Genomic DNA, 57,671 nt, shown 5'->3' with positions numbered 1-57,671 from the left:
GACGCTTGGCAGGATGTCCGGGGCCCGCCCCGCCATGGCGAGCCACGTGGTCAGGTTGCGCGAGCCCGGTGCATCCCAGCGCGCATGGGCCAGGATCATGGCCCTCACCTGCTCGTCGTCGCCCACCAGCTCGATCTGCCGCCGCGGCGCCCGATCGCCCATTGCCGTCACTACCGAGCGCAAACCGCCATTCTGGTGGCTCTTGGTCTGGATGGTGCTTGGCGGTTCCTGCAGAACGAAGTCGGCGTCGGTGGCCGACCAGCGCTGGGTACCCAGCATGCGGTCCGGGTCGCCCTTTGCGCCGCCATATTCCGCCCACCACTGGATCAAGGGCGCTGCACTGGCCACGTTGTAGGTGAAGTGCGAACGGCCGGTCATGCGCTCACTGTCGAAAGACTCGATCAGCTCCCCGTCCGCGGTATGGGTGACCACCTTGTGAGCGATGCCGGGCTCCACGTCGATGCTGGCGCTCTGCAGCGGCTCCAGGTTGACGGTGTTGCCGTCGATGGTGACCCGCACCGGAATGGCCAAGCCGTTGTAGAGCGAGACCGTAGCGGTACCGGTCAGCATGCCGAACACCAGCACGCCCACGACGATCGCCGCCGCGGCGGTTGCGCGGGCGGCGCCGGCAGCCCAGCCATCGGCGGTCTGGAACCTGTCCCACCAGCCCAGCTTGGTCTGCAGCTTGCGCTCCTGGCCGGGCAGCAGCAGCGGGTAACCCTTGGGGACCTGCGACGGGGCCGGCGCAGCGGGCGCCAGCTCGGTCGAATCCAGGCGCTCCACCACGGCGTCTTCGTTGGCCAGCATTGCCTCCAGCGTTGCGGCGCGCAGCTGAGACAGCGCGCCGCAGGTGTGGTTGACCCAGTCACCTGCATTGCGGACCCAGTTGTCCATGTTGCCCTGTACGGGCGCGCTCAGGCCCAGCTTGCCCAGCGATTCCGCCAACGGCTTGCCGCCGTGGGCGCTCACGGTCTCATCGATCACGCAGCTGCCGGCGGTGTCGTAGATGAAGACAAGGGCCTGCTGCACGCGGCTGGCGGCCACGATGAGTCGGTGCAGCTCGTTTTCGGAAACGCGCTTGTCAGCGGTCACTACCTGCAGCACGTTGACGAAGAGCCCGTACCCGTCACGCAGGTCGGCCTCGGTGTGCTCACAGAAGTGAAGCACGGCCACCTGCGCTTCGAGCAGCGCCTCCCACCCTGCCCCGCTGCGGCGCGCGGCCAGCCGGTGCAGGGTGCGGCATTCCTGGTCGTGCTGGGTCACTGCCTGACGGAGTGGCGCGATCTCCGCATCCAGCGTGGTGATGACCGGGCCGAGGCGCGAGGTGTCCAGCACCTGGTCACGCCAATGCACGCGGTTGCCCGATGCGCGCAGGTGCCCCGCGCGGGCGGCCTCCAGCGTGGCGCGCTCATCCTCCAGCAGCTGCAGCTGCTGCAGTGCCTTGCCATGTGCCGGCGCGTACAGGGTAGCGATGCGTTCGCGCAGCTGGTCATTGTTCAGCGGCTCGAGCGGGCCGAGGAACAGCTCGGCCGGCGTGGCCACGCCACGCACGAAGGACCGCCGCAGGTAGGTGCCCTGGTAGCGCTGCTGCAGGGCGCGGATATCGAACTCGGCATCGAGCCGGCGCAGCGATTCGTCGCCGTCGGCGAACGCCGGCGGGGTTTCGCGCAGCATCTCGCGGGTGAGCTGGTGCTTGAGCGCGTCGGCGTCGCGGAACAGCAGCATGGCCGGGCGTTCGTCGATGACCGCTTCCACGTAGCGCCGCTTCAGGTTGTTCTCGCGGTCGACGTTGGCCGGGTGCGTGGACCACATCTCCGGCGCACGCACCATGGCCTGGCGGAACACACGGTGCTGCTCGCGCTCACGCTCGGGCAGCTGCGGCGGTTCGGCATACAGGGGGTCGGGAGACACCCGGCGCAGGTTGGCCAGCATGCGCGTCTGCACGGCGAACAGGTCGGCCACGGCATGGCCAGCGGCGAATTCGCGCGAGGCGAAGCTGAGCGTCCTGCCCCAGGCATCGTCGGCGGCGCCCAAACGGTGCAAGGCATGCACCAGGGCATCGCTGCCGGCCAGCGAGGCGGCCACCAGGTCGGCCTGGTACTCCATTTCGCGCGACAGGGCGCGCTCGGACAGCGCGACCACGCTGAAGGCGGTATCCACCAGCGAGCGGATCGCCCAGACGATCAGCGACAAGGACCAGCCAATCCAGGCGATGCGGAAGTCCAGCCGCGCAACGGTGGCCAGAATGGTGTCGAGCGCGTCGCGCCGGGCCACCAGCTGGCTGGCGATCTGATGGGCAACGTACACCCACCGCCCCACCGCCATGGTGCGCTGGGCGAAGTGGCCGAATTCGTGGGCCAGCACGGCCTTGAATTCGCCCAGGTTCAGCGCATTCACCAGCGGCAGGCCGATGTCCAGGTTCTTGCGCGAGGGCAGCAGCAGGTTGACCAGTGAGAGATCGTAGAAGACGCCGGCGTTGACCCGCGGCGACAGGTACACGCGCTTCGGGCGGGGCGCGCCGGCCTCGTCGGCCAGGCGGTGCAGGAACGCGAACAGCTCGGGCTGGTCGGCCGGCTTGAGTTCCATGTCCTTGGAGGTCTGGCCACGCTTCAGGAACACCAGTCCCTTGGCCATGAACGCGACCAGGAACACGGAGAACCCGCCAACGAGGAGATTGGCAAATGTGTTGCCGCCTTCCCCGGCCAGCATCGTGCGGAACACTCGGTAGGCGGTCCAGCCAAACCAGCCCATCAGGGCGAAGTAGGCAAAGGCGAACGTAAGCAGGCCGGCCACGGCCAGCCATGCATGGCGGCGATAGGCGGAGCTGGGTGCGGTGAGTTGCGCAGGCACGGCCGAAGGCCCCGCCGGATAGAGCGAATCCATTATGTACATCCCCCTGTTGTCCTGCTCCGTGCTGACCCCCCGGGCATGGCACGGAGTTTACCCGGCGTCATGCCCGGTCCCGGGGCGATTGTGCACGTTGTTGAGGCGCCGCGCATCTGCCCGCGGAGCGGGGATGGGTAATGGAACATTCCCCGGTAGGGTTGCATCCCAATCAACCGCCAGGGTGGTGATTGCCCCTTTGGGGCATGACCTCGAACGCAGACAGCGCGTTTTAGTTTGAGATCATGCGTAACCGCGCCGATCACCGTTATCGGCGGTCGTTTGGGAACCGACCCTACCGCGCCAGACGCTTGTGCGAGGGCGAGGCCATCCCATCGCCCCGCCGCGTTGCCGATCAGTCGTGGGTGGTCGCGGCCATTGCGGCTCTGATGTCGTCCGGGATTATGCAATCGGCGCCTCGGCGTCGTGCGGGCCCAGTGAGCGGTTCAATCACGCCGCCTTCGGCCTCGCTTGTTCCGGGTTTGCAGTGCATTGCCAGGAACAGGGTTCGGCCGTTGCGGTCTACCCATTGCTGGCCGAAGTACTCCCCGTCCGCCCGCTCGAAGGTGGGGCCGATCAGCTCCGTCAGCGTCCCTTGATTGGGCAGGTTGCGCAGCATGGGGCTGTCGTTCATGGAGGCGTTGAGCCAGCTGGCGATGACCGAGCCATCCATGCGACGCAAGGTTGTCATCCTGCCCGGTGCGTCGTTGTCGAGGTAGCGCGACGTCCACAGGCGATCCTCGCCCCAAGGGGTGATTGCGGTGTAGCGAGGCGGCAGCCGCTCGACCCCATCCGCATCCATGAAGCCGTAGTACCCATCGCGCAGGAACACGACGCCGCCTGGCAGCAGCGCCTCCGCATACCTGATGGGCTCGCCCACGAAGCGTTGGCGTTCTACGTCATACAGGCGAACTCCCTCTGCGTCGCTGCGCACAAGGAGCAATGCGCCATCAGCGCTGACCTGTTCGATCCAGGTGCCCTTTGGAAGAAGGTGTTGGCCCAGCCCGGCGTCGAGCCACAGCCGTGGCTGTGATTCGTCGGCCAGCGTGCCGAAGAAGCCCGTTGCCTCCGCCGACAGGCGGCTCAGTGGCGGTGTTTGAACCAGCAGCTTTCCTCTGCAGTCCACCAAGGTCTCCTGCCCGTCCTCCGCTATCGCCTGCCTTATCTCGGGACGGCCATCGACCTCTTTCCAGGCGTAGGCCGCGAATGGCCCCAGTACGTGGCTGTCTGCATCGACCAGCTTGTCACCCGCTTCGCCCATGGTGGTGCGCCAGACACCTGGGCAGACCTCCTCGCCTTTGGTTGCCCCCGCGATCGCCAGGAAGCGCCCATCCGGGTACATGAGGCCGTGCACGGCGTCGGCTTCGCTTGCGAAGATGCCCTCGGCATCTTCACGGATGACACGATATTCCGTCGCCCAGCGCGGCCAGCTTCCCAGGTCTTCAGACGCGAGGGTGCGCGATCGCGGCGATGAGTAGCCCACCAGGTAAATCAGCGTGCGATCACCGGTCAGTTGCCCGCGCGCATCCAGTCTGCGCCACGCCCTGCCCTGCAGCCCAAGCCAGCCGCCGTTGTCGAGCGGCAGCAGATTGTCGATGCGCTCGGTCCACAGCGTGTTGCCTGCCTCATCACGCAGCGCGCAGGGTGTGCCCGGTTCGAGATCGCAGACCAGATACTGCGCGCGGTCCGGGAACGGGCCGGCTGCCCGGAGTTCACCCTTGGCGAGCTGCATGCGCAGCTGCCCACGCGCATCGAAGATGCGTTCGCCAGCTTCGCGCGAACGCCAGCTGTAGCGCTGGGGATGCGGCGTGGTGGCCCACTCGCCGCTCCCGGGCTGCCAGTCCACGAAGCTGCTTCCATCGGCCCGCATCAGGCCGGTCCCCGCCTCGGACCATGTGGTGAACAGCGGGATTGGGTCCGGGTCTTCCGGGTGCCGCTCGAACGGCGCGTCGGATCGGAGCTCGACATACGGGCCCCGCAGGGATACCCGTCCCGTGTCATCGAACCACACGCTGCGGCTTGTCTCGAAATCCACGGCAAGCCAGCGATTGGGCGCGATCTGCTGGGGTCGCCCCGGCCACTCCTGTATCAGGCGGCCTTGGTCGTTGGCCACCAGGGCGGTGTCGAACCCGCTGGCCTGCAGGACGAATGTCTGGGGTGCCTCCGCCCACGCCGGCGCGATGCCGAGCGCGAGCGCCAGGAGCACCGGCCGGGTCGTGCGATGCAGGCGTTTCGCGCGGCCGACACCCAGGGGGTCGAAGTGCTGCATGGCGTCCGTGTCGTGCTTCGTCATCCGTCGGTCTTGAGCGTACTGAAAGGAGCCTATGGTAGCCGCCAACCTGTACTCCCTGATGGCTGACAGCTGTCACTTGTTCCGTTCCGCCGCAACGCGAGAATTACCCCATTCCCGCACGGCCCTGCACGGCCGGCACCCACCCAAGCCAAGGACGTTCCATGAACATGCTGCAGCTCTTCGTTTCGCATACTCCCCTCTGGGTCTGGGCGCTTCTGGCCTTCCTGATCACGCGCGGTGTGGCTGCCATGAAGCCGGGTGAAGTCTCGCTTGGGAGGCTGGCCATCGTGCCTGCCCTGTTCACCGTGTGGGGCCTGTATTCGATCAGTGCCCGCTACGGCGCCTCCTGGCAAGCGTGGGCGACCTGGCTGGTCGGGATCGCCGTGGGGGCGGGCATCGGCTGGATGCTGCTGCGCCGTTCGACGCTGACCGCGAACCGGGCAACCGGGAAGCTGTGGCGCGACGCGGACTACAGCTTGCTGCCGCTGTTGCTGGTGACGTTCGCGGTGAAGTACGGGTTTGAATCGGCGCTTGCGATGTCGCCTACGCTTGCGGGGGATGTTGGCTTCCGCGCGGCCTATCTGCTGCTGTCGGGTGGGTTCACCGGCATCTTCATCGGCAAGTACCTCCGCTACCTGGCCGCGTGGCGCCGTGCAACGCCGGACAATGACGTGCAGGTAACGGGCTGAGCTGGATGGCCGGATCCGGGACGGGTGTATCTGCCGGGCTGATGCCTGCCGGCCGGGGTGCTGTATGCCGACGGGACTGCTGTGTGCCGGCCGACGGTAGGGTTGCATCCCAATCAACCGCCGGGGTGGTGATTACCCTTTTGGGGCATGACCTTGAACGCAGGTGGCGCGCTGTCGATCTGTGACCATGCGTCACCGTGCCGATCGCCGTTATCGGCAGTCGTTTGGGAACCGACCCTGCCGTGCCTTCGGCGGTGCCAGCCGGCTTCCGGACATTGTCCGGGCACCGGTAGGGTTGCATCCCAATCAACCGCCGGGGTAGTGATTACCCCTTTGTGGCATGACCTTGAACGCAGGCGGCGCGCTGTCGATCTGGGATCATGCGCCACCGTGCCGATCACCGTTATCGGCAGTCGTTTGGGAATCGACCCTACCGTGCCTTCGGCGGTGCCTGCCAGCTTCCGGACATTGTCCGGGCACCGGTAGGGTTGCATCCCAATCAACCGCCGGGGTGGTGATTACCCCTTTGGGGCATGACCTTGAACGCAGGCGGCGCGCTTTCGATTTGGGGTCATGCGCCACCGTGCCGATCGCTGTTATCGGCAGTCGTTTGGGAACCGACCCTACCGTGCCTTCGGCGGTGCCAGCCGGCTTCCGGACATTGTCCGGGCACCGGTAGGGTTGCATCCCAATCAACCGCCGGGGTGGTGATTACCTCTTTAGGGCATGATCTCGAACGCAGGCGTCGAGCTTTCGATTTGGCGTCATGCGTCACCGTGCCGATCGCCGTTATCGGCAGTCGTTTGGGAACCGACCCTACCGTGCCTTCGGCGGTGCCAGCCGGCTTCCGGACACTGTCCGGGCACCGGTAGGGTTGCATCCCAATCAACCGCCGGGGTGGTGATTACCCCTTTGGGGCATGACCTTGAACGCAGGCGGCGCGCTGTCGATCTGTGATCATGCGTCACCGTGCCGATCGCCGTTATCGGCAGTCATTTGGGAACCGACCCTACCGGCGGGGTCCATTGCGACCGGGGCCGGGGCGCGGGTGTTTCCCGGGGCGTGAAGAGACCTTATAGTTCGGCTCTTCAACGGACACGGCGGACTGAAATGCCTTTCATCGGAATCGGACTCCATGTACTTGCCGCCATCTTCTTTGCCGTGCATGCCATCCGCTCTGGCCAAAGCTTGTACTGGCTCATCCTGCTTTTCTCGTTCCCGCTGCTCGGCAGCGTTGTCTACTTCCTGGCGATCTATTTTCCCGAGATCCGCCATTCGCGCGGCGCTCGCCAGACCCTGCGCGCGGCGAACCAGTTGATCAACCCCGGGCAGGAGCTGCGCAACGCCCGGGCTGAACTTGCGCATACCCCCACCCTGCAGAACCGGCTCCGGCTCGCGACGGTGCTGCTGGACGCCGGCCACGTGCAGGAAGCGCGCCCGCTCTTCGAGCAGGCGGCCAACTCGCCGCTGGGCGATGAGCCGCACATCCTGGCCGGGCTCGCCCGTGCGCGCCTTGAATCGGGAGACGCCCTGCTTGCGGTGGAAACCCTGGACGGCATGTTCGCGCGCCACCCGGACACTCGGCGCAAGTCGGAGCACACGCTGCTCTATGCGGAGGCGTTGGCGGCGGCCAATTCGCCCGAAACGCGCGCGGCATTCGAGCGCGCCATCGAGTGCGGCAACGAGGCAGCTGCGCGGTGCCGATACGGCGAATGGCTGCTTTCCCAGTCGGATCCCAACGACCAGCAGCAGGCTCGCCTGCTCTTTTCCGGGATCATTGAAGACTCGAAGCGCTGGTCGCGGTTTGCGCGGAGCCACAATGCGGCCTGGCTTGATCGGGCAAAGCGCGTGGCGAACGCGCGATGAAATCCCTCCTGCTGCTTCTACTCGCTACAACCCCTGCGTTCGCCGCCGAGCCGACGCCCGTGCCTGCACAGGATGTGGTGGCCGGCGGGAAGGCGCGCGTCCGCCTATACGCGATGCGCGACCATATGCTTACGGTGCTGACCAACGCACCGTGCGATGACGAGTTCGAGGGAAAGATCGTGGTGCGGCAGCCCGAGGAGGTTGGCACGTTCACCAGCCGCGCGCGGGCCGAGCAGCTCGGACTCGTGAACACCTCGCTCGGAATTCCGGAAACGAAGACCCTGCGTACGTACATGGGCCGGGATGGGCTGGCTTGGAAGCCGATGTATACCGAGATCGTGGTGGACGCAGGCAAGCCGATCATCGTCAGTGGCAACGTTCCGCATGACGAGATTCAGTGTGAGCCGAATCCGGCAGTTCGCTTCGTGCCCGTGGCTGGCCAGGACTACGAATTCCAGATGACGACCTCGTGGGGCTTCTGCAGCGTCGAAGGTAGCCGCGTCATTGCCCAGAACCGCACAGAGAAGGCGCCCGTGTTTCCGGCCCGGATGGGCTGCATGGCACCGGACATCAAGACCCGTGCGGACTGGCCGAGGCACGGGCAGGACTATGTCGCCTTCCTGTTCACCGAAGGGAAGTTGCAGTACCTGCGTCTGTCAGATCCGAAGGCCGAGCCGGTGACCGTCGACGATACGCCTGCCAATGCCCCGGATTTCGCCCAATTGCTCGACGATCTCTCAACCACCTCGGGGGCCGAGTTCTGCGCCGTCGTCCCGGTCGACGGCTACCGCTCGCCCCTGCATGAGCAGTACACGGCCATGCTGGCGCGGCGCGGTACCGAGCTGCCGAACGTCCATTCGGCAGACGTGACAGTGCGGCGGCACATGCTGCAGCTGTACGACATCCCCATGAGCATGAAGGCCGTGCGGCGCTACTGCATGCAGCTTCCAGTGGGCGGCTCCTCAGCCGCCGTGGCGGCCGATTAAGGCTGCCACTGCATGTCGAAGTGCAGCGCCAGCCGTTGGCCGGGCTCCAGCCGGTTCCGTGCCAGCGTAAAACCGTCGGGCGGTCCGGTCTGCGGTTCCACGCAGGTGGCGTGCGGGGCGCCGTCGTAGACCACCCAGTGATCGGTGTCGGCGCGCAGCTGCAGGCGCTGGCCGGCTGACAGGAGCGTCACCTCCGCAGAGTTGATGAAGCAGTCGTCCCATGGGCCGGGCGACGGGCTTGCGAGCGGAAGCGTGGCGATGCCCTCCCCGTCCCGGGGATACATGGCATTCGGAGCGAACAGCAACTCATCCGGCTTGCGGAACCAGGGATGCCAACCGAGCACGGCCGGCATGGCGCGCTCGCCGGCCTGCACCGCAAGATGCAGCTCCAACCGATCTGGGCCTACACGGACGGTCTGCGTCGCCACGCCGCCGAAGGGCCAGTAGGCGTCCTCGGGAAGCACCAACGACAGTGCGGCGGCATCCGTATCGATGCTGTCGATACGCCACGGCCGTGAGAACCCTACCCCGTGGATGGCGTGCGCACCGAAGTTCGTCGGCAGCGCGTACGCCTCGCCATCGAAGTTGAAGCACCCCTGCCGAATTCGCCCAGCCCACGGCACCATTGGGTAGCAACCCCACGCGATGGTGGCGGCCCCACCCTGCTGTTCGTCCGCCAGCCAATCCACGCCGTCGTAGCGGATCTGGGCAATACGTCCCCCAGCGGCTGGAGCGAGCGCGACCTCCAGTTTGCCCGCGCGCAGCCAGTACAGGCGGCCGGCTGGCAGCGGTGCCTGCGCATCATCGATGGGCAGCACGTGCTCAGTTGCCATACGGATCGATGGTCTGGATGCTGCCGTTGGCGTCGATGTGCAGCGGGGTGCACTTCACCGAGCGCAGGTGGGTAACCCCGCCCGACAACAAGGCGTCGTGATAGAACAGATACCACTGCCCCGCGAACGCGCAGATGGAGTGGTGCGTGGTCCAGCCCACCACCGGCTTGAGAATCACACCCGCATAGGTGAACGGGCCATACGGGTTGTCGCCGATGGCGTAGCACAGCAGGTGCGTGTTGCCGGTGGAGTACGACAGGTAATACCGGCCCTGATACTTGTGCAGCCACGGTCCCTCGAAGAACCGGCGCTCATGGTCGTCGGCGCGCAGCGGCTGCCCGTGCTCGTCCAGGATGACGACTTCGCGTGTGGGCTCGGCCAACCGGGTCATCCCCACGTCCAGCCGCCCGACGCGCGGCCCCAATGCAGGTTCAACCCCGGTGGGTTCCTCGTGCGCCGCGTCGTAGCGGTTGTCACGGTACTTCTGCAGCTGGCCGCCCCAGATGCCGCCGAAGTAGAGGTAATGCGCGCCGTCGTCGTCCTCGAGCACGGCCGGGTCGATCGAGTAGGTGCCATCCATCGGCTCGGCTTCGGCGGTGAACGGACCCTCGGGGCGATCGGCGACGGCGACGCCAATGCGGAATATGCCCTGCGCGTCCTTGGCCGGGAAATACAGGTAGTAGCGGCCGTCGCGGCTGGCCGCGTCCGGCGCCCACATCTGTTTGGCAGCCCACGGCACATCGCGCACATGCAGCGCCATGCCACAGTCGGCGGCCTCGCCGTCGGGGCGGTCCATGCGCAATACGTGATAGTCCTCCATGCCGAAGTGCCCGCCCTCATCGTCGAACGGCGCGCCGGCATCGATGTCGTGCGAGGGATAGATGTACAGCTTTCCTTCGAACACATGGGCCGAAGGATCGGCGGTGAAGATGTGGGTCACCAGCGGCGGGGAGATGGCGTGTGCGGCGAGATGGCCCATGTCATTGCCTTGGCGACGCTGCCGCAGCTCCTGCTCGATGCGGGTTTCCATGCGCTTGTCGATCTCGTAGAGGAACAGCATCGCAACGGCCACCAGAAACGGGATGGAACAGTACAGGCTCACCGTCAGCCGGATGCCGTTGACCACGCCCTCCGGCTGTTGGTCCGCGCCGGCCTGATAGCCGTAGTACGCCAGGATGCCGGCGACCAGCGCGCCGCCGACGCTGAGCCCGATCTTCAGGCCGCACAGCATGGCGGAGAAGATGATGGCGGTGGCACGGCGGTTGTTCTTCCATTCGGAGTAGTCGGCAACGTCGGCGATCATCGCCCACAGCAACGGGATGGTGATGCCGTAGAAGAAGCCGTGCAGCATGAAGGAAACAAACGCCACGGCCACGGCGGTGGGCGGGAAGAAGTAGAAGACCAGCAGGAACACGGTGGACACCAGCAGCGCACCGCCAAACACATCGCGCTTGCCGAAGCGGTCGGCCAGGCGACGGGACACGCCGATGCCGAGGATCATGCAGAGGATGCCGCACGCATTGAACAGGCTGAACGCCGACGTCGCCGGATCCTCCGGCCAGGTGAACCCCGACAGGCCCCATCCGCTCAGTACGGCATTCAATCCCCCGATGAAGTGGTTGAAGCCGGAGCGGTCGAGGAAGCCCGCCAAGGCGGCCTCGCTCATGTAGTACTGGAAGTAGTAGATGTAGGTGCCGCCCTTCAGGGCCAGGTTGATGAAGACCAGGATCGTCAGCGCCAGCATCACCTTCCACGGCCGGTTCCGCACCAGATCGGACAGGTCCTGCAGCACCCCGCCGGTCTGTTCCTTGGCCGGCACGATGCGCTCGCGCGTGGTGGCGAAGGTGATCAGGAAGAACACCGTACCCACGACCGCGAATACCGTCATCACCCGCTCGAAGCCCAGCACGCGGTCGCCGTCGCCCAGGATCAGCACCAGCGGCAACAGCAGGACCTGGATGATGAACTGCGCGATCATCACCGCCACGAAACGGTAGGCCGAGAGGCTGTTGCGCTGGGCCATGCTGCCGGTGAGTACGCCGCTGAGCGCGGAGTACGGCAGGTTGTTGGCCGCGTACACCAGCATGAGCAGGCCGTAGGTGCCCAGGGCGTAGACGATCTTGCCGCGGGCGCCCAGATCAGGTGTGCTGAAGGCAAGCAAGGACAGCACGCCGAACGGAATCGCCGTCCACAGGATCCACGGCCGGAACTTGCCCCAGCGCGTGGCGGTGCGGTCGGCGGCGATGCCGATCAGCGGGGTGAACACGAACGCCCCCAGCAGGCCGACCACGAAGATGATCGTCGCTGCCGTGGCCGGCGGTAGCCGGTACACATCGGTGTAGAAGAACGCCAGGTAGGTGATCAACGTCTGGAAGATCAGGTTCGCGGCCAGGTCGCCGAGGCTGTAGCCCAGTTTTTCGCGTACCGACAACGTGTGCTCGGTGCTTTCCATGCGGCGGGAATCAGTCACGGGCAGCCTCCACGGTGAACCCGGCCGTCGCGCGCAGATCCGCGCTGGAGCTCCCTACCCTCACTTCGTACGCCCCCGGCGGCACGACATACGCCCCCCGCGCTTCATCGTACTGGCGCAGGGCCTGGTGTGCGTCCAGATCGAAGGCAACGCTGCGCCGCTCGCCGGGGGCCAGGTGGATACGCTGGAAACCGTGCAGCGCCTGGAGTGCTTCACCCGGCGCGGCGTCCAGCCGGCGCACGTACAGTTGCACCACTTCGTCGCCTGCGCGTTTGCCGGTGTTGGCCACGTCCACCGTTGCCTTGAGGCGCCCGTCTGCGGCGATGCGCGGCGCATTGAGGCAGAGCTTGCCGTAGTCGAATGTCGTGTACGACAGCCCGTGCCCGAACGGATACAGCGGCTTCCCCCGGAAGTAGCGGTAGGTGCGGCCTTCCATCGTGTAGTCGTCGAATGCCGGCATTGTCTGGTCTGCTTTGTAGAACGTGACCGGCAGCCGTCCGCCGGGAGTGGTGTCGCCAAACAGCGCTTGGCCCACGGCGGTGCCGCCGCGTTGCCCGGGGTACCAGCTCATCAGGATCGCAGGCAGCTTGTCCTCGGCCCATTCCACGGCCAGTGCCGAGCCGCCGGTGAGCACCATCACCACCGGCTTGCCGGTGGCGTGCAGCGCTTCCAGCAGCGCCCGCTGCGGGGCCGGCAGGCGCAGGTCGGTGCGGTCGCCGCCGGCAAAGCCGGGGTAGTTGACCTTCATCTCTTCGCCTTCGACATCGCCGGTGAGCCCGCCGACGAACACCACCACGTCCGCACTGCGGGCGGCATCGAGCGCCTCCTCGAACGGCGGCTTGGCACCGGGCATGCGCCAGCCCAGCCGCACGCCTGCGTCGCGCTCGGCGTCGTAGTACTCGAGTTTGATGTCGTAGGCACGGCCTGCCTGCAGGTCCAGCTCCACGCCATCGCCGTGCAGCCGGTCGGCGTTGGCCCACTGGTCCAGCACGCGCTTGCCATCCACGTAGAGGCGGAAGCCATCGTCGGCGGCGGCCTCGATGCGGTAGCGGCCCGATACCGGCGGCAGCAGCTGGCCACTCCAGCGGATGCTGAACCCATCGGCGGGAATGCCCTGCCCCGGTGCCGCCTCGCCACGTGCCAACAGGTTGTCGGTGGGGGAGCCCCGGTCCCAGCGGAAACCGATCTGGGCGTCGGTGCGCACCAGCGCCGGCGTGCCGGAAAGATCGGCCGTGCGGAAGTACTCGCCGCGCAGGCCGCGCTCCGGGGAATCGGCCGAAGGACGCAGGTAGGTCGGTTCGATCAGCGGGGTCGCGCTGGGATCGTCGCGCCCTTCCACCAGGTCCACTCCGCGTGCATAGCGCACCTCCACGCCCTTGGCCGCGTCGCGGATGCCCTGCAGGATCGTCACCGGCGCCGCCGGGGTGCCGAAGTAGTTGCCGAGCAGCGCCATGGTGTCGTCGGCGGTCGGTCCGACCACCGCGATGCGCTTGAGGCTGCGTGACAGCGGCAGCACGCCATCGTTCTTCAGCAGCACCAGCGATTCCTGCGCGGCCTTCAGGGCCAGCGCGTCGTGCGCCGGCGCCTGGTTCACTGACGCCGGTATCCGCGCCCACTTCACGCGCTCGGGTGGGTCGAACATGCCCAACCGCATGCGTGCGGTAAACAGGCGCGTGACCGCGTCGTCGATCTCCGCTTCACTGATCAACCCCTGCTTCACCGCTGCGGGCAGCGTGGCGTATTCCTGGCCGCATTCCAGTTCGGTGCCGTTCTTGACCGCGAGTGCGGCGGCGGCTTCGCGGGTAGGCACGATCTTGTGATTCTTCCAGATATCGACGATGGCCCAGCAGTCGGACACGACGTAGCCCTTGAAGCCCCACTCACGGCGCAGCACGTCGCGCAGCAGGAACTGGCTGGCGCTGGCGGACTCGCCATACACCCGGTTGTAGGCGCCCATCACCGCATCCACCTGGCCTTCCTTCACCAGCGCCTCGAACGCCGGCAGGTAGGTGTCGTACAGATCGCGCTTGCTGGGCCGTGCATCGAAGTGGTGGCGGTCGGCCTCCGGGCCGCTGTGCACGGCCAGGTGCTTGGCGGTGGCGTCCAGCTTGCGGTACACCGGGTCGTCGCCCTGCAGGCCGTGCACGAAGGCCACGCCCATGCGGGAGGTGAGGTACGGGTCCTCGCCGTAGGTTTCCTGGCCCCGGCCCCAGCGCGGGTCGCGGAAGATGTTGATGTTGGGCGACCAGAAGGTCAGCCCCTGATAGCGCTCATGCGAGCCCTCGCGCAGGAACTGGTGGTGCTTGGCACGCGCCTCGTCGCTGATGGTGGTGGCCACCTGCCCCATCAACGGCACGTCGAAGGTGGCGGCCAGGCCGATGGCCTGCGGGAACACGGTGGCCTGCCCTGCCCGCGCGACGCCATGCAGGCCTTCGTTCCACCAGTCGTAGGCGGGAACGCCCAGGCGCTCGATGGCGGGTGCGGCGTTCTGCATCTGCGCGGCCTTCTCCTCCAGCGTCATCTGAGCGACCAGCGCCGCCGCCCGCGTTTCAAAGCTGGCCGAGGTGTCCAGCCACGGCTGCGGCTCGGCGGCATGGCCGACGGTCGCCAGGGTGATCGCGGCGCAGAGCGCCAGCGTGCGGAACATCGGGCTGGAGAGCCGGGGCCTGCGCGTCATCAGTTGCTCCTCAAGGCACGCTCATCGCGCGCAAATGGTCCCAGCAGAGCGCCCACGAAGCCGCCTGCACGATCGGTACTCAACACGGTTCCATCCACGTCGTCGGCGAGGGTCTGCCAGCTGTGCCCGTCGCCCGTGTCGAACGCGAATGCATAGCGGCCCTCGTCGCCGGTGATCTTCAGGCGTAGCGACGCGGATGCGTCCAGCTCCTTGGTGGCCAGCACTTTCTGCTCGCCGCTGCCGTCGCGCGCTTCGAGAAATACCGCCACGCGATTCTTCCCGATGCTGCGCACGCCCAGGAAGTACCAATAGGCCTCGTTCTGGAACGCCGCCAGCCCTGCCGCTACCCCCGCCGCCGGACGCGTCATCTGCGTGCTGGCCTCGAAGTGCAGGTGCTGTTGGCGCCGGCCGAGGAAGGCGGGGTTGCGCAGCGTGTCCAGGTTCTCCGGCAGCGGATGCACCGCCAGGGAGCCCGGACGCTCGCGAAGATCCGCCCACGGCTGTTTCGGGACGCGCACACGCAGCCATTCGTTGCCTAGCGCCGGCGCATCGAACTCATCGCGCGTGACGAAATTGCCGGTAGACGGTGCCTGCGCCGCATCGCCCTGCATCCAGGATGGCGCCTTGGCTACATACGGAATGGTCTGACCGGCCGGCAGGATCACCGGCCAGCCATCGCGCCACTCCACCGGCAACAGGTAGGTTTCCCGCCCGGTGTTGTAGTGCCGCGTGTCGTAGTTGCGGCTGGCCAGGAATACCGCCCACCACGAGCCGTCCGGGCCTTCCACCAGGTCGGCGTGGCCGGCATTGGTGATCGGCAACGGCCTGTCATTGGGCAGGTCGCGCTGGGTGAGAATCGGATTGCCCGCATACGGGATGTACGGCCCCCAGACGTCGCGGCTGCGCAGGACCACCTGGGAATGTTGCGGCCCGGTGCCACCCTCGGCGTCAGAAAGGTAGTACCAGCCATCGCGCTGGTAGAGGTGTGGTCCCTCGATCCAGATCGGGTTCTTGGCCGGTTCCACGCCCCCATCGATCAGCACTTTGCGCTGGCCTACCGGCTTGAATGCCGCCAGATCGATCTGCTGCATCCAGATCGCGCGGTGCCCCTCGTAGCGTGGCGGGCCCGGCGGCACATCGTTGTTGAGCAGGTACACGCGGCCGTCGGTATCGAAGAATAGCGACGGGTCGATACCCTCGATGCCGGGCAGCCAATGAGGGTCGGACCACGGACCCGCTGGATCGCGTGCGGTGGCAATGAAGTTGCCGCCACTGTCGACCGCCGTGGTGACCACGTAGAACGTTCCCTCGTGATACGAGATGGCCGGGGCGAAGATGCCGCGTGACACGCTGAGGCCGTCGAAGTCCAGCTGCGTGGGCCGGTCGATCACGTTGCCGATCTGCTTCCAGTGCACCAGGTCCACGCTCTCGAACACCGGGATGCCCGGGAAGTAGGTGAAGCTGGAGTTGACCAGGTAGAACTTGCCGTTGGCGCTGGTGATGCTGGGGTCCGCGTGGAAACCGGCCAATACAGGGTTACGGTAGTGCCCTGCAGGCAGGGCAGCGTCAAACGCTGCATCGTTCCCGGCGTATTCGAACCAGTCGAAGTACACCGGCGGCGCGGGAGTGGCCCCTTTCACCTGCAGGGCGGCGGACAACAGCAGTAACGTGGCAAGCAGCAGTCGCATCACGGAGCTCCTGCATCGGTGAGGGAGAGCTCGAACGGTCCCGCAGGTGCCCCGCTGCTGTCCCGCAGCGTGCAGACCGGGCCATCCGCCCAGCAGTAGCGGACGCGCGCGGCCGTTGCGGCCCGCAGGCTGTTCAGCACTACCGCATGGCCATCCAGCGTGGCGTCGGCGTAGGCGCAGTGCTTCGCCTCGGCATCGCACAGCTCAAAGCCGATAGGACCGTTCGCACCTGTCGCGACCAACGCACCAGTGACGCCGTCGAACGCGATCCGCACCTCAACCGACGTGCGGGATACGCTGCCGGGGGTCGGGCCGGAGGCGGCGAGTGCCTGTTCGCCATACACCACCTGCCGCGCCACCCGTGCCAGACGCCGGCCCAGTTCCTGCTTGTTCGGCGGATGGATGTCGTAGGCATCGCCGATGTCGATCGCCAGCGCCAGACCGGTGTGCGGGTCTTCCGCCGCAACGCGTCGCTGCGCCTCGCGCACCTGCGCCCAACCACTTTCCACCGGCGCTACGGGTGGCTGGCCGTAGGCGGCGAGCTGCACGACCAGCAGCGGCATCTGCGCGCCGAACCGGCTGCGCCAGTCATCACGCAGGCTGCGCAGCTTTGCCGCGTACGCCGAGCCGTCCCCGGTGTTGGACTCGCCCTGGTACCAGAGCATGCCGCGCAGGCCATAGTTCCCGAGCGGCGCGATCATGCCGTTGTACAGGGTCGACAGCCCCGTCGCCGACTGCCACGGCGCCAGCGGCGGTGCCTGGTCACCGGGCGCTGCCCGGTACTGCCATGGCGTGTCCAGAACGATCCGCGTGCCATCATCCAGTTGCACGGCGTGCGCACTTGCGGGGCCTGCCAGTCCGCCGTCGCCCCAGGTGTCCAGCACATTGACGACCACGGTGTTGGTGCCGGCCTTCAGCAGGCCGGGCGGCAGCGGATAGGATCGCGCATCTCCCGGGGCGTTCTGGCTGCCCACGGCTACGCCATTGACCCAGGTCACGTCGGTTTCATCGGCAGGCCCCAGCTCAAGGCGTGCGCCCTGCCCTGCCTGTGCGGCGGTGAGCGTCACCTGCGTGCGGTACCAGACCATGCCGTTGTACGCCGACAGCGCCGGTACGCCCCAACGCTCCCATGCGCCGAGCTGGGCCGGTGCTGCCTGCCATCCTGCGTGGTCTGGGCCGGGCTGCCAGGGTGCATCGCCCGGTGTTGCCCCTTCGCGCTGCATCCACCACTGTTCCCAGTGCTTCCCCCATTGCGCATTTGCCGCCGCAGGATCGCTGGAATAAAGCGCCAATACGTCCAGCGCCTCGTCCATGCCGCCCTGCGCACGCAGCGCATCGGCGCTGGTCCATGCCTCTATCCGCGAGCCGCCCCATGCCGACTGGATGAGTCCCATCGGCACGTTGACGGTCTTCTGCAGCTCCCGCGCGAAGTAGTAACAGGCGGCGGAGAAGTCGCGCACGGTGTCCGGTGACGCAGGGTTCCATGCAACGGGCCCGGAGAAACCGTTCTGTGACGCGACTGCCGCGGCCTTGGGCACGGTGAGCAGGCGGATGTCCGGATGTGTGGCCGATGCGATTTCGCTGTCGGCGTCGAGCGCGCGGCGTACCGGCAGTTCCATGTTCGATTGGCCGGCGCACAGCCACACGTCGCCCACCTGCACGTCCTGCACGGTCTGGGTGGCCTGGCCTGCCTGCACGTTCAGGACGTAAGGGCCACCCGCCGCGATGGGCTGCAGGGTTGTGCGCCAGTGGCCTTCTGCATCCGCCTCGGTGGTGACGGTCTGGCGCGCGAAGGTTACAGAGACGGTGGCGCCGGGTGGCGCATCGCCCCAGACCGGGATCGGTTGGTCGCGCTGCAGGACGGCGTGGTCCTGGAACAGGGGGTGCAACAGGGGCGTCACGGATTGCTGGGCCAGTGACGGCGAGACACAGCCCAGTAGAACCGCTGCCAATATCCAGCCTGATCTGCTCACCGCCCGTCTCCTGGTGCGGAAGGGAATTGAAGTGCCTCGTAGTACGACAGCGGGTGCGGGGGCGCGGCTTCGCCCGGCGGTAATGGGCGGCCGCTTATGGATTGGAAGTACGCGACGCTGGCGTCGCGCCACCATTGCGCTTCGCGCAGTTGGATGTTGAGGAAGGCCGCAATTTGTTCGTGGCGTTGGGCGTCCACGGTGTGCGGCAGCGGGGCAGAGCCCCGCTCTACGGCGGTGGGTGCTACGGGTGCGGCGGGATTGCGCAGCGGGGCAAAGCCCCGCTCTACGGCGGTGGGTGCTACGGGTGCGGCGGGATTGCGCAGCGGGGCAGAGCCCCGCTCTACGGCGGTGGGTGGCGCGGGTGAAACGGGTGCAGCGGGCGCCGTTGGGGACAGGGTTGCCCAGGTGGCTTGCATTGCTTCCACTTCGCGCACGCCTTGCGAATAGCGGCTTATCAGTTCGTCCCACAGGGGGCGCCCGGAGGCCATGCGGTGGTCCCAGGGCACGTGGTGGAACCACAGCAGCAGCGGCTCCGGCACCTGTGACAGGTCGCCATACTGGGCGGCCACTTCAGGGGCGTACTGGGCGACGGCGTTGCTGCCCTGCGCGGTGCGGTCGAAGCCGATGCCGTTGCGGTCGGCGCGGTGGTAGTACACCGCCGTCCAGTCCGCGCGCGGGCCGCCGTCGACCCACGGCCCGGGCCCGTAGTGATGCCCGCGCGCCATGAGGTGATGCAGGCCCAGCGGGGTCATGTAGTTCACCGCCGACTCGCGCGAGGCCATCATCATGCCGACGATGGGCTGCACCACGGCGGGGTCCGGCGAGAAGGTCATCGCCGCCCAGTCCGCCGCGATGTCGCGGGCCGATTGCGATGGATTCCATGCCAGGCGCCCGAAGGCGTACCAGTTGGCCTGATCGAAGTGCGAGCCGCTCCAGGTGCGGTCGGTGCCGATGTTGGCGACGCCCGCCATGCCGGTCAGCGACTGCGCCACGGTGGCGCCGTGGGGACGCTGGGTAGTGGCCCGCAGCACCTCTTCGTACAGCGGCCCCAGGTAGACCAGATGCGTGGCGAAGCCGAGATACTCCTTGGTGATCTGCACTTCCATCATCAGCGGCGTGCGCGGCATGGCTCCGAACAACGGGTGGAACGGCTCGCGCGGCTGGAAGTCGATGGGCCCGTTCTTCACCTGCAGAATGACGTTTTGGCGGAAGGCGCCGTCCAGGCCGACGAACTCGGTGTACGCCTGCGTGGCCCGATCGGCGGGCACGTCGTGCGCGTAGACGAACGCGCGCCACATCACCACCCCGCCGTGTGGTGCCAGCGCATCGGCCAGCAGGTTGGCGCCGTCGGCATGGGTACGGCCGTAATCCTGCGGGCCGGGCTGGCCTTCCGAATTGGCCTTGACCAGGAAGCCACCGAAATCCGGAATGCGCGCGTAGATCTCGTCGGCCTTGTCGCGCCACCAGCGCTGTACGTTCGGGTCGAGCGGATCGGCGGTCTTAAACCCGCCCAGTTCGATGGGCGCGCTGAAGCGCGCACTCAGGTACACGCGGATGCCGTACGGTCGGAAGATATCCGCCAGCGCGGCCGCCTTCTCCAGGTACGCCGGCGCCAAGCTCTGCGCGCTGGCATTGACGTTGTTCAGCACGGTGCCGTTGATGCTCAGCGAGGCGTTGGCGCGGGCGTAGTCCGTGTAGCGCGGGTCGCGCCAGTCCGGCAGCGTCTGCCAATCCCATAGTGAGCGGCCCGCGTAGCCGCGCTCCACATAGCCGTCCAGGTTGTCCCAGTGATCGAGCACGCGCAGCCGCAGCGTCGGCGACTCACGCACGGCAAGGCCGTCCAGCGATGCGCCCGTCTGCAACAGGCGCAGCAGATGGAACACGCCGTACAGCACGCCGATGTCGTGGCGTGCAGCCACCAACAGAACGTCTCGCCCGCCGATCTGGGTCACCTTGAGCAGGTAGCCCTCGTCGCCGAGCGATTCGACCTCGCCACGGAACGGCGCGATCAACGCTGACGACTGCGGGGTGCCCACCACCACGGCGTGCTCACCGGCCGCCGCAGCGTGCAGCAGCGGCGCGCGGCCGAGCAGCCCGGCCAGGCCACGCGCAAGCTCGTCGCGTGCAACTCGTTGTACGGGCGTCTTGTCTGGCGCTACCACGTCGCCCAATCGCATCCGGTAGTCCGCCGCGAGCGCAGGTTCGAGCGGGACGTAGCGCATCCACAGCGCATATCCGTCCTCCGCGCGCACGCTCGGCGCACAGGCCATCAAGGCCAACGCAGCCGCCAACATCCAATGACACCGCTCGACACCCGGACGCATCCGCAGCGTTGGCCGCAAACCTTGTAAGCTCGGGCGGTGCGCTGGATGCAGCAGCGTCACGACGAAGAACGGGAGCGCGTATTGGACAAACCGAAGAAATCGGTCCGCCGCAAAACCAGTGGCGTGACGATCGACGAGGTGGCGGCGCTGGCCGGCGTATCGCCGATGACCGTGTCGCGGGCGATCAACCAGGGCAAGGTGCGCGATGACACCCGCGAGCGCGTGATGCGCGCGGTGCAGGCGCTGGGCTACACGCCCAACCTGGCCGCAAGCACGCTGGCTGCCGCGCAGCACACGCGCATTGCACTGATCTACACCAATCCCAGCGGCGCGTACCTTCGCGAGCTGCTGGTCGGCCTGCTGCGCGGCGCGTCCAATGCGGCCATCCAGCTGGTCATCCACTACTGGGACAACCTGGACCCGGCGGCCGAGCGCAAGGCCGCACGTGCGTTGAACGGCCGCGTGGACGGCGTCATTCTGCCGCCGCCGCTGTGCGAGTCCCCAGTGGCCGTGACCGAGCTGGTCAAGGCGGGCATCCCCGTGGTTGCCATCGCGTCCGGCCACCTGCGCGACGACATCTCCTGCGTGCGCATCGACGACTTCCATGCCGGCAAGGAGATGACCGAACACCTGATCCAGCAGGGTCACACCCGTATCGGCTTCATCCGCGGGCGCAACGATCTCAGTGCGAGCGCGCGCCGCTACGACGGCTTTGTCACCGCCCTGCACGACGCCGGGCTGGAGGTCGAACCCGGCCTGGTCCAGCAGGGCGACTACACCTACCGCTCGGGGCTGGCGGCGGCCGAGCTGCTGCTCGCCCACCCCCGGCCGCCGACCGCGATCTTCGCCAGCAACGACGACATGGCGGCCGCGGCGATCTCCGTCGCACACCGACGCGGCCTCGACGTTCCCCGCGACCTGTCGGTGGTGGGCTTCGATGACACCTCCGCCGCCACCACCGTCTGGCCCGAGCTCACCACGCTGCACCAGCCGATCGCCGAGATGGCGGATGCGGCCATCGATATCCTGCTGCGTACCATCCGCCACAGAAGCGACGACGCGCGCGTCCTGACGGACCACGTGCTGCCGCATGGGCTGGTGATGCGCGACTCGGTCGCGCACCCGCCCAGGCGGTGATGGCGCAGCAGGCATCGTCACTTGCCGGGGCACGCGACGGTGACTTCCGCTTCGTTCAAGGCACCCAGCGCGACGCGTGACACTGAGACCATCATCGCGCCTGCGGTACCGAGCGACCAGGGGCGGTCCAGCTTGCCGACATCGGCGCCTGCCGCTGCCAGGCACTTCAACGGCACGCCCATACGCTTCCACTGACCGACCGGCAGCTTGGCCAGTGCAGGCCCCACCGGAACGCGGGCGGTGCAGCCGGTGCCGCAGCCCACGGCCAGCCATGCCTCACCCTGCGGTGCTGCATCCACCCGCAGCGTGGTCAACACCATCAGGTCACCATTGCTCTCGCGCTGCAGGTCCAGCGGCACGTGCGACTGCACCGCAACGGTGGCCTCACCCTTGCCCGACCAGGCCAGCCGGCGCGCGTCTTCCTGCACCAGGTGGTCCACGCCGGTGACCTTCAGCAGGTCGCCGTTGAGCGCCTCCGGCACTTTGGTGACGGTCACGCCCTGACCCGTGGCATCTTCCAGGCGCAGCGCCATGCCGGAGCCGGCATCGCCGCGTGCGAAGAACACACCGGCCGCGCCTTCGTTGCCGGTTACGCCCGAGACTTCCGGCAGTGCGGCCAGGTCGCCGTTGTCGGCGTAGGTCAGGCCGAAGCCGAACGCGAACTGCGGGTCGTAGTCCTTCTGGCCCACGTTGTTGGCGTACTGCACCGCCGTGCGCGGCCAGCTGAAACTCAGTTTCCCCTTGAAGTCGTGCTGCACGCTGCCGTCGGCCTTGCGCAGCAGCACGTCGGCGATGCCGCCGCCCTCCGAGCCCGGCAGCCATGCGGCCACGAAGGCATCGGCGGCATTGATCTCGCGGTTCACCCACAGCGGCCGGCCGCTCAGGAACACGGCAACCACGGGAATGCCGTCGGCCTTCAGCCGCTTGATCAACGCAAGATCGGACTCGTCGCCCGGCTTGTAGGCCAAGGTCGCCAAGTCGCCCTGGAACTCGGCATACGGATTCTCGCCGAACACCACCACGGCCACATCCGGCTTGGTGGTGTACTTGCCATCCACCGCCAACACCGCTTCACCGCCCGCGGCCTTGGCCTGCTGCGCGAAGCCTTCGAAGATGGTGTCCGCGTTTGGGAAGTCCTTGCGGGTGGTGCCGGTGCCCTGCCAGTTCAGCGTCCAGCCGCCGGCCTGCTTGCCGACATCGTTCGCCCCATCACCGGCCACCAGGATGCGCTGCTTCGGCGCCAGCGGCAGCACACCGCCCTGGTTCTTCAGCAGCACCAGCGATTCGCGTACGGCCTGGCGTGCCACGGCGCGATGCTCCGGTGCGCCGATCAGGGCGAACTGCCCACCGACCGCGCGCGACGACGGCTTGCCCGCCTCGAACAGATTCAGCCGCATCTTGACCCGCAGGATCCGGCGCACCGCATCGTCCAGGCGCTCCTGGGAGATGGTGCCGGCCTTCGCCGCGGCCAGCGTGGTTTCGTAGAAGCCCTTCCAGCTGTCCGAGGCCATCGCCATGTCCAGCCCGGCGTTGATGGTGGCCGGGCAATCGGTGGTGGTGCAGCCCTTGACCTGGCCGTGGCCGTTCCAGTCACCCACCACGAAGCCGCCGAAGTTCATGCGGCCCTTCAGCGCGTCGGTCAGGTAGGCCTTGTGGCCGTGCATCTTCTCGCCGTTGACGCTGTTGAACGACGCCATGACGGTCTGCGCGCCCGCAGCAATGGCCGTCGGGTAGCCGGCCGCATGGATGCGCACGAGCTCGGCTTCGCTGATGCGGGTATCGCCCTGGTCCTTGCCGTCATGGGTGCCGCCATCGCCCAGGAAGTGCTTCACCGAGGCGATCACATGGCGGCCGTCGAGGAAGGTGGACGAGCCCACCTTGCCCTGCAGGCCTTCCACCACCGCGCCGGCGTAGCTGGCCACCACCTCGGGCGATTCGGAATAGCCCTCGTAGGTGCGCCCCCAGCGGTCGTCCTGCGGTACCGCCACGGTGGGCGCGAATGCCCACTCCATGCCGGTGGCGCGGGTTTCCAGCGCGGTGATCTCCCCGATCCGTCGCACCAGGTCCGGGTTGCGTGCCGCGCCCAGCCCGATGTTGTGCGGGAACAGCGTGGCGCCGACGATGTTGCTCTGCCCGTGCACCGCGTCGATACCGAACAGCACCGGGATCGCCTTGCCGCCCTGCGAGGTGTCCATGGACGCTTCGTAGAACGCATCGGCCAGCGCCAGCCATTTGGCCGGCGCGGCGTCGTAGCGGCCGCCCGGGTCGGAGTTGCCGCCGGCAAGGATGGAGCCCAGCCGATACTTGCGCACGTCGTCCGGCGTGATGCTGGCGATGTCGCCCTGCACCAGCTGGCCGACCTTCTCTTCCACCGTCATGGTGGCCATCAGGTCGGTGATGCGCTTTTCCAGCGCCGGATCGTCGGGCAACGGCCAGGTCACCTGGGGCCAGGGGTTGGCGTCTGCCTGAGGCTGGGCCGCGGCTGGTGCGGCCGGCTTGTCGTCGCCCTTGCAGGCGGCGAGCGCAAGCAGGAGCGCGGCCAGCAGATACCCGGTGCGACGCGTGGCGGTGTGGTTCGTCATGGTGCTCATCCTTGCCGGTGGGCTCAACGCAGCAGGTACTGGTTGATCAGGTTTTCGTAACGCTCCTGCTTGCCGCTGATCTGCTTCGGTTCGCCGCCCTTGGCGCCGAGTGCGGCCAGCTCGCTCAGGCTCAGTGCGCCCTGTTCGAAGTCCTTGCCCGCACCGCTGTCGAAGCTGGCGTAGCGCTCCTTGCGCCACTGTTCCCACGGCGATTCGTTGAGCAGGCCGTGGGCCACTTCCAGGCCGCGGGCGAAGGCGTCCATGCCGCCGATGTGGGCAATGAACAGGTCGTCCAGGTCGGTGGATTCGCGGCGCACCTTGGCGTCGAAGTTCAGGCCGCCCTCGAGTCCGCCCTGGCGCAGCACCACCAGCATGGCGCCCACGGTGTCGTACAGGTCGGTCGGGAACTGGTCGGTGTCCCAGCCGTTCTCGGCATTGCCGCGGTTGGCGTCGATGCTGCCCAGCAGGCCGTGGTCGGAGGCGACCTGCAGGTCGTGTTCGAAGGTGTGGCCGGCAAGCGTGGCGTGGTTCGCCTCGATGTTGAGCTTGAAGTCCTTGTCCAGCCCCTGCTCTTTCAGGAAGCCGGCCACCGTGGCGCTGTCGAAGTCGTACTGGTGCTTCATCGGCTCCATCGGCTTGGGCTCGATCAGGAAGTTGCCCTTCAGGCCGATGCTGCGGCCGTAGTCGCGCGCCATGGTGAGGAAGCGCGCGAAATGGTCGATCTCGCGCTTCATCTGGGTGTTCACCAGCGAAGCGTAGCCTTCGCGGCCGCCCCAGAACACGTAATGTTCGCCGCCCAGTTCCACCGTGGCCTCCAGTGCCGCCTTGACCTGCACGGCGGCGCGCGCCACCACGGCGAAATCGGGATTGGTGGACGCACCGTTCATGTAGCGCGGGTGCGAGAAAAGGTTGGCCGTGCCCCACAACAGCTTCATGCCGGTGGCGTCCTGGCGCTCCTTGGCCAGTCCGACCATGTGCTTGAGGTTCTTTTCGTACACGCCGACGTCGTCGGCATCCGGCGCCAGGTCGATGTCGTGGAAGCACCAGTACGGCACGCCCAGCTTGGTGAAGAACTCGAACGCGGCGTCCACCTTGGCTTCGGCCGTGGCCATTGGCGATCCGGCTTCCCACGGGAAGTGGCGGGTGCCCGGGCCGAACGGGTCGTGCCCGGCATTGCAGAAGGTGTGCCAGTAACAGACCGCGAAGCGCATGTGCTCCTGCATGGTCTTGCCGCCGATGACCTTGTTCGCGTCATACACCTTGAACGCGAGCGGATTGTCCGAACCCCGGCCTTCGAAGGGGATGCGGCCGATACCGGGGAAGAATTCCTTGGCGCCGATGAAGGGTTGCGTGCTCATGGTGCGTGTTCCTTTCGTTGTGCGGGGTGTCGCGTAGAGGGAATCAGCCGCGCTGCAGCGGCGTGATGGCGTCGAGATAGCGCAGGTAGCGCGCGTAGGCTTCGGCATAAGCCGCAGTGCGCGTCGGATCCGGGCGTGCCGACAGCTGCGGGTCGAGCGCCACGTGGCGGTTGGCGATGTCGGCGATGCTGGCGGCATCGCCGCGGGCGTGGCCGAGCGCCCACAGTGCCTGCAGCGCCGCACCGAATGCGGCGCCTTCGGACTGGGTCGGCACGTCCACCGGCAGCCCGAACACGTCCGCGACCAGCTGGCGCCACGCGCCACTGTTGCTGCCGCCGCCGGTGAGCACGATGCGGTCGAACTGCATGCCGGCACGGACGAAGGCGTCGTAGCCGTATTTCAGGCTGTAGGTGGCCCCCTCCATGGCCGCGCGGTACAAGTGCGCCGGGGTCATGTTGGTGGTGTCCAACCCGGCCAGCACGCCTTTGCCGTGCGGCAGGTCGGGCGTGCGTTCGCCGTTGAGGAACGGCAGCATCACCAGGCCATCCGCGCCAGGCGGCGTGGTGCGCAGGTGCCCATCGCCGAAACGGGTACTGAAGTCGAAGGCGTCGGCCACCTGTTCGGTCACCACGGTGCAGTTCATGGTGCAGATCAGCGGCAGCCAGCCGCCGGTGGACGAGCAGAAGGCGGCCCACGCGCCGTCCGGGTCGACCACGGGTGTATCGGAATAGGCGAACAGCGTGCCCGAGGTGCCCAGGCTCATCGCCAGCCGCCCCGGTGCCACGCAGCCGGTGCCGATGGCCGCCATCATGTTGTCGCCGCCACCGACGGCCACCTTGACGCTCGCCGGCAGCCCGAACGCCTTCGCCGCAGCAGGGGCGATGTCGAACAAGGCCTCGGGCGCTGCGATGGGCGGCAGGCAGGCGGCAAGGTCGCGGTCCGGGTCGGTCGCGCGCAGCAGCTCCGGCGACCAGGTGCGGGAACGCACGTCGAGCCAGCCCGTGCCGGAGGCATCACCGTATTCGCAGAACCGTTCGCCGGTGAGCACGAAGTTGAGGTAGTCGTGCGGCAGCAGGATGGTGGCGAGACGTGCGTAGGCATCCGGCCGGTGTGTCTTCGTCCACGGCAGTTTGGAGGCGGTATAGCCGGCCAGGATCGGGTTGCCGGCCAGCGCAATGGTCTGCGCCGGGCCGCCTGCCGCGTCCATGATCTGCACGCATTCGGCCGAGGTGCTGGTGTCGCACCACAGTTTGGCCGGTGCCAGCACGTCCCCTGCTGCATCCACGGGTACGAAGCCATGCTGCTGCCCCGAGACCGCCAGCGAGGCGATCCGCGAACGCACGTTGGCCGGAATTGCCGCGAAGCACGCGTGCAGCGCCGCCACCCAATCGGCCGGGCGTTGTTCACGGCTGCCATCGGCGCCGCTGTCCAGTTCGAGCGGCGCGCTGCTGCTGGCCACCACGCTGCGCTTGGCCGGGTCGTAGACCAGCACTTTCAGGCTTTGTGTACCTGCATCGATTCCGGCAACCAGCTCCATCCCATACACCCCGTAGTTTCTGAAAGGTAGCGCTACCAATTTCGGGCGGCAAAGCGGTTTCCCGCTATGCGACAGCCACGCCCCGTTGCCACACCTCGGGTGCGGCCTTGCAGTAGCGCGCGATGAAGTCCGCCTGCGACGGCATGGTCGCCACCGCCTGCTGCACCGGCTGTTGGATCCGCGCCAGCAGCGTGCGCAGGTCCGCATCGCTGATGGCGCGTGCCAGCGGGTGTGGCGGCCCCGGTTGAATACCCTGCCCCATCAGCACGCTGGTCCAGGAATCCACGCGGAACAGCTCGCCCGGGTCCTGCCAGGCATGCGCGCGTTCGCGCCAGGCGCGCAGTCGCACGGCCAGCGACTCGGGCAGTTCCATCTCGCGGCAGGCCTTCCACATCGGCTCGTCGCGCTGGGTGGCGTGGTAATGCAGGATGATGAAGTCACGCACGTGCTCCATTTCCTGGCGGCCAACATCGTTGTACAGGTCCACCAGCGTCGGGCTGATGCCGTCGAACGGGAACAGCTGGATCAGGCGCACCACGGCGCTGATCGTGAGGTGGATGCTGGTCGACTCCAGCGGCTCGATGAAGCCACTGGCCAGGCCGAGCGCCACCACGTTCTTGTTCCAGGCCTTCAACCGGCGGCCGCTGCGGAACGGCACCAGCCACGGATCGCGCAGCGGCTCGCCCTCGACATCGCGCAGCAGCTTGGCCTGCGCCTCGTCGTCGGACATGTGCCGGCTGGAGAACACCAGCCCACAGCCGACCCGGTGCTGCAGCGCGATGTGCCAGCGCCACCCGGCCTCATGCGCGATGGCACGGGTGTACGGCACCGGCGGCTTGACCGATTCGGTCTGCACGGCAACCGCGCGGTCGCTGGGCAGCCATTCGTTCCAGCCTTCGTAGCCGGTGTGCAGGGTCTGCTCGGTCAACAGCCCGCGGAAGCCGGTGCAGTCGATGAACAGGTCCCCGTCGAGCACCTGGCCGTCTTCCAGCACCAATGCAGAAACCGAGCCGTCATGCGCGTGTTGCCGTACTTCGCGGATCTTGCCTTCCACCCGGCGCAGGCCCTGCGCTTCGGCGCGGCGGCGCAGGAACTTCGCGTAGAGACTGGCGTCGAAGTGGTAGGCGTAGTTGACCTGCGGCTGGGTGTGCAGCGAGAACTGGTCGCCGCGCGAGGCCACGCTTTCCAGGCAGAAGTCGCCCAGGTCCGAGGGCATGCCACGGCGCAGGCTGTCCAGCCAGAAATGATGGAACGGCGTGGCCCAGGTGTTCTGCCCGATGGTGCCGAAGGGATGGATGAAGCGATCGCCCGGGCGGCGCCAGTTTTCGAACGAGATCGAGAGCTTGAACGTGCCGGCCACGGCCTGCATGAACTCCTGCTCATCGATCTGCAGGAAGCGGTGGAAGGTGCGGATGGGCGGCACGGTGGACTCGCCCACACCGACGGTGCCGATCTGCTCGGATTCCACCAGCGTGATATCCAGCTGGTCGCGGAACTGGTGCGACAGCGCGCAGCCGGCCAGCCACCCTGCGGTGCCACCGCCGGCGATGACCACTTTGCGGATCCGCCCTTCTGTCGTGTTCGCAGCGTTCAAAGCGAGGCCCCCATCAGCGGTTGAGTCGACTGAGCAGCTGCGCGCGGGTGCGGCGCGCCTGCGTCTCGTCGAACGGTGCAAGCTCACCCCGGGCGGCATCGGGCAGGTGCTGCCCTGCGCGCTCCCCGGGACCGAACACGTAGTACTCGAAGATCTTTGCCCAGGCCTGCTTCTCGCGCGCGGGCAGATCGCGCAGCGCCCACATCGCATGCTGCAGTGCCGGCAGTGGTGAGGACAGGAAGCTGGGCACACTGCGCCACCAGTAGTTCACCAGCACGTTGAACGGTTCCAGGCTGCGTACGTGGTGCCACCACATGCTGGGAATGAAGATGGCGTCGCCGGGCTCCAGCACCGCGGTCTGCGCGCTGGCCAGCGCGTCACGGAACCGCGGATGGCGGTCGAAATCAGGATGATCGAAGTCCACCACGCTGACCACCTGCCCGCCCGGGGTGGGTTCCAGCGGCCCCGGGTAGAGGTTGTCGATCTGCTCCGGCGGAAACAGGGTGAACTTCCGCCGGCCCACGGCGCAGCACGCCAGGTTGTCCGGGGTGTCGTAATGGCAGGAGGCGGTGACGCGGTTGCCGATCCAGATGCTGGCCGAGGCATCGATGCTCTGCCCCGCCAGCCCGGCGTCGTTGGCCTGCGCAAAGCCGGGCAACGCACGCTCGATCAGCAGCGAAGCGACATAGTAGGTGGGCGGCTGCGCGACTTCGAGGGTGTCGCTAATCTCGTCCAGCACCTGGCTCAGCAGCCCGCGCCGCACCTCGAAATTCAACTGGGTGAAGTCATCGTTGTAGAACGGGCGCCCGGCGATCTCCGGGCCACCGAAGGAATACTGCACCGGCACGCCGGCATCGAAGCCGCGCAGGTAGCCCAGTGCCTCTTCCGTGGAGCGCAACCCGGCCTGTACCAGCGCCCAGTCGCGCGCGATGCCGCGCAGCACCACCGGCTCGCCGGCGGCGACCAGCGCCTCCAGCGGCAGCGCATCGGGCTGCAGGCCTTCCAGGGTGCGCATGGCAACGCCGTCGAGCATCGCTCAGTTCCTGCCTGCGGCCATGGCGGCATCCTGCGTGCGCAGCCGACGCTGTTTCTCGGCAATCAGCCGCCGCATGTTGTGCAGCGAGGCCAGCATCAGGTACGCCCCTTCCAGGTAGCCGGCGCGGTTGAGTTCGGCCAGCGCGGTACCGTCCAGCTGGGCCAGTCGATCACGGTCGATCGCATGCAGGCCGTTGACGTTGACCCGGTTCTGCGGGTCGAGCTGCACGTCGAGCGTGACCGGTTGAATCAGTCCTTTCGTGTCGAGCATGGCAAACATCTCGGCGCCAAAGGCATGGCCGTCGTGGATCCCACGCAACACGGTTGCGATATGGTCCAGGTAAGCGCTGTTGCCGCCCTGCGGCAGGAACACCGGCTCACCCTGCGCCGTATTTACGCGCGGGTGGTCGAGGTCAACATGCAGCACCGCTTCCTGTGTGAGCGCGCCATCAATGCGATTTTCCTGGAACCCGATGAGGAACGGCCCCTTGGCCGCCGCCCCGGGCAGATAGGACGCGTTCCAGCGCCCTTCCTGCAGATACAGGTTCTCGTGCTGCTCGAACCCCAGCAGGACCACCGACTGCCACTCCCCCGTGGCGGCGTCCCTGCGCAGGAAGATCGGGTATTCCCGCTGCAGCTCGGCGTACTCGCTCGGGTAGGCGGGCACCATGCCGACCGCGTCGCCAAATTCGGGCCCGAACCCGGTTGCTACACGCAGCTCCCGGTGGGCGATGTTGTTGAGCATTTCGTAACGCGGCATGTGTAGTCCAATCCCTGCAGGAGCCTGCACGGGTGCCGCTGCCGAAACAGCGGCACCCGTGGCCTGTTCAGAACCTGTAACGAACGCCAAGCATGTAACGCGGATCCTGGTCGGCCAGCTTCACCATCATCTGCGAGGTGCGCGAACGCCAACGCACGTCCTCACCGGTGAGGTTGATCGCTTCCAGGCTGAAGGACCAGTTGTCATTCAACGTGTAACCCACGCTGAGGTCCCACTGGTCGTACGCTTCCACATAGTACGGGTTTCGGCTGGAGCCCTGGTTGGCCAGGATCAGATACTTGTCGCGCCAGTTCCAGGCCAGGCGGACCGACCAGCCATACTTTTCGTACATCAGCATGGCGTTGGCGGTGTCGCTGAGGCCGGTGAGCGAGAACTGGTCAACGTTCGGATCCCCGCCGTCATTGAAGCCCACGTCACCATTGACGACGGTGTAGTTGGCCAGCACGCCGAACCCGGTGTCGCCGAAGAAGTACTGCCCGCCCAGTTCCCAGCCATGCAGCGTGGACTGGTTCTGGTTGATGGGGCGGTTGACGTCGAACTGGTACAGCGGGTCGGCCGCCGTGCCATACAGGTCGTACGCCGCCTCGGTGGCCAGCACCTGTGCGTCGGTGCCGTTGTAGGCGCCCAGCCCGGCCGGGTTGTTGCGCAGCAGCGCCAGCGCGGTGAACAGCGAGGTGTCATTGGCCGAACAGGCCGCCGCGTTGGCCGGGCCCACCTGGGCGAGGCAGGCTCCACTGGTCAGGAAGCCCAGCGCCGTCTGTGCGTCCGGACCGGAGGTCGGGTCGCGCAGGCCGTACAGGTTTTCCCGCACGACGGTGTTGCCGACGAAGTTGTCGACCCGCTTGTTCCAGTAGGTCACCGACAGGTAGCTGGCATCGGCGAAGTACCATTCCAGTGCCAGATCGAGGTTGTCCGACTCCAGCGGCTTCAGGGCCGGGTTCTGCGCCGTGCCACTGGCCCGCGAGGACGGATCGATCAGCACCGAGCCGAACGGCTGCTGTGCGGTCGGGCCGGCATACAGGTTGCCGATCGGTGCCCGTGCGATGCTCTTGCCGAACGAGATGCGGCCCTTCAGGTCGTCCAACAGGTCGATGCTGAAGTCCAGGTTGGGCAGGATGTAGCTGTAACTGGTCTTCTCGGTGAAGGGTTGCTTGTCATCGGACAGCAGCACGCGGAAGTCGTTGTTGGCCTGCCACTGGATGGATTCGGGCGTGGCGATGATCGAGGTCGACACGACATCGGTGGTTTCGTAGCGGACGCCCAGGCGCGTATTGGTGCGGTGGCCGCCCAGATCGCCGTCCAGCTCGATCTGCACATAGGCCGAGTTGGTCTTCTCTTCGACCCGGTTGTCGGCGGCGTTCTGCGGGCTCACGCCCAGGTTGGCGCCGTAGTACTGCCCTGCCCACTGCGCCAGCCGGCCCGCGTCACCGCGCCAGGCGCTGAAGCTGTTGACGTTGAAGTCGTTGAACAGGCCGACGATGTTCACCGGCTGCAACAGGTCCATCAAGCCATTGGCCACATCCCCGTTGACATTGGCCACGCCCCAGTCGCCCAGGGTGTTGTAGTTCTCCGCGGCCTGGATGCGGTGGGTGGTCTGCTTGCTGGAGTCCACGCCGAACTGGAAGCGGCCCTGGTCGAAGGCCCACTCGCCGTCGATGCGACCCTGCTTGATCTCGCTGATCTGGGTCTGCGAATTGATGCGCAGCACCTGCGAGCCGATCTCGCCCGGCACGAAACCGCCGTTGACGATGCCATTGGTCTTGGCGATGGCATCGGCAGCGGACGGGTACCAGACCTGGGTGCCCACCGGCAGGCCGTTGTTCCACACCATTTCCTGCACGTACGTGCCACCGCACTGCGGGCCGGTGGTGCAGTTGTTGGTGCCGGCGATACTGGAGAAGATCGAGCCACCGCCGGTGAGCGGATCGTTCGGCCGGCTCTCGTTCTTCGAGTCGTGGCCGTCGAAGCTCAGCTTGAAGCGGTCGGTGATGTTCCAGGTGGCATTGAAGCCGAGCGAACCCAGCTTGTACTTCTGCATGCTGCGCTGCTGTTCGAGCCCGAAGTCCTTGGTGCCGGCGATTTCGCGGATGTAGATCGGCGTGGCCACCGCACCGCTGGTGTCGAAGGTCACATCGGTGTAGTTGCTGTTCTGCAGCCACATGCCCTGCTCGCCACGATTCTCTTCGATCTCGTTGGTCGAATAGGTGTAGTCCAGGGTCAGGGTCACCGCGTCGGTCGGTGCGAACTGCAGCACCGCCTGGCCATTGATGCGCTCGCGCTCGAATTCGGCGAATGCATAGCGCAGGTCGTTCGGGCGCCCGTACAGCGCGCCGATCGCCGGTGCATTGGTCACCGTCGGGTTGCCGGGCATGGTCCCGGTCCACGGCTGGATGTTCCAGTAATTGTTGGTGGCCTGCACCGAGCCACCCTTGCGCTTCTGGTAGCTCGCGCTTACGCCCACGCCCCAGGTCTTGTCCGGGTTGGTGTAGCTGAAGATGCCGGAAAGTTCAGGGGTCAGGTCGTTGTCGAACGGCTGGCTCTGGTCGGAGACGACCTTGGCCCCGGCACTGGCAACGGTGCCCTCATGGTCGAACGGACGCGCGGTGAGGATGTTGATGGTGGCGCCGATACCACCGCTGGGCACGTTGGCCTGGCTGGTCTTGTAGACCTCGATGCCATTGACCGCTTCGGCCGCCAGCTGCGCGAAGTTGAAGGCGCGGGTACCGCCGTCCACACCGCCGATGGCGACCTGCCCCGCCGCGCCGAACGCGTCGGCACCGGGCATCTGGCGGCCGTTGAGGGTGACCATGTTGAACTGCGGGCCGAAACCACGCGCGGTAACCTGCGCGCCTTCACCATCACGGCGCTCGATCGAGATGCCGGTAATGCGCTGCAGGGATTCGGCCAGGTTGGTATCGGGGAATTTGCCGATGTCTTCGGCACTGATCGCATCCACCACGCCGGCCGAGTCGCGCTTGATGTCCATCGCCTGGCTGAGGCTGTTGCGGATGCCGGTCACCTGCACGGTGTCCAGCTGTGTCGGGCTGGCCTGCGACTGCTGCGTGGCAGCGGGCGCCGTGGCCGGTGCGTCCTGCGCGAATGCGGGATTGATGACCAGGACACCGCCCACGAAGGTAAACATGGCCCTGGATGTGAACTTCGCCAGCTTCCTGCTCATGAATGAGCCCTCAGGTCTGGGATACGACGGAAAGCACAAGCGCTCATGACTCTCCCCTCTGACATACGATCGAATGGATGCATCACCCCTTGCTGGGGCACGTACGGGCGACGCCCGTCTTCCACACCGAACCTCGCGGCGCGCGTGTTGAGCGCACTGCGAGTCAACCTCGCTTACAGGCTTGCCAGAACAACCGCGCGGTAAAGGGGGGGTACACGCTGAGCCTTACCCCGGCTCAGTGGTAGCGCTACCATCGCGTCAGGGCGCAGACTAATCACTCGATGACAGCCCTGTCATCATGCAGCGCAGCAAAGGAATCGATTCCTTGAAAAACAGCCAGAAAGTGGTGCGTCGGAAAGGCAGTGCAATCACTATCGATGAAGTCGCAGCGCACGCGGGCGTGTCGGCCATGACGGTTTCGCGTGTAATCAATGGGCACTCCAGCGTGCGCGAGGACAACCGCGAACGGGTCATGCGCAGCGTGCTCGAACTGGACTATCGGCCCAACCTGGCTGCAAGCGCGTTGGCCGCGGCGCAACACACCTGCATCGCGTTGATCTACACCAATCCCAGCTCCAGTTACCTGCGCGAACTGCTGGTGGGTGCGATGCGCGGGTCTACACGGGCGGCAGCGCAGATGGTGATCGTCACCTGGGATGGATTGGGTCCGAAGGCACGCCGCGAGGCGGCACGGCAACTGTGCAGCAGCGTGGCGGGTGTGATTCTGCCGCCGCCGCTGTGCGAATCGAAGGAGATTGTGGACGCATTCGTCACCGCCGGCATTCCCGTGGTCTCGATTGCGTCCAGCCACTTCAGCGATCGCATTTCCTGCGTACGCATCGATGACCGCATGGCGAGCCAGGAGATGGTGGCGCACCTGATTGCCCACGGGCATACCCGCATCGGCTATATCACCGGTGACCCGAACCAGACCGCCAGCGCGCATCGCTCCCAGGGCTACCGCGATGCGCTGGCCGCCGCCGGCATCGGCTACGACGCGGCGCTCGTCCAGCCGGGCTACTTCACCTATCGCTCTGGATTGGACGCTGCCGAAACGCTGTTGACGCTTCCCCAGCCACCGAGTGCGATTTTCGCCAGCAACGACGACATGGCGTCCGCCGTGGTTTCCGTGGCGCACCGTCGCGGCCTGGAGGTGCCAGGCGATCTTTCCGTGGTGGGTTTCGATGACACCTCGGCCTCAACGATGGTGTGGCCGGAACTGACCACCATCCATCAGCCGGTGGCGGAGATGGCGGACGCCGCCATCGATATCCTGCTGCGCGAAGTGCGGCGTTCCCCTGCCTCGCCGCGCCTTACCGTGAACCAGGTGCTCGCGCACGAATTGATCGTGCGCGATTCGGTGTCACGCCCGTAGGGCGTTGAAGCGACGCAGCATTGGGTGGGTCGGTCGCGGGTTACTTGCCCGCGCCGGCACTGTTGCCGCCGTCATTCTGCGCGGTCGCGCGGCTCTTCGCGAAGTCCGGGAAGGTTTCCGCAAGCGACTGCGTGTCCGGCAGGATGTAGAACACGCCACCCTTCTCGAACGTCGGCTGGATGACGCGCGCGTAGAAGTCCGGGTTGACGTTGATGCAGCCGTGCGTGACACGGTTGTCGTCCGGCGACGGCGACTCGAGGCGTTCGACACGCCGCTCGGCCGCAACGCCCATCGCGGTGGGATGCATCGAAATCGCACTGTCGTAGTCCACCCACAGCACGCGCCCGGCGTCGAGCGAGGGCCCGTACCCGCCAATGAAGCGGCCTGCCGGGGTGGTACGGTCCTGGCCCGGAATTTCCTTGAGCGCATAACCGGTGACGCCCGGCGCCGTATGATCGCCGACCGCGGAGCCGAACAGCCCCGGCGTGGCGCCCAGCAGCTTGCCGTTACCGTCGAAGACGAAGATCTGTGCAGCGCCCTTGTCCATCACCGCGAAGGGATAGCCTTCGGTGTCCCGGCTTGCCTTGATCCAGCCGGCAAGCTGGATGACCGTGTCGGACACGGGCTGGTCGGGCGGAAGCTGATCGTTCGAGGGCGCTGCGGCGGTTGCCGCCGGTTCGGTCGGCTCCTGGGTACGGGCCACGGCGGGGCCGGCCAACGCCAATGCCAAGGCCAGCGCCAGAGCGCCACAGGTAGCTCGGAGTGCGGGGTAATGGGACATGTTGATGGGGGAATTCCTTGGAGCCACTACAGGGTAAAGCAAAGATGCCGGTGGCCAGTACAGGCCACCGGGTCTCCGGTTTCATACGTTCGTTACATCACACGCAAACAGCGATCAACCGCGCGGCTGGCGCTTCGGCGGGACCTGTTCGAGACGCTGCACGCGGCTCTCGATCTGGTCCAGACGCTGGTTGGCCTGCTGTGCCGACTGGTTCGCCGATTCGGCACTCTGGGCTGCGCCCTGGACCTTGGTGTCCAGCGAGTCGAGGCGCGAGTTGATCGTCGCGAACTCTTCCTTATAGGTGGCGCAGCCGCCAAGGCCCAAGGTGGCAACAAGGGCCACGCCCAGCACCACATTCTTCTTGGTCATCATCATTCCAGTACTCCTTCTCGGGTTCAGGTAAATTGCGCCCCCCATGCAGCGAGATGATGGCGCTGCAAGGCGTACATGGACTGTGAAGACCCTGAAGCCCGATTCAGCCGGCTTTTCGGCTGCGTCATTGAAACAAGCCTTCGCGAACCAAACCGAACCTATTGCCTAGTGCCGCAATGTTCTTCCAGACGAGCTGCGGAGCCACGCGCCCCTCGCTGGCCGCTTCTTCCACCGCCACTACCAACAATGGAATAGGCGCCTCCTCAAGGAATTTGGCCACTTGAGGTACGAACTGCTGAGGAAGATCGCCGCTTGCTAGTACCTGGCCCAAATCCCCGGGGCTGAGCGGGGTCTTGTAGCTCACATTTGCGGTGTTGGCTGCCATCCATAGCGCCCTCTTGTCATTGCGAGGGCAGAGAGACGGGGTTCCCGGCGTCAGGCCAAGCACGTTCATTACCTGGCAAAGACGGTTGAAGCCAAGATCGTTGAGGCTACCGCTTTCAAGGCCGCTGATGGTCTGCCTTGTCAGGCCGGACAGCTTGGCAAGCAGAGACTGCGAGAGCCCCAATTGGGACCGCCGTGCCTTGATGGAGCCGCCTATTTGAGCGAGGTGAGTAATCATCTTGGCCCCCAATTGTATGTCCAATATTTTGGACACCATACGCCAGTCCCGCAGCGAATTGGGCCGCTAGCGCCTGGCAGGCCTCAGGGCCCGCCGAACAGGCTCACAACGCTTTGCGGTGCGTTGTGGCCGAAAAAACTCACATGGTTGAGGGCGGCCTGCTGCGCCGCTGCCGTGCTCCGCGGGAACAATGCACCCTCGTACTGCTCAAGAGCAGCCGCCAGGTCGGCAGGATTTCCGGCGATGGCCAGCCCCAGCTCGGCGCCATCCAGAATGGCGAGGTTGGCGCCCTCCCCTGCGAATGGGGACATCAGGTGGGCGGCATCGCCAAGCAGCGTGACACCACTTGTTCGCGTCCACCGGTGGTCGACAGGCAGGGCATGAATCGCCCGGACTACAGGATCGACATCACTGCGACTCGCCAGCGCCAGCAGCGGGGCAGCCCACCCTTCAAAAGCAGCGGCAACGCATTCAAGCGCTGCGGCAGTGCGATGGATATCGACCGATCCAAACCACTCCTGTGGTCTGTTCAAGGCAACATAGGTCTGCAGCGATCCGTCGGCATGGCGGTGCGCGAAAATGCCTTTGCCCGGCGCCACCGCCATCAGCGTGCCACGTCCGATTGCCTCAGCCAGCGCCCTGTGCGTGGTGTCGCCCTCACGAAGGCGCAGTTCCACGAAGGTCGTTCCGCTGTAAATGGGCACTGCATCGGAAAGCGGCGGCCGAATGCGAGACCACGCGCCATCGGCGCCAACCAACAGGTCGGTGGTCGCGCGCGTCCCGTCGGCGAACATGATCTCGTGCACCCCACCCTCGGTGCGCACGGCCTGCCCGACCTTGTGGCCCCAGCGAATGACCCCAGGCGGAAGCGAGTCGATGAGCAGTTGGCGCAGTTGGCCACGATCCACTTCAGGTCGAGCGGCGTCGCCGGTTGCTGGCTTGTCCAACAGGATCGTGTTGCTGCTGTCGACGATGCGCTTCGCATCCTCGCCAGGCAGCACCAGGGCGAGGAATTCCTGGTATAGACCGGCAGCCTTCAAACCCCGCTGGCCGCTGTGTGTGTGGAGATCGAGCAGGCCGCCCTGGGGGCGCGAGTACGGTGATGGCTCGGCTTCATAGACGGTGGCCTCGATACCGTGAACATGCAGCACGCGCGCGAGGGTCAAACCGCCCAGCCCGGCACCCACGATGGCGATGCGGGAAGCTGCAGGCGGCGCGGGGGTGCAATGGGATGACGTCATGGCAAGTTCCATTCAATACAGGCCCGTGTGCGCTTGAACGCCAAGGACTGTCATGGCGGGGAAGATCCCCAGGAACCGCTCGAGACCTGCAGTGGCCGCAGGTATCACGTGTGCGCGACGGCGAGGGTGTGGCACCAAGGGCGCCAGACGTGCAGGCCGTCGTTTTTCGCGGAAGTGGCGGCCATTATAGAACGCAGCCCGCAAGCGGGCATACTCCTGCGATCGCGCTGGGCATGCTGGCGCTCGCCATCGCCTCGTCCTCGCCTGACTCTATACCCAGCATGTGCGCCTGTGGGCGGGTCCGGTCTGGGTGTCCATCCAGTTGATCTGGCTGGCGTGTCTGTGCGGCCGGAATGCTGCCAGTTCACCTGCACTGTTCGGCAATATCGATGCCGTCCCGATGCTTCAGGATGAAGGCCTCCAGTCCCGTCGGCTCGCCATGGATCAACTCCGATACCGCAGGTCGACCCTCAGGGGTAAGTTGGGCGTACAGATGCTCTCGAAACGCCCGAAGACCGGGCGCACGTTGATCGACGTTTCCAAACGAGTGGGCAGTGAGCAATATCGGGCCATTGTCGATCAACAGCAGAGGCACACCCTTGCAGGTGAATTCGAAGGAGGCACCTCGATCAGGCCCGAGATGCACCCTGATTCCTTTCGATTCAACCGTTTTTGAAAAGGCTGACGCGTCGTCGCGAATCACTTTGTACTCTTCCACGGTCAAGGTCCTGAACGTGGAAAGTTTGGACTCAAGACCGGTGGGAAAGAGCACCCAGACAAGTGCAGCTGCGAGGGCAGTCGCCACAGCAATCAGGATCAACGGAAAGAGTGTTCTCATTTTCTCGCCTTGATCTGGCCCGCGGCTCCGGACTTTTCCAGCCACTGGGCAGCGAGGATGATATATCGGCATGGCGGTGTCCACGCCAACCAACAGATCGGATGCGACGTCAATAATATGGCGCATCGTTGATATTGACGACCGCGAGAGGATTCTTCAGGATTTGGAGTCCACTACAGGGAGTTCATACATGCTCGTGTCTGCAGTTCTTGCACTTTCGCTTTCCGGTATCGTCAGCCAGGCCCAGCTCGCCACCACGGCGGACGCCGCCGCTCCCGCAAAGGCCGAAAGCTGCGATGCAGTAAGCGCCAGGATGACGCGTCCGAACATGACGGCCGCGGAGCAGAACAAGATGATGGACGCTGTTTCCGCGTGCTACGCACAGGAAGATGCCGACCGCGAAAAGGCCGAAGCGTCCAAGCCGAAGGAAAAGGGCGTCAACCTCTGGGATTGAGCGACAGCAAGACCGGAACGTGATCCAGGACCCCGCCCCGTGGCGGGGTTTTTCGTTGCTGCCCGGGAGGGCATACTCGACAGCACCAAACGGGGTAATCAGGCCAGCATGCCAGCGTCCTACCTGCTCTTCTTCTTCGCCGGCCTGGGCACCTTCAACGGCGTGGCACTCGCGCTCTATCTGCTTTGCCGGCAGCCGGTCCGGCCTGTGCACTACTGGCTGGCCGCGCTGGTGCTGATGCTGAGCCTGCGCACGGGAAAGTCCGTGCTGTTCTATTTCTGGCCCGACATCTCCAAGCTGGTGCTGCAGGTGGGGCTGACCGCCTGTTTCTTCATCGGCATCTGCCTGATCGGTTTCGTGCGCGCCTGGCTCGACCCCGAGCGCAGGCGCACCCGGCATGATGTGGCGGTCGCGCTGGGCCTGCTGGTGCTCGCCGCCGCCTTTGGCCTCGCCTACCCCTATACCCAGCATGTGCGCCTGTGGGCGGGTCCGGTCTGGGCGTCCATCCAGGCGATCTGGCTGGCGTGTTTGCTGGTGTCCGCCGGGCTGTTCCTGCGCGCCCCACGGCCGGGCAGCGCCGCCGGCGCGTCCGGTGCACCTGATCGCGCCCTGGTGGCCTCGGTCATCGCGGGCGTGGCGGTGATCTGGCTGGCGTATGCCACCGCCGGAATGACGTCGTACATCCTCGGCGCGCTGTCCTTCTCGCTCGTGCTCTACCTGAGCATCACCGTGGCGATGGCCCGGCGCAGACCTCGCGCGGTTGCCGCGCCGTCCCCCGCCGCCGAGCCCTATCGGGACCGCAAGATCGCGCCGGCTGACGCCGAGGCGACCCTGCGCTCCCTGCACGTTCTGATGGTCGAGGAGGGCCTGTACAAGGATGCCCGGCTGACCCTGCCCAAGCTCGCCCGGCGCCTCAGCATCCCCCCGGCACGCCTGTCGCAGCTGCTCAACGACAACCACGGCAGCGCGTTCAAGCCCTACCTGGCGCGGATCCGGGTGGAGGCGGCCAAGCAACTGCTCCGCACACAGGCTGCGGTGCCGATAGACCAGGTGGCGGAGGCGTCCGGCTTCCTGTCCCTCTCCAGCTTCTACAGCAGCTTCAACAAGCTGGAGGGAACCCCGCCCGGCGCCTGGCGGCAGGCCCAGCTTCGCGCGGAAGCGGCTTCCTGAAACGCGTTCCAGGATTCCGCAATTACGCTTGAGGAGATTGATTCATAAGGGTTTCCGCCAGACTTCCAGGCACCTTTCGAGCGGAGTCTGCTGCATGTCTGTATCCCCTTCCCTGCCGGTAACCGCCGGTTTCATCTCCCTGCCGGCACGCGTCGCCGCCTGGCTCGTCATCGCGGTCGGCTGCCTCACGCTGCTGTTCTCCCCCCGCGCGCACGCCGATCCGGACACGGACAGCCGGGAGGTCGCCGCGGTCATCCAGGACTACCTGCACGGCAGTTCCTACAACCAGCCCGATCAGCTCCGGCGCGCCTTCTACCCCGATGCGCGGCTGTACCTGAGCCAGGGAACCGACGGCATGCGCGAGGTAAGCATCACCGACTACGCCAACGGCTTCGCCAGCAACCCGGGGCAGTTCAACGGCCGCGTCGGCCGCCTGCTGGGCGTCCAGGTCGAGGGCAACATCGCCACCGCCAAGGCCGAGATTCTGATCGCCAAGGCACAGGCGCGCTTTGTCGACCTGTTCCTGCTGAAGAAGCTGGAGGGCCGCTGGCAGATCATCAGCAAGACCGCCACCCGCGAATCGACGCCCGCCCATGGCCGCCAGGTGGTGCTGGTGGTTTCCAATGTAGACACCATGCCCGGTACTCGCCTTTCGGCCGGCAACAGCTTCTCGGAACTGATCCACGCCTATGCCGGGTTCCGCGAAGCTGGTTACAGCGTGCAGTTCGTCAGCCCACAGGGCGGCGCCGTGCCGCTGGCCTACATCGATACCCGCAACCCGGAGCACAAGGCCGGCGTCTACGATGCGGACATGATGTGGGCGCTGGCCAACACACAGCGGCCGGACGAGTTGAATCCCGCCGAGTACGCCGCGCTGATGTACATCGGCGGCAGTGCGGCGATGTACGGCGTGGCCGAGCACCCGGGGCTGCAGGCGCTGGCGGTGCGCATCTACGAGCAGCAGGGTGGCATCGTCGCGGCCGTGTGCCACGGCAGCGCGGGGCTGGTGAACCTGACCCTGTCGGATGGCTCCGCGCTGGTGGCGGGCAAGCGGGTCACCGGCTATCCCGATGCGTTCGAGGACATGGGCGCGCCCTACTACAAGACCTTCCCGTTCTCGATCGAGCAGCGGCTGCGGCAGGGTAAGGGCCGCTTCGCCCATGGCGCCCGCGGCACGGCGCATGTGGAGGCCGATGGCCGGCTGGTAACCGGCATGAACTGGGAATCCACCCCCGGCGTGGTGGCGGCGATCGTCAAGCAGCTGGACGCCGAGTAGCCGGGGCGGTTACTCCCCTTCCCGCCCGGCAAGGGCCATCACCCAGCCGGGCACCATGGGTTCGTCCGCATAGAACGCCTTGGGCACCTTTTCAGCCATGGCCCAGCGCTGGATCCAGCCCATGCCGGCGCCCCCGTTGTAGCCGTCTTCGTATTGGTACGCCGGGTCCTGCAGCGCGGTTTCCAGCGAGATGAAGTGGTAGCCGCGCCGCTGGGTAGCGGCTACCAGTTCCTCAACGCAATCGGCGTTGAGCGCGTTGGCGTGCATCAGCCACACCTGTGCCGGCAGCCGGCCGAGCAGCTGCTGCGAACGTTGTTCGTAATAGTCCAGCTTGTTGAGCATGTACGGCACGTAGCCACGGCGAAGCTGCCGCAGCAGGGCGTCGCGCTTGGCGGGGTCGGTCTCGGTATCGCGCACATGGTCATAGGCGAAGGCCCAGATCCACTCGCTGTTGTCGATGGTGACCGGGGCGATCTGATACCCATGCTGCTGCAGGAACGTGGACAGCGCGGCGCGGGTTTGCGGCGACTGCCCGGCATGCAGGTACGGGGGCCGGAACCAGCGCGGCACCTGCCCGGTCTCGGCCAGCAGCGGGCGCAGGGTGGCTTCGCCGCGCAGGATGTCCTGCTCGTAAGCCTCCAGCGTCATCGCGCGCAGGTCCACGTGGCCGAAGGTGTGGTTGCCCAGCTCGAACCCGGCATCGCGCCAGTCGCGCAGCATCTGCACCCGTGCAGGCTGCACCTGGCCGTCGACCTCGAGCTTGGCCTCGTTGACGAAGCCCACCACTGGCACCTCCGCCCGCTTCAAGGCGGCGATCAACTGCGCATGTTGGGCCGCCAGTTCGGGCTCGGCGCGTTCGCCCAACCGCTGCCAGGGGAGATCGTCGATGGTCAGCGCGATGCGCCGGTCCGGCTCAGCCGCGTGGGTGGCACCCACAATGCACAGTAATGCCAGCAGACCACACCGCACAAATCCATTACGCACGCACCGCTCCCGCCACGATTCCTACGGCAGCATAGCGTCGTGGGGTGTGGCCCACAAATCAGCGCTGGCGCACCACGTCTGGCAGTGCGTAGCTGCTGTCGAGTATCGACGCCTCTGGAACATACGCGCGCACGATCAGCGCGAAGGCATCGCGCGGTGCGGGCAGCCAGTTGGCTTTCTCCGCCGCGCTCGTCGGCTCGTCACTGGCGAGCACGAGCGTTAGTGAGCCGTCATCAGCGAACTGAAGTTCATTGGCGTCGAGGTTGACGGTGCCGATGTTGTGCCGGCCGTTGGGGCTCTCCGCCAGCATGTAGTAGTCCTTGTCGTACATGGTGAGCGACCAGAAACCGCCGCGTGCCCGGTCTACCGGAGGCAGCGCATCTTTCTCGAAACGCATCGTGTAGCGGTAGCGGCCGTTGAGCAGCGCGCCCTGCGCGTCGGTACCCCGAATGAGGTACGCCGCTTCGGTGAAGTCGTTGACGTAGATGTAGATCACTGCCGCCTGTGCCCGGCTCAACCAGTCGCTCCCCCAGCGCCCGCCATTGGTCTGGCGCTGCCAGCCATTGCCCACCGGCGTGCCCACCTGTTCGTAGCGCGCCCCAGCGAACAGCTCGTTGTCGGCCACCAGGGCGGCGCGGTCCAGCAGCGCCTTCCATGCCGGCGTGCTGTCGCGCAGGGCGAGCAGCGTGCGCGCCTGCTCGGCCATGGGTGCATCATCCGGACTCACCTGCGGGTTGGCATCCAGCGCCCGTTTCAGGTCGTCCCAGAAGGTCTCACCGTGGACGGGGCGCGTGCGCAGGATGTCCGGATCGGCCGCGAGGATCTCCGCGTTGAGATCCGGCGGGTACACCTTGTTGCGCGCGCTCGCCTCGCAGTCGAACTTGCGCAGGCCAGGGCGATCCTCGCTCAACGGGGTCGCGCCCAACTGGTTCAGCACGGCGCGGGCCTGTGCCTTGCCCTCGGGGGTGCGGGCCGCGAAGCTGCGTGCCATTACCACCGCAACATCGGTGGGCGAGCGCAGTACGCCGGCGAAACCCACCGGTGCTTCACCCTGCCAACCCGGTCCAACCAGCAGGTACTTGCCGGCAGGGGTCGCGGATGCGGAGCCCAGCTGATGGGTGACGGTCGTAAAGGCGTCGACGATCTGGATGGTCCAGTAGTGACCCGGCGGCACATCGTGGGGCGTCTGCACCACGATGGGTTCCTCGCCCAAGTCAGCAAAACAGGCGCCGTAGATGGTGTCGTTGTTGGGCGTCACGATCTTGCGTTGTGCAGCCGGCAGGTAGTCGTCCACATAGCCCATGTGGTTCTTGGGCGAGCCCGGGAACAGGCCCATGGCCATGCCCGGCCCATGGCCTTTCATCAGTTCCCAGGTGCTGGTGCGGCGGAAGGTGTTGACCAGGGGGTGGCCCCATATGTAGATCACGCGCGCCAACGCTTCGGCATAGTGGTGGCTGGCTACGCGCGCCGGCACGGCAGCGCCGTTGGCGAGGTCCGGGTGCGCGGGTGAGAACGCCGCTACCTGGGCGGGATGCGATGCCGACGTGCCGCCGGGATTCCGGGTGCTGGCCATGCTGGTGCTCCGAAGGTCGCGTGTTGCACAGGAGAAGACATGACACCCAGCATCGCGGGCACGGTGTGGGGCAACAAGCGAAATGCCACCTATGGGCGCTCAGTAAAAGTACTGGCGCTTACTGTTTGTCGAGTGCCACGCGCGTCCTCGCAGATCTGCGGTAGGCGACCGTCGCGACATCGGCGGCCACCGGCTCATCCACCGTCAGCAGGATGGCGCCTGGCTTGGTTTCCACATACAGGCGCATGCCGGGCTCGATGCCAAGGGCATGAATCCACAGGCCGCGGAGTTTCAGGCACGGGATGGGCGGGCAACCCGGATAGGTTTCGAGACCGTCGTGATGCAGCGCGTTGGTCATGATGCTCTTGGGCTTGCGCCACCAGAGCTTTTGACGGGCTGCTTCGTTGGTGGATGCGGTAGTGAAATGGTTGGACATGGTGACCTCCTTCAGGAAGCATCCCTCGCCGGGATGGCGAGGGAGTCGGGAGGTTAAGAACCGTAACGAGACCGGCGCGACGTATTTCCACGGGGGTGTTTTATTTCGCCACCCTCCCGACGCGGGGAGTTCAACTTCGTACATCTCGTTGGAGTTCTTAAGCTCCGAAGTGCAACCGTGTCGCGGGCGTGAGAATAACGGAAGTTGGCTGGATCATCTGATCGCAGTCTTCTGATGGAGGCCGTCTATGCGGGCGTCCGTTTACGCCATTTGCAGAGAAATCCGTGTGGTGCCGCGCATTATTGGCGGGAGGGGATCACGCATTGGATGGTGACCTCGTCTCAGTCGGCGAATCGCGAACTTGAGATGGTGTGACGCATTCGGCGTTGGATGCGCGAACGTCTCCAACAGCAGCGGACTAACAGTCCGCTCTACCCCGTCGGGGTGTGAGGCAGTCGGGGTGTGAGGCAGTCGGGGGGTGAGGCAGTCGGGGTGTCGGGCAGCCGGGGTGTCGGGCAGTCGACGCGGCGGGGTTTTGTTTCCCGTTGGGGTTTTGCTTCTCTACGCGCGCGTCAGTGCGATCCAGCGGTAGCAGGTGTAGACAATGACGGCGGCCAATGGTGCCAGGCTCAGCCAGAGCGGGAGCTTCAACATGAACATCATGAGCGCGCCGATGGTCAGGGCCAGCATCGACAGCCCGATCACCCAGGCGTCGAATACCACTGTGTCCGCTGCGTCCCGACCCCAGGAATTCGCCGGGCGGCCGTTCGCAGCGCGCTTCCGGCGCACCACCCATATGTCGGTCACGAAATCGACGACGCCTTCCAACAGGTCACCAATGAGGCCAGACATGGTCAATCCTTGAGCGGCAAGCTGAATACGCCGATCTTCAAGGCAGTGCAGTGGCCCGTCAAGCGCCCAACCGGGGCAGGGGTAGACCCACCCTGCCCCGGGCCTCCCCCGCCGTTATTCAGGGACTGTCGCGGCGAATGCCCAGCGCCACGGCTTCGGTATAGGAAATCTTCAGCAGATCGCCCCGCTTCACACTGGGCAGCTTCGCCCGCAGGTCGGGGCGCTCGACGGCGATGAGCTGCGTATTGCCGCGCGGTCCCCGCAGGGCAATGGTGTTGGCCACCGGGTCCACCGCCGCCACCTCGGTGACGATCTCGATGGTGCTGGAGCGTGCCCCGCCGGGGGTGGCGCCCCGGATCGGCACCGTGCCGGCCTGCGACTTGGTCACGCCTACTGCGGCACTGCCCGCCGGCTGCAGATCCAGGGCGACGGCGGCCGTGTATTCGAGGGTCACGCTGTCGCCTACCTTCAGCTGGCTGAAGTTGCGCACGTCGGCGCCCGCCAGGACATCCACGCTGCTGCCGTCGGCTCCCGCGACCGTCACCACGCGGGTGCGGGCATCAATGGCGGTGATCCGCCCCTGCAGGGTGATTCCGGCAGAAGCGGCCGTCATCGGGCCGGGCATGGACCGGGGCGCGGGTGGCGCGGCCTCCGCCGCCGGGGGCGTGCTCTGGCACCCACCGGTGGCGAGCGCGACAACAACGAGCGTGACGAATGACGACAAGGCAAGAAGGCGCATGGAAATCTCCAGAACGGGGCAGCGGCAGATGCGCTCATTGCATCAGCTGCCCTGCCCCGGCGCGCCCGTACTACTACTGTGCCGCGCCCAGAAAAGTTACCAGCCCTGCCCTCACCCTACGTGCCTCAGCTCCTGCGCATGAGGATCATCTTCTCCTGCGACATGTCCCGCATGGTGTACGGAATGCCGCCGGTGCCGTAGCCCGATTCCCGGCGGCCCGCGAAGGGCATCCAGTCGGTGCGGAACGCGGTGGGGTCGTTGATCATCACGGCGGAGGCATCGAGCCGGTTGGCCGCGCGCATGGCGATGTCGATGTCCTGGGCGAAGACGCTTGCCTGGAACGCGGTGGGCAGCGCGTTGGCGCGCGCGATGGCGTCGTCGAGCTCTTCATAACGATACACCGCCACCACCGGGCCGAAGACCTCCTGCGTGGTCACCCGTGCGTCATTCGCCGGATTGAGCAGGACCGTGGGCTGCAGCGTCGTTTCGGAGAGGCGCTTGCCCCCCGTCGCGAGCTGGGCGCCGCCCCGCACTGCCTCGTCGATCCATTCAGCCACCCGGTCGGCCTCGCGCGGCTGGATCAGCGGGCCGACTTCGGTGTCTTTGAAGGTGGGGTCGCCGGTACGCAGTTTCTCGACCCGGGCGATCAGCGCCTGGGTGAAGTCGTCGGCGATGGCGTTGTGCACGAAGATACGTTGGGTGGAAACGCACACCTGCCCTGCGTGGTAGTAGCCGCCCTTGACGATGGGCTCGATGATCTTGCCCAGGTCTGCGCTGCGGTCGACGATGGCCGGCGCCACGCCGCCATGTTCCAACGCCGAACGCGCGCCGTGGGCCAGCTTGGCGTGCAGCGACCAGCCCACCTTTGCCGAGCCGATGAAGCTGAGGAAGGCGACGCGCTTGTCGGTCACCAGCGCCTCGGCCAGTTCGTTGCCGTCCGGCACGAAGGTCTGGCACCACGGCTCCGGCAGGCCGGCCTCGTGGACCATCGCTACAAGCTCAAGACAGGACAGCGGCGTGGTGGAGGCCGGCTTGATGATGACCGGGCAGCCCACGGCGATGGCCGGTGCGACCTGGTGCACGATCAGGTTCAGCGGGTGATTGAACGCCGAGATCGCCGCCACAATGCCGATGGGTTCGCGGGTGGTGAACGCCCAGCGGTTCTCGGCCGCGGCTGACAGGCCCATCGGAATCTCGCGGCCGGCAAAATTACGCAGTTCGTCGGCCGCGTTGTGCACGCCGTCGATGGCCCGGGTGGTCTCGACGATGGCGTCGGGCAGCGGCTTGCCGCCTTCGCGCGCGATCTGCAGGGCCAGGTGGTCGCGCTTGGCGTCCATCAATGCGGCCAGCCTGCGCAGAATCGTGATGCGCTGGTGCGGCGCGAGCCAGCCGTCGCGATCCTTGAATACCCGTTCGGCGGCGCTGAGCTTGCGCTCCAGCGCGGCGGCATCGTCGAACGGAATCTCTGCGATGGGCGCGCGGTCGAAGGCTTGTACAACGGTCAACATCATGAATTCCTTGTGTGGGGCAATGAGGCGGCCGCTTACGCGCAGCCTACGTCAGGCGTGCGGTTGCGCAGTTCGTTCACCAGCACCCGCGTGTTCTCGGAATAATCGATGGGTACATCCAGCAGGTGCACGCCGCCGCCGGCGAACGCGGCCTCGATCATGGGAACCAGCTCCTCTACCGCAGTGACCCGGCTGCCCTTCGCGCCATAGGCCTCGGCGTAGCGGACGAAATCGGGATTGCCGAAGCGCATGCCGAAGTCCTCGAAGCCATCCACGGCCTGCTTCCAGCGGATCATGCCGTAGGCGCTGTCGTTGAGGATGATCACCACCAGGTTGAGGCCCAGCCGCACGGCGGTTTCCATCTCCTGCGAGTTCATCATGAAGCCGCCATCGCCGCAGACCGCCAGCACGCGGCGCGTGGGGTACAGCATCGAGGCCATCATGGCCGACGGCAGGCCGGCGCCCATGGTGGCCAGCGCGTTGTCCAGCAGCAGGGTGTTGGCCACATGGGTGCGGTAGTTGCGGGCGAACCAGATCTTGTACATGCCGTTGTCGAGGCAGACGATGCCGTCTTCCGGCATGGCCTGGCGCACGTCATGCACCAGCCGCTGCGGGGTAACCGGGAAGCGGTCCTCCTCGGAACGGTCGTTGAGGCGGGCCAGGATCTTCTGCCGCAGTTCCACCATGCCCGGGTCTTCTGCCAGCTTGCCTTCCAGCCGCCCGGCAAGGGCATCGACGGTGGCGCCGATGTCGCCGATCACTTCGATATCGGGGTGGTAGACCTGTTCGACCGTGGCGGACTGGAAGCCGATATGCACGACCTTGGGGCCGCCGCTGCTCTTCATCAGGAATGGCGGCTTCTCGACGGTGTCATGGCCGATGGCGATGATCAGGTCCGCGCGCGCGACGGCCTCGTGGACGTAGTCGCCCTCGGAGAGCGCGGCGGTGCCCATGTACAGGTTGGAACCGCCGGTTACGGCGCCCTTGCCCATCTGGGTGTTGAAGAACGGCAGGCGGGTGCGCCCGACGAACGCGGAAAGCGACTCGGTCAGCCACGGCCGGCTGGCGGCGGCGCCGATCATCACCAGCGGTCGCTTGGCGGCCAGGATCGCCGCTTCTGCCCGATCGAGCGCGGCAGCATGGGCGACGGGGCGCTCCAGTGGGTGAACCGGAATCACCGGTACATCGTCCACGTCCTCGCCGGCGATGTCCTCTGGCAGTTCCAGATGCACCGGGCCCGGCCGCTCCTCCATGGTAACGCGGAAGGCATCACGCACGGTGGAGGGAATGGCGGCGGCGCTGACGATCTGCCGGGTCATTTTCGTGAGCGGCTTCATCGACGCCACGATATCCACGATCTGGAAGCGCGCCTGCTTGGCGCTCATTACGGCCTTCTGGCCGGTGATGAGAATCATCGGCCACGCCCCCAGGTGCGCATAGGCGGCACCGGTGGAGAAGTTCAGGGCGCCGGGGCCGAGCGTGGCCAGGCAGACACCGGGCCTGCCGGTCAGGCGGCCGTGGGTGGCCGCCATGAAGGCGGCGGCTTGTTCGTGCCGAGTGAGCACCAGTTCGATGCGTGAGTTTCGCAGCGATTCCAGGAAGTCGAGGTTTTCCTCGCCCGGTACGCCGAAGATGCGGTCTACGCCCTCGTTTTCGAGTGCGGCGACCAGCAGGTCTGAGCCCTTGGGCATTGCGTCGATCCTTGCGGTGATGAACTCCGGGGAGTTCGGTGCCATGGGGAAACGTGGTGTGGATCGACTATACGCTCGGCCCTGTGTACGCCCTTATGAACAACGGCATCGCCTAGCGGGACGGTGAGGTCCACCGTTGGGCCTTGTCTGGGCGAACCGTAGATTTACTGGGCGGCGCTCCGCATTGACACGCATGCACCCAAGGCGCGCAGGCAGCAGAATCCTGGCTATGGGCAGCACGCCTATTCACTTCCCTGGAGCCTGCAATGAACCTCACTCTTCATCGCACCGCCCTGCTGCTGGCGGTGGCCAGTTCGGCACTGGGCCTTTCCTCCCCCGCCACCGGCCAATCACCGGCTGGCGCACCCGCGAAGGCGGCCGCGCCCCAGGCCGAGCGCCCGCGCGCATCGAACAAGTGGCGGATCGTGTTCGACGAGCGCGCCAAGTCCGATGGCACCATCAGCTTCCGGATATGGCCCAAGGATGGCGCGCCACTGCAGGTCGACGTGGCCGTGATCGACGGCCAGTCGGAGAACCACATTGCCCAATCGGCCCGTGACGCGCTGCGGGTCGCACTCGGAAAAGGCTTCCATGTGGAAGTCGACGACGGCGAGGATGTGCTGGTGAAGGCCCGGCACGGCACGGGCGACTTCGGGCTGCAGCTCATCGGCAACACCGCACGCGACGTGGATATCAAGCTGCGCCGCGAGTAAGGGGCCGCGCTGCACTAACCGCCTGATCCCGGTGTCTTGCCAAGCAGGTACTTCAGCCCATGCGTGAGCCCGCGTGGCGCCACGCTCAGGTGGTCTTCGTCGTTGAGCACGTCCAGCTTCAGGCGCAGCGACGGGTACCGGCGTGCCCGCAGGGCCGCGTCGATCTGCTTTGCATCGGCCACCATGTCCGCGTCGTTGCCGAAGGCCGGCGCCTCATACTCGCCAACATACATGTAGACCGACGCGGCCAGGTCGCCATGCCCACGCGCGTAGTCCTTCTCGAACCGTGCCATGACGTTGCGGTCGTACCAGAATGACGGGCTGCCCACGATGTAGCCGGAGAACATGCCGGGGTCGGTGAACAGGATCTGCGTGCCCAGCAAGGCACCATACGAGTGGCCCAGCAGCAGGCGCCGGGCTTCATTGGTGCGGTAGTGGCTGGCCACGAACGGCAGCGCCTCGTTCTTCAGGTAGGTGATGTAGGCACCTGCGCCGCCATGAACGGCATCTGCCGGCGCACTGCTGGGGCCATTGGCGGTGGGTGTGTAGTCACGGCGTCGGCTGGTCATGCCATCGTCGCCTACCGCGTATGACAGGCCCACCAGGATGAACTCCTCCAGCTTCGGCCCCTCCACGTTCAACCGCCGCCCGATCTGCCTTGCCAACGGGAACGCGTAATCGGCATCGGTGACATACAGGACGGGGTACCTGCGCCCAGGAGATTCCGCATAGGAGGGCGGAAGCGCGACAAACACCTGGTAGGTGCGCCCGGAGACAGGGTCCGGAACGTTCCATACTTCGCTGCCGACCACTTCGTAGGGCATCCCATCGCCCCGTTGCCCGCCCAGGGCGGAGGCTTGGGCCGGAGCGTGCCCGACGGCAGCCGCTGCATCACGCGCGGGTGCGGCTGGATTCGCTTCGGTAGCGCTGGAACAACCGGAAAGAAACAAAAGAAGAACAGTACCCCACAACAGATTTTTCAACGCGCGCTCCCTGAAAATCGGATCCGTCTGATTCAGTGCCGACACCCGCTGATGCATCATTGCTGCGGGCGCTGCGACCGGCTTCATTACCGCGATGATATCGAATCGCACCGCCCAGAACGAACAAGCATGGATTGCTGGTTGGGTGTGCTGGCTTCGGCCAGCACACTTTTTCGTGTTCGATCGTTCGTGCATTCGATCTCATCGTCAGCGCCGGCGACCTCGCCACGGCATCATTCTAGGACGTGACTGATATCGCGAATGCATCTTGGGAGTCAAGATTCCGCCCCTTGATCAAACACAAAGGAGCGGTACGCAGTGGAAACCCCGTTGTACAACAACTATCCCGAAAAGTGGCGCGAGCGATTCCAGTTCTTCGACGCCCACGGCGCACCCAACTCCCCGTCTTACAAGGCTGCCTTCAAGGCACTGCCCTTCCTGGGGCGGATCAAGATCCAGAGCAGCATTCTCGCCTTCCTGTTCGGCCCCATCTACTTCTTCATCCTGGGTCTTTGGCGCAAGGCATTGGTTGGGCTGGCGCTTACGCTGGGCATGATCGTCGTTGCCGCGCTGCTCTACACTTTCCTGGGTGCCGACAGCGGCATTGCCAATGTTGTATCGCGCGTGCTCGGCCTTGCCCTGACATTGATCTACACGACCACCGCCAACTACGCCTACTACCTGAAGGAAGTGAAGGGCTCGGATGGCTGGAACATCTTTGAAGGGCTCCGGCTCTAACGCTTCGGCATCAAGTGAACCGGCATTGGCCCTGTGGGGGCCAATGACCCCGCCTTGACCTCTTCCACGCACGCCCTCCCCGATACTGGGTGCCACACCGGCGCACCCTGCCACGTCGGGACCACATGAGGGAGTCGCCAATGCCAACCAACACCCCGTCGAAGGACGCCACCGGGCCTGCCCGCCCCTTCGACGCCATCATCATCGGCACCGGCCAGGCCGGTCCGTCATTGGCAGGCCGGCTCGACGCGGCGGGCATGCGCGTGGCGATCATCGAACGTCACCTGGTCGGCGGCACCTGCGTGAATACCGGCTGCAAGCCGACCAAGACCTTGGTGGCCAGCGCCTATGCCGCGCAGATGGCCCGGCGCGGTGCCGACTACGGCTTCTCCGCCGGCCCGGTCAGCGTTGACATGCAGGTGGTGGAGGCGCGTGCCCGCAAGGTCATTCTCGATTCGCGCAAAGGCAACGAGGACTGGTTGGCCGGCATGGCCGGCGTGGAACTGATCCGTGGCCACGCCCGCTTCGAGGGGCCTGGCGTGGTCGCGGTCAACGGCGAGCGACTCGCGGCGCCGCGCATCTTCATCAACGTGGGTGGGCGGGCGTCGGTGCCGGACATGCCCGGCCTTGCCGACGTGCCATACCTGACCAACAGCAGCATCGTCGAGCTCACTACCCTGCCCCGCCACCTGGTGGTCGTCGGCGGCAGCTACATCGGGCTGGAATTCGCGCAGATGTACCGACGCTTCGGCGCAGAGGTGACGATTCTCGAGCGGTCGGACCGGCTGATCTCCCGCGAGGACCCCGACATCTCCGACGCGGTACGCGGCATTCTGGAAGATGAGGGCATTCAAGTGCACACGGGCGCGGACCAGATGGCGTTCAAGCGCGTGGAGGGTGGCGTCGGCGTGAGCTTCAAGACCCGCGACGGTGAAACCGAGGTGGTCGGAAGCCATGTCCTCATCGCGATCGGGCGCCGCCCCAATACCGACGACCTGGGCCTGGACAGCGCAGGAATCGAGCGCGACGCCCGGGGCTACATCACGGTGGACGACCACCTGCAGACCTCCGTGCCGGGCATCTGGGCGCTGGGCGACTGCAACGGACGTGGCGCCTTCACCCATACCGCCTACAACGACTTCGAGATCGTGGCGGCCAACCTGCTCGATGGCGAGGACCGTCGAGTCAGCAGCCGGGTGCCTGGCTACGCGCTGTACATCGATCCACCGCTGGGGCGGGCCGGCATGTCCGAAACCGAGGCCGCAAAGACCGGTCGCCCCCTGCTCTTCGCCAAGCGCGAGATGACCCGGGTTGGCCGTGCCGTGGAGAAAGGCGAATCCAAGGGCTTCATGAAGGTGGTTGCCGACGCCGAAACACGTCGGATCCTCGGCGCGGCGATCCTCGGCACGGGCGGTGACGAGGCCATCCACGGCATCCTTGACATGATCAGCGCCGACCGCCCCCTGGACGAGCTGCGCTGGGCCGTGCCGATCCACCCCACGGTTTCCGAACTGATTCCCACGCTGCTGGTGGATCTTGCGCCAGCGCCATCGCCATCGCCGGGAAGCTGACCCACTGCGCGCTGGAGATCGAGCATGGGGTCTTGCGGCACATGGATGCCACCGTTGCTGGGCAGATCCAGATCCAGCACGAGTCCAACGGCCAGCGAAAACAGCAATATCAGCAAGGTGGTGGAGGTACGCTGGCGCACCCGTTCGTAACCCAGCAACCCGGCGGCAAACAGCGCGAACAGGAACAGCATCCTTAGGATGCGGTGGGGAATGTGGTCCTGCCGTGCCGCGAACCGCTCGCCGGCCAGGTCGATGGATTCATTGGTGGTGGTGACCATCAGGCCTGCACGCGGCGTGTCACGGAATGAGGCAGTCGCCGACATCACCGCTGCCCACAGCTCACCCTGAAGGACGGTGGTCCGCGCGTACTGCTCCACTTCCTGGCGTGCGCCTTTGGCATTGGCAAAGTCCACGCGAGCGTCGATATAGCGGCGCAGCACAGCGCGCACCCGTTCGGCGTCGGGCGCATCCAGAAGGTCTGTGCGCAGCCAGGTAGTACCCAGGGCATTTGCCTCGCTTACCACCAGCGTCCTGCGTTCGTCGTACCGGCCAAGCGCGAGGGAAAAGGTGAAGCCGATGAGCAGGGCCAACAGCCCAAGAACGGTGTTGGTCGAGAACGCGTCTGTCTCTTCGGCACCGGCAGCCGCAGGTGTTCGCGACCGGCGCAGGTTGCGGCGGGTTCGCAGGAACACCCCAAACTCCCGGGCCGCGATCAATGCCAGAAAGAAGACCATGGTAAGCAGCCACAGCGGCAGGTCGAAAGCGCTTTCAGGCACGTTCATGGGCCATCACCAGCGGTACGCGGGGGTACGTTCGAGGATGGCCGATGGCCCCGCCCTCTGCTTCAGTACTTCTACCGGCCGCCGCCCAGTGAACGATGCACACGACACCCGCCGTGCGCAAACGCAGACAGGCCGTGTGCGAACACACGGCCTGCCGTCTCACACTGCTACGCGGTGGCTTACCAGCTCAGCTTCACGCCGATCTGGCCGTTGACGTCGCGGTAGCCGTTGCTTCCTTCCTGGTAGCCCATCTGGCCCCACCCGCTCCAGCCGTGGCCCAGTTCCAGCTGCGCGCCGACCTTGGCCTCATAGGTGTTGTTCGACAGATCGCGGCTCAGTCGTTCGCCATCCATGGCGATCGTCGAATCGTTGCCACCGCTCCACCAGTTCACCGCCACGAACGGCTGCACGCGGTTGAACTGCGCGGAGGTCGGTCGGCCGTACACACGCGCGCCCAATCGGGTGGTGGTACCGCCGGCGTTGCGGGTCTGCACCACGGTGCCATTGGACTCGACCACATCGTCGCTGCTGAAGTTGCTGTAGATCACCTGGGCCTGCGGCTCCACGTAGACGCCGTAACGCTCGCCGCTGTGCACGTTGAAGGCGTAACCGGCTTCGACCGAGGCCGACCAGACCTTCGAGTCGTACCGCTCGCGGCTCAGGTAATCACCCTTCACCGTGTTGTCGAACGTGCCGTACTGCGCCGCACCGTCCACGTACAGGCCTTCCGGACCGTCGGCATTCTGGAACCAGGTTCCGTAGAGGCCGATGTTCTTGCCGCTCACTTCGCCACGCGCCCTGTAGTCGGTGAACTCGGAGCTGCCGTTGGTGGTTGCACGGCCGTAACCGCCCATCAAGCCGGCATGCACGCGACCTTCGCCCACTGCGAACTGCTTCTCCACACCCATCTGCATCACGTTGGCGTTGCTGTCGATGTCGATCTGGCCGCCGACGGTGCCCGCATCCAAGTTGCCGCTCTGCACGCGCACCCACGCCGCATAGCCCTGCCCGGCATCATTGCGTGCGGTCAGGCCCGGCTCGCCGACACGGTCATGCATCGTGCCCTGGAACATGCGCAGCGCGGCGGTCTGGTTGCCCAGGTAGGCCGCCGGTTCCGGGCGCAGCACCGGCGTCGGAGCCGGCGGGTCGATCACCGGCACCTCCGGGGCGACCGGGGTCGGTACGTCCACGACGGGCGGCGTCGGCAGTGCTTCCGAACGCAGGTACCAGCCACCATCGTCCGGCGTGTTCCTGCCACCCTTCTGCAACGCATAGTCGTACAGGCCACCGACCGCGCGGCCCTGCAGTTCGAACACACCGTCGGAGGCGCCGGCCACGCTGACCAGCTGGATGCCGTTGTCGGTGACCGCACCGGCACCGCCCACGTTCTGCACCTGCACGAACGTCTCGCCGCTGGTGCTGCCGCCAACCACCAGCTTGTCGGTGACCGAATCGTCGCCGCCCAGCACGCTGTTCATCAACAGGGTGCCGCCGTTGCCGACATAGTCGCCCGCCACGGTCAGGGTGGCGCCGGCGACCGGCGCGGCTGCCGAGGTGCCCGCGAAGGCCACCACGCCGGCGTTGGCCAGGCTGGCCATGCCCTGGTCGAAGCCGCCCATGTCCAGGACGGCGGTGGATGCAAGCGCGTAGTCGGCGTTGCTGCTGAAGGCATTGGCAATGCCGGCCTGCAGCATGCCGCCGTCAACGGTCGTGGTACCCGCGTAATCGCTGGCGCCGAGCAGGCGAACCGTGCCCGTGTTGGTCTTGTTGACGGTCAGGTTGCCGCTCATCCCGGCGAGTTCAATCGTGTCGGTATGGTCGAGGTTGATGGTGGCAGTGCCTGCACCGCCGGTGATGCTGTCCGCTTCCAGCGTGCCGGCCAACGCGCCGGTGCCGATGTTGAGCGTTGCCACTGCGTCGGCGCTGCTGGCGAGAGAAACCGCACCGGCCCGCACGGCGGCCTGGTCGGTGATCGTCAAGGTTGCGGTGCCCGCGTTGCCGACAACCAGTGCGCCGTCGATGTTCAACTGCGAGCCTTCTCCGTCCACAGTGACGGTGCCTGCAGCGCCGGCTTCATTGGCGATGGCCGCACCGACACTGGTAACCGTGGCGCCGGATGCGATGCTGAGCGTGCCGGTGCCGGCATCGCCGACCACCAGCTGGCCATCGTTCTGCCACACCGAGTTTGCATCGCTGATGGTGAGCGTACCGGTGGCGCCAGCGTACCTGCCCAGGCGGCCCATCTTGTTCTGGACCAGGCCGCCATCGGCGATGGTGACGCTGCCGGTACCGTTGCCCGACGAACCACCGGCGCCGATTTCGAGCGTGTAGCCGCCATTGGTCCACTGGCTGCCATCACCGGTAACCGTGACCGTACCGGTGCCGGTGCTGTCACCCAGGATGCCGCCCTTGCTTTCCACGATGCCGCCATCGGACACGGTCAGCGTACCGGTTCCCAGCATGCCCACATACAACGCGTCGTCCAGCGTTGCCCAGGAACCGCCATTGCTGACCGTCGCGGTGCCCACGGCGGTGGCATTGTTGCCGATAGTGCTCTTGCCGCCGCGCACTTCGACACGGCCGCCATCGGTAATGGTGAGATCGGCGGTGCCGAAGGAGCCGACGCGGAAGAAACCGCCGTCGCTGCTCAGCAGTGAGTTCGCACCGGCCACCGTGACGTTGCCGCTACCCCTGGCGTTGCGCGCCATTTCCACGCCCTTGGTGGTCACCGTGCCCCCATCTAGCACCTGCAGGTCGCCCGCGGCCATATAGCCGACCGTCATGATGCCGTCGGTCGACCACGTGGACCCTGCGCCGGTCACCGTGGCGGTGCTGGTGGCGCCGCTGGAATCCGTACTGCCGATGACCGAGTAACCGAATGCACTGGGATCGGCCGGTGCGCCGGTGTTCTGCAGCAAGCCGCCGTCTTCGATGAGCAGGTGGCCCGTGCCGGTACCACCGACATTGAAGGTGCCACTGGTGGTCTTCCAGCTGGAACCGGTGCCGCTGATCGTCGCGTTGCCCGTTGCGCCCGTACCGGCGCCAAGGCTGCCCGTGGTGCTGGTGACAGCGGCGCCATCATTGATGA

At 66.3% G+C, this 57,671-nt stretch carries 41 protein-coding genes and 1 pseudogene (1 of these 42 running past the window's edge); 12 read left to right on the top strand and 30 right to left on the bottom strand.

Translation table 11 applies throughout. The features are described from left to right. On the bottom strand, positions 1-2,883 hold the 5' portion of the coding sequence (locus ACREPD_RS04275) for a M48 family metalloprotease (RefSeq protein WP_431598146.1). It extends 939 nt beyond the left edge of the window; 2,883 of the gene's 3,822 nt are visible here — the first part of the coding sequence; its start codon is at positions 2,881-2,883; the stop codon falls past the left edge of the window. A gap of 355 nt (positions 2,884-3,238) precedes the next feature. Then, positions 3,239-5,176, bottom strand: a complete 1,938-nt coding sequence (locus ACREPD_RS04270) for a hypothetical protein (protein WP_431598145.1) — start codon at positions 5,174-5,176, stop codon at positions 3,239-3,241. 161 nt (positions 5,177-5,337) lie between these two features. Here ACREPD_RS04270 and ACREPD_RS04265 point away from each other — a divergent pair, with 161 nt between their 5' ends. From ACREPD_RS04265 to ACREPD_RS04255, 3 genes are all read left to right on the top strand, one after another. Further along, positions 5,338-5,865 carry a DUF6622 family protein gene (locus tag ACREPD_RS04265; protein ID WP_431598144.1) on the top strand — a complete coding sequence of 176 codons (528 nt, stop codon included), beginning with the start codon at positions 5,338-5,340 and terminating at the stop codon, positions 5,863-5,865. A 1,110-nt stretch (positions 5,866-6,975) separates the two neighbouring features. Further along, a complete protein-coding gene (locus ACREPD_RS04260; RefSeq protein ID WP_431598143.1) occupies positions 6,976-7,731 on the top strand; it encodes a hypothetical protein in 756 nt (251 codons plus the stop codon). Next, positions 7,728-8,717: a hypothetical protein gene (locus ACREPD_RS04255; protein WP_431598142.1), complete on the top strand. Its 990-nt coding sequence runs from the start codon at positions 7,728-7,730 to the stop codon at positions 8,715-8,717. The genes ACREPD_RS04260 and ACREPD_RS04255 overlap by 4 nt, the downstream gene beginning before the upstream one ends. Here ACREPD_RS04255 and ACREPD_RS04250 read toward each other — a convergent pair. From ACREPD_RS04250 to ACREPD_RS04220, 7 genes and pseudogenes are all read right to left on the bottom strand, one after another. Next, the gene (locus ACREPD_RS04250; RefSeq protein ID WP_431598141.1) at positions 8,714-9,550 is read right to left on the bottom strand and encodes an aldose epimerase; all 837 of its coding nucleotides are present in this window, start codon (positions 9,548-9,550) and stop codon (positions 8,714-8,716) included. The two genes, ACREPD_RS04255 and ACREPD_RS04250, sit on opposite strands and share 4 nt — an antisense overlap. Next, positions 9,540-10,529 carry a glycoside hydrolase family 43 protein gene (locus ACREPD_RS04245; RefSeq protein ID WP_431598161.1) on the bottom strand — a complete coding sequence of 330 codons (990 nt, stop codon included), beginning with the start codon at positions 10,527-10,529 and terminating at the stop codon, positions 9,540-9,542. Before ACREPD_RS04245 ends, ACREPD_RS04250 begins: the two co-directional genes overlap by 11 nt. Further along, positions 10,530-12,002 (bottom strand): annotated as a pseudogene (locus ACREPD_RS04240) (MFS transporter); the annotation flags it as partial. 10 nt (positions 12,003-12,012) lie between these two features. Then, positions 12,013-14,667, bottom strand: coding sequence for a glycoside hydrolase family 3 C-terminal domain-containing protein (locus ACREPD_RS04235; RefSeq protein WP_431598160.1), 2,655 nt, complete (start codon positions 14,665-14,667; stop codon positions 12,013-12,015). Between the two features lie 29 nt (positions 14,668-14,696). Then, positions 14,697-16,385: a glycoside hydrolase family 43 protein gene (locus ACREPD_RS04230; protein WP_431598140.1), complete on the bottom strand. Its 1,689-nt coding sequence runs from the start codon at positions 16,383-16,385 to the stop codon at positions 14,697-14,699. Next, positions 16,385-18,358 (bottom strand): sialate O-acetylesterase, encoded by a 1,974-nt coding sequence (locus ACREPD_RS04225; RefSeq protein ID WP_431598139.1) that lies wholly within the window; start codon positions 18,356-18,358, stop codon positions 16,385-16,387. The genes ACREPD_RS04230 and ACREPD_RS04225 overlap by 1 nt, the downstream gene beginning before the upstream one ends. Continuing rightward, positions 18,355-20,652 carry an alpha-glucuronidase family glycosyl hydrolase gene (locus tag ACREPD_RS04220; protein WP_431598138.1) on the bottom strand — a complete coding sequence of 766 codons (2,298 nt, stop codon included), beginning with the start codon at positions 20,650-20,652 and terminating at the stop codon, positions 18,355-18,357. Before ACREPD_RS04220 ends, ACREPD_RS04225 begins: the two co-directional genes overlap by 4 nt. A 111-nt stretch (positions 20,653-20,763) precedes the next feature. On the opposite strand from ACREPD_RS04220, the gene ACREPD_RS04215 reads away from it, so the two are divergent. Next, positions 20,764-21,819, top strand: a complete 1,056-nt coding sequence (locus ACREPD_RS04215) for a LacI family DNA-binding transcriptional regulator (protein ID WP_431598159.1) — start codon at positions 20,764-20,766, stop codon at positions 21,817-21,819. 17 nt (positions 21,820-21,836) lie between these two features. On the opposite strand, the gene ACREPD_RS04210 is transcribed toward ACREPD_RS04215, so the two are convergent. The 7 genes from ACREPD_RS04210 to ACREPD_RS04180 form a co-directional block, all read right to left on the bottom strand. Continuing rightward, positions 21,837-24,410 carry a glycoside hydrolase family 3 protein gene (locus tag ACREPD_RS04210; RefSeq protein WP_431598137.1) on the bottom strand — a complete coding sequence of 858 codons (2,574 nt, stop codon included), beginning with the start codon at positions 24,408-24,410 and terminating at the stop codon, positions 21,837-21,839. Between the two features lie 14 nt (positions 24,411-24,424). Then, entirely contained in the window at positions 24,425-25,759 is a 1,335-nt protein-coding gene (gene xylA, locus ACREPD_RS04205; RefSeq protein ID WP_431598136.1) for a xylose isomerase, read from the bottom strand. Between the two features lie 43 nt (positions 25,760-25,802). After that, complete coding sequence (xylB, locus tag ACREPD_RS04200; RefSeq protein ID WP_431598135.1) at positions 25,803-27,296, bottom strand: xylulokinase; 1,494 nt, start codon at positions 27,294-27,296, stop codon at positions 25,803-25,805. A 64-nt stretch (positions 27,297-27,360) separates the two neighbouring features. Beyond that, a complete protein-coding gene (locus ACREPD_RS04195; RefSeq protein ID WP_431598134.1) occupies positions 27,361-28,890 on the bottom strand; it encodes a tryptophan halogenase family protein in 1,530 nt (509 codons plus the stop codon). A 13-nt stretch (positions 28,891-28,903) separates the two neighbouring features. Next, positions 28,904-29,923, bottom strand: a complete 1,020-nt coding sequence (locus tag ACREPD_RS04190) for a cupin-like domain-containing protein (RefSeq protein WP_431598133.1) — start codon at positions 29,921-29,923, stop codon at positions 28,904-28,906. A gap of 3 nt (positions 29,924-29,926) precedes the next feature. Continuing rightward, entirely contained in the window at positions 29,927-30,685 is a 759-nt protein-coding gene (locus ACREPD_RS04185) for a SapC family protein (RefSeq protein WP_431598132.1), read from the bottom strand. A 67-nt stretch (positions 30,686-30,752) separates the two neighbouring features. Beyond that, positions 30,753-33,884, bottom strand: coding sequence for a TonB-dependent receptor (locus ACREPD_RS04180; protein WP_431598131.1), 3,132 nt, complete (start codon positions 33,882-33,884; stop codon positions 30,753-30,755). Between the two features lie 325 nt (positions 33,885-34,209). Between ACREPD_RS04180 and ACREPD_RS04175 the strand changes: the two genes are divergently transcribed. Continuing rightward, a complete protein-coding gene (locus ACREPD_RS04175) occupies positions 34,210-35,259 on the top strand; it encodes a LacI family DNA-binding transcriptional regulator (protein ID WP_431598130.1) in 1,050 nt (349 codons plus the stop codon). 40 nt (positions 35,260-35,299) lie between these two features. Here the strand turns inward: ACREPD_RS04175 and ACREPD_RS04170 are convergent, their stop codons facing one another. The 5 genes from ACREPD_RS04170 to ACREPD_RS04150 form a co-directional block, all read right to left on the bottom strand. After that, positions 35,300-35,995, bottom strand: a complete 696-nt coding sequence (locus ACREPD_RS04170) for a hypothetical protein (protein ID WP_431598158.1) — start codon at positions 35,993-35,995, stop codon at positions 35,300-35,302. 159 nt (positions 35,996-36,154) lie between these two features. Then, positions 36,155-36,415, bottom strand: a complete 261-nt coding sequence (locus tag ACREPD_RS04165) for a hypothetical protein (RefSeq protein ID WP_421567088.1) — start codon at positions 36,413-36,415, stop codon at positions 36,155-36,157. Between the two features lie 121 nt (positions 36,416-36,536). Continuing rightward, positions 36,537-37,034: a helix-turn-helix domain-containing protein gene (locus ACREPD_RS04160; protein WP_431598129.1), complete on the bottom strand. Its 498-nt coding sequence runs from the start codon at positions 37,032-37,034 to the stop codon at positions 36,537-36,539. Positions 37,035-37,117: 83 nt separating this feature from the next. Further along, positions 37,118-38,275, bottom strand: coding sequence for an FAD-dependent oxidoreductase (locus tag ACREPD_RS04155; protein WP_431598128.1), 1,158 nt, complete (start codon positions 38,273-38,275; stop codon positions 37,118-37,120). 364 nt (positions 38,276-38,639) lie between these two features. Then, on the bottom strand, positions 38,640-39,113 hold the full coding sequence (locus ACREPD_RS04150; protein WP_431598127.1) for a hypothetical protein: 474 nt from the start codon (positions 39,111-39,113) through the stop codon (positions 38,640-38,642). A 70-nt stretch (positions 39,114-39,183) separates the two neighbouring features. On the opposite strand from ACREPD_RS04150, the gene ACREPD_RS04145 reads away from it, so the two are divergent. The 3 genes from ACREPD_RS04145 to ACREPD_RS04135 all read left to right on the top strand — a co-directional run bounded on the left by ACREPD_RS04145 (position 39,184) and on the right by ACREPD_RS04135 (position 42,013). Continuing rightward, complete coding sequence (locus ACREPD_RS04145) at positions 39,184-39,567, top strand: hypothetical protein (protein WP_431598126.1); 384 nt, start codon at positions 39,184-39,186, stop codon at positions 39,565-39,567. A gap of 39 nt (positions 39,568-39,606) precedes the next feature. After that, a complete protein-coding gene (locus ACREPD_RS04140) occupies positions 39,607-40,737 on the top strand; it encodes a helix-turn-helix domain-containing protein (RefSeq protein WP_431598125.1) in 1,131 nt (376 codons plus the stop codon). Positions 40,738-40,831: 94 nt separating this feature from the next. Next, complete coding sequence (locus tag ACREPD_RS04135; protein ID WP_431598124.1) at positions 40,832-42,013, top strand: nuclear transport factor 2 family protein; 1,182 nt, start codon at positions 40,832-40,834, stop codon at positions 42,011-42,013. Between the two features lie 9 nt (positions 42,014-42,022). Here ACREPD_RS04135 and ACREPD_RS04130 read toward each other — a convergent pair whose 3' ends face one another. The 7 genes from ACREPD_RS04130 to ACREPD_RS04100 form a co-directional block, all read right to left on the bottom strand. Beyond that, a complete protein-coding gene (locus ACREPD_RS04130; protein ID WP_431598123.1) occupies positions 42,023-42,949 on the bottom strand; it encodes a polysaccharide deacetylase family protein in 927 nt (308 codons plus the stop codon). A 106-nt stretch (positions 42,950-43,055) separates the two neighbouring features. Then, positions 43,056-44,570 (bottom strand): DUF1254 domain-containing protein, encoded by a 1,515-nt coding sequence (locus tag ACREPD_RS04125; RefSeq protein WP_431598122.1) that lies wholly within the window; start codon positions 44,568-44,570, stop codon positions 43,056-43,058. Positions 44,571-44,688: 118 nt separating this feature from the next. Further along, entirely contained in the window at positions 44,689-45,006 is a 318-nt protein-coding gene (locus tag ACREPD_RS04120) for a hypothetical protein (RefSeq protein ID WP_431598121.1), read from the bottom strand. Positions 45,007-45,567: 561 nt separating this feature from the next. After that, the gene (locus tag ACREPD_RS04115; RefSeq protein ID WP_431598120.1) at positions 45,568-45,858 is read right to left on the bottom strand and encodes a hypothetical protein; all 291 of its coding nucleotides are present in this window, start codon (positions 45,856-45,858) and stop codon (positions 45,568-45,570) included. Between the two features lie 118 nt (positions 45,859-45,976). Further along, on the bottom strand, positions 45,977-46,597 hold the full coding sequence (locus tag ACREPD_RS04110) for a hypothetical protein (protein WP_431598119.1): 621 nt from the start codon (positions 46,595-46,597) through the stop codon (positions 45,977-45,979). A gap of 125 nt (positions 46,598-46,722) precedes the next feature. Further along, positions 46,723-48,105, bottom strand: coding sequence for an aldehyde dehydrogenase family protein (locus ACREPD_RS04105; RefSeq protein WP_431598118.1), 1,383 nt, complete (start codon positions 48,103-48,105; stop codon positions 46,723-46,725). A 35-nt stretch (positions 48,106-48,140) separates the two neighbouring features. Then, on the bottom strand, positions 48,141-49,796 hold the full coding sequence (locus tag ACREPD_RS04100; RefSeq protein ID WP_431598117.1) for an acetolactate synthase large subunit: 1,656 nt from the start codon (positions 49,794-49,796) through the stop codon (positions 48,141-48,143). Between the two features lie 266 nt (positions 49,797-50,062). On the opposite strand from ACREPD_RS04100, the gene ACREPD_RS04095 reads away from it, so the two are divergent. Next, positions 50,063-50,509, top strand: a complete 447-nt coding sequence (locus ACREPD_RS04095; protein WP_431598116.1) for a hypothetical protein — start codon at positions 50,063-50,065, stop codon at positions 50,507-50,509. Between the two features lie 14 nt (positions 50,510-50,523). Here the strand turns inward: ACREPD_RS04095 and ACREPD_RS04090 are convergent, their stop codons facing one another. Then, positions 50,524-51,333: an alpha/beta hydrolase gene (locus ACREPD_RS04090; protein ID WP_431598115.1), complete on the bottom strand. Its 810-nt coding sequence runs from the start codon at positions 51,331-51,333 to the stop codon at positions 50,524-50,526. A 477-nt stretch (positions 51,334-51,810) separates the two neighbouring features. Between ACREPD_RS04090 and ACREPD_RS04085 the strand changes: the two genes are divergently transcribed. The 3 genes from ACREPD_RS04085 (at position 51,811) to ACREPD_RS04075 (ending at position 53,998) form a co-directional block, all read left to right on the top strand. Beyond that, positions 51,811-52,230: a DUF2628 domain-containing protein gene (locus ACREPD_RS04085; protein ID WP_431598114.1), complete on the top strand. Its 420-nt coding sequence runs from the start codon at positions 51,811-51,813 to the stop codon at positions 52,228-52,230. A 140-nt stretch (positions 52,231-52,370) separates the two neighbouring features. Further along, positions 52,371-53,801: an FAD-containing oxidoreductase gene (locus ACREPD_RS04080; protein WP_431598113.1), complete on the top strand. Its 1,431-nt coding sequence runs from the start codon at positions 52,371-52,373 to the stop codon at positions 53,799-53,801. A gap of 41 nt (positions 53,802-53,842) precedes the next feature. Then, a complete protein-coding gene (locus ACREPD_RS04075) occupies positions 53,843-53,998 on the top strand; it encodes a hypothetical protein (protein WP_431598112.1) in 156 nt (51 codons plus the stop codon). Between the two features lie 764 nt (positions 53,999-54,762). Here ACREPD_RS04075 and ACREPD_RS04070 read toward each other — a convergent pair. Further along, the coding region (locus ACREPD_RS04070; RefSeq protein ID WP_431598111.1) for an autotransporter outer membrane beta-barrel domain-containing protein at positions 54,763-57,671 on the bottom strand (2,909 nt) is incomplete at its 5' end.

Source organism: Stenotrophomonas sp. (genome assembly GCF_050737075.1).
Taxonomy (GTDB): Bacteria; Pseudomonadota; Gammaproteobacteria; order Xanthomonadales; family Xanthomonadaceae; genus Stenotrophomonas.
The sequence above is the reverse complement of the archived record's forward strand: the minus strand, read 5'-3'. Positions and strand labels throughout refer to the sequence as shown.

Coding starts and splice junctions, on each gene's coding strand:
- ACREPD_RS04270 (WP_431598145.1), bottom strand. CDS start 5,176: ATGACGAAGCACGACACGGACGCCATGCAGCACTTCGACCCCCTGGGT.
- ACREPD_RS04265 (WP_431598144.1), top strand. CDS start 5,338: ATGAACATGCTGCAGCTCTTCGTTTCGCATACTCCCCTCTGGGTCTGG.
- ACREPD_RS04260 (WP_431598143.1), top strand. CDS start 6,976: ATGCCTTTCATCGGAATCGGACTCCATGTACTTGCCGCCATCTTCTTT.
- ACREPD_RS04255 (WP_431598142.1), top strand. CDS start 7,728: ATGAAATCCCTCCTGCTGCTTCTACTCGCTACAACCCCTGCGTTCGCC.
- ACREPD_RS04250 (WP_431598141.1), bottom strand. CDS start 9,550: ATGGCAACTGAGCACGTGCTGCCCATCGATGATGCGCAGGCACCGCTG.
- ACREPD_RS04245 (WP_431598161.1), bottom strand. CDS start 10,529: ATGGGCCATCTCGCCGCACACGCCATCTCCCCGCCGCTGGTGACCCAC.
- ACREPD_RS04235 (WP_431598160.1), bottom strand. CDS start 14,667: ATGTTCCGCACGCTGGCGCTCTGCGCCGCGATCACCCTGGCGACCGTC.
- ACREPD_RS04230 (WP_431598140.1), bottom strand. CDS start 16,385: ATGCGACTGCTGCTTGCCACGTTACTGCTGTTGTCCGCCGCCCTGCAG.
- ACREPD_RS04220 (WP_431598138.1), bottom strand. CDS start 20,652: ATGTTGGCGGCTGCGTTGGCCTTGATGGCCTGTGCGCCGAGCGTGCGC.
- ACREPD_RS04210 (WP_431598137.1), bottom strand. CDS start 24,410: ATGAGCACCATGACGAACCACACCGCCACGCGTCGCACCGGGTATCTG.
- xylA (WP_431598136.1), bottom strand. CDS start 25,759: ATGAGCACGCAACCCTTCATCGGCGCCAAGGAATTCTTCCCCGGTATC.
- xylB (WP_431598135.1), bottom strand. CDS start 27,296: ATGGAGCTGGTTGCCGGAATCGATGCAGGTACACAAAGCCTGAAAGTG.
- ACREPD_RS04190 (WP_431598133.1), bottom strand. CDS start 29,923: ATGCTCGACGGCGTTGCCATGCGCACCCTGGAAGGCCTGCAGCCCGAT.
- ACREPD_RS04185 (WP_431598132.1), bottom strand. CDS start 30,685: ATGCCGCGTTACGAAATGCTCAACAACATCGCCCACCGGGAGCTGCGT.
- ACREPD_RS04180 (WP_431598131.1), bottom strand. CDS start 33,884: ATGAGCAGGAAGCTGGCGAAGTTCACATCCAGGGCCATGTTTACCTTC.
- ACREPD_RS04165 (WP_421567088.1), bottom strand. CDS start 36,415: ATGATGATGACCAAGAAGAATGTGGTGCTGGGCGTGGCCCTTGTTGCC.
- ACREPD_RS04160 (WP_431598129.1), bottom strand. CDS start 37,034: ATGATTACTCACCTCGCTCAAATAGGCGGCTCCATCAAGGCACGGCGG.
- ACREPD_RS04155 (WP_431598128.1), bottom strand. CDS start 38,275: ATGACGTCATCCCATTGCACCCCCGCGCCGCCTGCAGCTTCCCGCATC.
- ACREPD_RS04150 (WP_431598127.1), bottom strand. CDS start 39,113: ATGAGAACACTCTTTCCGTTGATCCTGATTGCTGTGGCGACTGCCCTC.
- ACREPD_RS04145 (WP_431598126.1), top strand. CDS start 39,184: ATGGCGGTGTCCACGCCAACCAACAGATCGGATGCGACGTCAATAATA.
- ACREPD_RS04135 (WP_431598124.1), top strand. CDS start 40,832: ATGTCTGTATCCCCTTCCCTGCCGGTAACCGCCGGTTTCATCTCCCTG.
- ACREPD_RS04125 (WP_431598122.1), bottom strand. CDS start 44,570: ATGGCCAGCACCCGGAATCCCGGCGGCACGTCGGCATCGCATCCCGCC.
- ACREPD_RS04120 (WP_431598121.1), bottom strand. CDS start 45,006: ATGTCCAACCATTTCACTACCGCATCCACCAACGAAGCAGCCCGTCAA.
- ACREPD_RS04115 (WP_431598120.1), bottom strand. CDS start 45,858: ATGTCTGGCCTCATTGGTGACCTGTTGGAAGGCGTCGTCGATTTCGTG.
- ACREPD_RS04110 (WP_431598119.1), bottom strand. CDS start 46,597: ATGCGCCTTCTTGCCTTGTCGTCATTCGTCACGCTCGTTGTTGTCGCG.
- ACREPD_RS04105 (WP_431598118.1), bottom strand. CDS start 48,105: ATGTTGACCGTTGTACAAGCCTTCGACCGCGCGCCCATCGCAGAGATT.
- ACREPD_RS04100 (WP_431598117.1), bottom strand. CDS start 49,796: ATGCCCAAGGGCTCAGACCTGCTGGTCGCCGCACTCGAAAACGAGGGC.
- ACREPD_RS04095 (WP_431598116.1), top strand. CDS start 50,063: ATGAACCTCACTCTTCATCGCACCGCCCTGCTGCTGGCGGTGGCCAGT.
- ACREPD_RS04090 (WP_431598115.1), bottom strand. CDS start 51,333: ATGCCCTACGAAGTGGTCGGCAGCGAAGTATGGAACGTTCCGGACCCT.
- ACREPD_RS04080 (WP_431598113.1), top strand. CDS start 52,371: ATGCCAACCAACACCCCGTCGAAGGACGCCACCGGGCCTGCCCGCCCC.
- ACREPD_RS04075 (WP_431598112.1), top strand. CDS start 53,843: ATGGATGCCACCGTTGCTGGGCAGATCCAGATCCAGCACGAGTCCAAC.